Origin of the sequence: Collinsella aerofaciens, assembly GCF_039752775.1 — a bacterium.
Taxonomy (GTDB): domain Bacteria; phylum Actinomycetota; class Coriobacteriia; order Coriobacteriales; family Coriobacteriaceae; genus Collinsella; species Collinsella aerofaciens_R.
This window is the reverse complement of the sequence record NZ_JBDMGT010000014.1, coordinates 1-50,464: the sequence shown is the minus strand read 5'-3', so window position 1 is coordinate 50,464 and position 50,464 is coordinate 1. Positions and strand designations below refer to the sequence as shown.

The following is a 50,464-nucleotide window of genomic DNA, read 5'->3' as shown; positions in this document are numbered from 1 at the left end:
TCCTCCCAGGGTCAGTCGGGGGCTAAGGCGAGGCCGGGAGGCGTAGCCGACGCGCAGCAGGCAGACATTCCTGCACCGCGCACGCGGCGCTACGACCGACGGGGCGACGGATGGGGGTGGCTCGGCGGGGTTCTGGACGTCCCCGTGATGGAGCGCGGCCCGCGGACCAGGGAAATCCGGTCCGCATTGAGGGCGAGGCTCCGGACGAAGCACTTAAGCGAAGCGAGTGAGCCCGAGGTCCCTAGAAAAACCCCTAGGCAGGCGCGTGCGCGCCCGTACCGCAAACCGACACAGGTGGGTGGGTAGAACATACCGAGGCGATCGGGTCAACCATGGTCAAGGAACTCGGCACAATGGCCCCGTAACTTCGGGAGAAGGGGTGCCCGCGCGTACGTGAACCGGCTTGCCCGGGGAGCGGAGGCGGGCCGCAGTGGAGAGGCCCAAGCGACTGTTTACCAAAAACACAGGACTCTGCAGAAGCCGCAAGGCGACGTATAGGGTCTGACGCCTGCCCGGTGCCGGAAGGTCACGCGGAGGAGTTAGCGCATCGCGCGAAGCCCCGAAGCCAAGCCCCGGTAAACGGCGGCCGTAACTATAACGGTCCTAAGGTAGCGAAATTCCTTGTCGGGTAAGTTCCGACCTGCACGAAAGGCGCAACGACTTGGGCGCTGTCTCGACCATGGACCCGGTGAAATTGCACTGGTCGTGAAGATGCGACTTACCCGCGGAAGGACGGAAAGACCCCGTGAACCTTCACTGCAGCTTGGCATTGGCCGCTGGTCCCGCGTGTAGAGGATAGGCAGGAGGCATCGATCCGGAGGCGCCAGCCCCCGGGGAGCCGCCCTTGGAATACTGCCCTCGCGCGACCGGCGTCCTAACCCGAGGCCGTCAACCGGCTCGGGGACCGTGCCAGGCGGGCAGTTTGACTGGGGCGGTCGCCTCCTAAAGGGTAACGGAGGCGCGCGAAGGTCCGCTCGGGACGGTCGGCAACCGTCCTTTTGAATGCAAGAGTACAAGCGGGCTTGACTGCGAGGCCCACAAGCCGAGCAGGTGCGAAAGCAGGCTCTAGTGATCCGGCGGCCCCGAGTGGGTGGGCCGTCGCTCAACGGATAAAAGGTACTCCGGGGATAACAGGCTGATCTTGCCCAAGAGTCCACATCGACGGCAAGGTTTGGCACCTCGATGTCGGCTCATCGCATCCTGGGGCTGGAGCAGGTCCCAAGGGTACGGCTGTTCGCCGTTTAAAGCGGTACGCGAGCTGGGTTCAGAACGTCGTGAGACAGTTCGGTCCCTATCCTCCGTGGGCGCAGGAGAATCGATGGAGGCTGCCCCCAGTACGAGAGGACCGGGGTGGACGCACCTCCGGTGAACCGGTTGTCGACCAACGGCACGGCCGGGTAGCCGCGTGCGGCGCGGATAACCGCTGAAGGCATCTAAGCGGGAAGCCGTTCCAGGGATTAGTTCTCCTTCCGGTAAGGGCCCAGGTAGACTACCTGGTCGATAGACGGCAGGTGCAAGGGCGGCGACGTCCTCAGCCGAGCCGCACTAATCGCCCGAGCTCTTCCGGAACCGCACCTCGCGGCCCGCGGGACTGAGCGCTCATGCGCGGTCCGGGCACGAGGATGCCCCCGAGTCAGACCTTTCCTATGCGCCATGCGGCCCCCAGGGCACGTGAGTGAGACACCGGACACCGAAGATACTGTGGGCGCCGCCCACCGGTCAGCGGCCAGAGCATGGGGGGCACGCCCGGTCCCGTTCCGAACCCGGAAGCTAAGCCCCATCGCGCCGAGAGTACTGCGGGGTCAGCCCGTGGGAGGCCAGGGCGCCGCTGACCGGTGGACGGCACCGAGCCGTCAATCGACTTGAAGAAGGGGGAGGCCTCGCGGCCTCCCCCTTTTTTTGCGTTTACACTTCACAATGTCGTTGCATTTCACCTGTAACCCGGTTGGGCTTATGGGTAATGAGCTTTTATTTAAAGACAATAAATCGAATCACAAGTGCAACTGCTATGACCACAATGATCAAAAGCAGGATTGTCAGTCGATGCTGCTTGCGTCGTTTATTTGACGAAACGAAGATTGATTTTCCCTGTTTTGGCGTTTCGAGATAACGAGCCGAATGCGTTAAGGTTTGCTTAGGTCGGGGACCTCTTTGCTGCCGAGTTATGGGCGTTTTTGTCGGGTCGTCATTGATTGCGCTGTTTTTTGATAACGGTGCATCTTTTAGATATACGGGATCGCCCGATGCGACGCCCATATGCTTACGTCCCGTTTGGGCATCCTCGAGCGTTTGATATCGATTTCTCGTCACATATTCGGGCTCTGCATCATTAATGGGCTCTTGCGAGATGTGGGGGCGATGGAACCGTGGCGGCTGCGTGGAAATATCTTCCCCCTGCGTCGGCATAAACATATTGTTCTGGTTTTGGTCGTCCATGATGCCCTTTAGCTCGTTACCAACACCGTGTACGCGCTCATTGTAAGCCCCTTGTTATTTGTAGCTGGGGACATACTCGGTATTTAAGCTCTGGTTCAAAGAACCTTAACCTTCCTAAAACCTGAGTCATACGCACTTAGATATGCTTATAGTACTGGACTCAAAAAACTTTATAGTCGATGTATATATGAGCACTGGGTGGGCATATATAAGAGCGTCAAAAGAAGTCCCAGTCACCTGGAAGATGACTCGGCAGTCCTATAAAGGAGTGGTAAACATGGCAAGCATGGTTCCTTATCGTTCGGTTTTTGGCGTTCGTCCCTCTGCAAGCTCGCTGTTCGATCTGTTTGATGATATGAGCGACCTAGCGAACAGCTCGATTGCCTCTAAGGCGTTCCCCGTTGACGTTGAGGATAAGGGCGATGGCTATGAGGTCAAGGCTTATCTGACCGGCGTCGCCAAGGACGATATCGATGTCGAGCTTAACGAGGGCCGTCTGTCCATTAGCGTGAATGTCGAGGAAGACGAGGAGAACGAGGGCAAGAACTTCCTGCAGAAGGAGTTCAGCTCGTACAGCGCGACGCGTGGCGTGTATCTTAAGGACGCTTCGAGCGAGGGCCTCTCGGCTAAGTACGCTGACGGCATCCTGACCGTTACGGTTCCCAAGATCGTCGAGAAGAAGAACGTTACGAAGATCTCCATCGAATAACTTCGTTGGTGTTCTTCGCTATTAAAAGACAACAAAAGGGGCTGGGAAGCGATTCCCGGCCCCTTTTGCTGTTTAGGACAGTCTATTGAATGGTTGCTGGCCGATACTGGCTTGCGGGGCGTATCGAGAGTTTTCGCGATCCTTGGAGAAGGGTGGCGGAGCTGCCGAGCTCGTCATCCAGGGTTGCGGCCAGAGCTTTGGCATAGCTTTTGACGGTAAGGCTCGGACGATTGTTATCTTGGCTGATATGCATGGCAATGAGCTGTTCGGTGCGATCGGTAACAAGTTCGCGCGCGGCTTCGGCGGCTTGGCCATTGGAGAGGTGTCCCCTTGCAGACAGGATGCGCTCCTGAAGAAAGCGGGGATATTCTCCCTCGCGCAGCATGGTCGCATCGTGGTTGCTTTCGAGCGCGAGGACTCGACAATCTTTGAGGGTGTTCATGGCTTGGCTCGATAGCTCTCCGGTGTCGGTGGCAAAGCCGATGGAATCATCGAGAGCATTGAATCGATAGCCGACTGGATTGATGACATCGTGTGATGTTGAGTAGGTTTGCACGTGGATGCCGGCAATGGAAAGGGTGTCACCGGGATCGAATTCCTCGACAGGCAGATGCGAAAGATTTTCTTTGTTCGAAAGAGTGCCCCTGCTGGCAAAGAGGGGGCCGTGCCAGTGCTTGCACCAGATATCGAGGCCCTTGATGTGATCGCTATGCTCATGAGTAATGAGAAGAGCCGAGACGTTGTCAGCCGAGAGCCCCAGTTCTGCCATGCGCTTTAATGTCTCGCGGCGAGACAGTCCGTCATCGACCATAATGAGCCCCTGCGGGCCCTCGATGAGCGCGCAGTTGCCTTTAGAGCCACTGCCGAGGATATGAAGGTGCAGACGAGACATAAGATTCCAAAGGATACAATGGGTGCGGACGAATAGAGGAGGAAGCAAATGCCTACGGTATCTCAGCATTATGGACACCATGCCGTGCCTGGGGCAGTCGATGAGACCCGGACGAGACAGCAGGCTGCTCCTGTCGTGCTCATGGTATCAGGCGGCGCGGACTCGACGGCACTGCTTCTTATGGCGTGCACATCAAAGCTGGATATCCAAGACGGACGCGGTGTTGCCCCCATCGCGCGCGAGCGACTGCACGTGCTGCATGTGAACCATCATCTGCGCGGCAAGGCGTCCGATGGCGACGAGGCCTTTGTGCGTGAGCTCTGCGCACAATATGGTCTACCGCTGTGTGTTGAGCATGCCTATTTTGATGATGAATCGGGCAATATCGAGGCGGCTGCCCGCGAGGTGCGCTATGCCGCGGCGCGAAGGTATGTTCGCGAGCTCTGCGCCCAGACGGGGGCACCGCGAACGGCGGCTCGTATCTGCACCGCGCACACGTCTTCGGATCGCGCGGAAACGTTTTTGATGAACGCGATTAAGGGTTCGGGGCCCGCTGGTCTATCGAGCATTCCTCGCCGGAGGAATATCGTGGTGCGTCCCTTGCTCGACCTAACTCATGGCGAGCTCGTGGGCTATCTACAGGTACATGGTCAGCCGTGGCGTGAAGACGAGAGCAATGAGGATATCTCGTATCTGCGAAACTACGTGCGCCATCGGGTAATGCCGGTGGTGGCACAGCGTAATGCGAGCGTGTGCAAGACGATTGGCGCCGCCTGTGAGATCTTGGGTGATGAAGATGCGTTTCTATCCCAGCTGTCGGCACGGGCGTTTCGAAGCTGTTTGCGCAAAGAGGCAGCGGGCGCGCTGGTGCTCGATGCCAGGCGCCTTGCTGCGGCCGAGGTGGTAATCGCGCGGCGCATCGTGCGACTGGCGATCAAACGCATCGATCCGGATGCTCGTCCCGAGATGCGACATGTGGAGCGAGTCCTTTCCTGCGTTGCCGAGGGTGCCGGCTCGGTCACGCTTCCGGCGGGGATTGACGCACGCATTGAGTTTGGCATGCTGGCGTTTAAGGCGCCGGTGGCTCGCGAGGGCCTGGTCGCGGACTGGGTTACCGTGCCCGGTCGTTTGCCGTTGGGCGGGGGACGTATGCTGGTCGCAGAGTCGATGGTCGTTGAGCCGGGATGCGACATCGTGCGCCGCGCCCGTGAGCTCGCGGCTGCCGGGGAAGCGACAGCTTTGGTAGACGCGGCTGCCCTGGGTTTTGCCGACAGCGATAGTGAGCGGATCCTGGCGGGCTCGCGTGGCGAGATCCCTGCCGAGGCGCGATTGGCGCGCCTGTGGGTGGACGGTCCCGCACCGGGAGACGTGATGTGCCCGTTAGGGATGAGTGGCCGAAGCAAGAAAGTATCCGACTTGCTAGGTGAGGCTCGCATTCCCGTTTCCGAGCGCGCCGGCGTGCCCATGGTGAGGACGGCCCCGGGGGGTGCCGTGGTGTGGGTCGCCGGAGTTCGCGCGGACGAGCGTTTTAAGTGCACGGCCGCAACGCGCGTGGCATATCTGCTTCGTGTGGTCGATGCGGAATAGCGTCCCACGCCAGCTATTCTGTGCGACGTTGACGGTATTCCCGCGCTGATGGCGTACGGGCTGGAAAATATTCCCCGTGCGCTGCTAGAATGTGAAGTTCGCGTCCATACGGCGGTGTGTGGGCGATAAGCACAAGAAAGGGTTGTCATGGCTTCTCAACATCCGGATATCGAGAAGGTTCTGTTTACGCAGGAGGATATCGACGGTATCGTCTCTCGCCTGGGCGAGGAGATTACGCGCGACTACGCGGGTAAGGATCTGGTGCTGATCGCGGTCCTACGCGGCGCCGTGGTCTTTATGGGCGACCTGATGCGCAAGATCGAGCTGCCGACCAACATCGATTTCATGGCTGTTTCGAGCTATGGCGACGGTGTGAAGTCCTCGGGTATCGTGCGTATCATTAAGGACCTGGATATCGACATCCGCGGTCGCGACGTGCTGATCGTCGAGGACATTCTGGACTCGGGCCTGACGCTCAAGTATCTGATGAAGAACCTCGAGAGCCGCAAGCCCGCTTCTCTGGAGGTCGCCGCCTTCCTGTGGAAGGACGTTGAGGACCGTACCTCGGCCATCACGCCCAAGTATGTTGGAACCCATTGCCCCGATGCCTTTGTGGTGGGCTACGGCCTCGACTATGCCGAGCGCTATCGTAACCTTCCGTATCTGGGCATTTTGAAACCGGAGGTTTATTCGTAAGATGCCCGACGACCGTAACGATAACAATTCCCAGACTCCCCGGGAGCCTAAGATCCCGGGGGTGCCCGGAGGCAAGAAGCCCACGCGTACGGGCTGGCTGTATTTTGTTTTGGCTTGCGCGCTCCTGGGCTACGCCTTCTTTAACATGGGCTCCGGCTTTGCCAATTCCAGCAATACCGTAAAGCTCGCGACGAGCGAGATGGTCAGCGCCATCAAGCAGGATCGCGTCGAAGATCTGACCTATACGGTTCAAGACGGAAGCGTGACGGGTCATTACTGGAAGACGAAGAAGGACAAGGGCGATACGAGCGAGCTCAAGAGCTTCTCCTCGACCTATGTCGGCTCCGATTCGCTTGCCGAGCTTATGGCGGAGCACCCCGATACCAAGTACATCGTCAACACCAACGATCCCGATTTTTGGGGCGACTTGGCGATGAGCGTGCTTCCGACGATCGCCCTGATCGCCATTATGTTCTACTTTATGCGCCAGATGATGGGCGCCAACAACAGGAACATGCAGTTTGGCAAGACCAACGCCAAGACCAACGAGGCCACGCGCCCCAAGGTCAAGTTTGAAGACGTTGCCGGCGTGGACGAGGCAGTCGAGGAGCTCGAGGAGATTCGTGACTTTTTGAGCGATCCGGACCGCTATCGCAAGCTGGGCGCCAAGATCCCGCGCGGCGTGTTGCTGGTGGGCCCTCCGGGCACCGGTAAAACGCTGCTGGCCAAGGCTGTAGCCGGCGAGGCGGGCGTGCCGTTCTTTAGCATCTCGGGTTCCGACTTTGTCGAGATGTTCGTGGGTGTCGGCGCCAGCCGTGTACGTGACCTCTTTAAGGAGGCCAAGTCCCAGGCTCCGTCGATCATCTTCATCGATGAGATCGATGCCGTGGGACGTCAGCGCGGAGCCGGCCTGGGCGGCGGCCACGACGAGCGCGAGCAGACGCTCAACCAGCTGCTGGTCGAGATGGACGGTTTTGAGGAGAGCGAGTCGGTCATCCTGATTGCTGCGACCAACCGTCCTGACATCCTGGATCCGGCATTGTTGCGTCCCGGTCGTTTTGACCGTCAGGTCACGGTCGACCGTCCGGATGTGAAGGGCCGCGAGCAGATCTTGCGCGTGCATGCCGAGAACAAGCCGATGGACGAGGACGTGAAGTTTGAGAAGCTCGCCCAGATGACCGTTGGCTTCACCGGTGCCGATTTGGCAAATCTGCTCAACGAGTCTGCGCTGCTGGCTGCCCGCCGCCATCGTTCCGTGATCTCGATGGACGAGGTCGAGGAATCGATGGAGCGCGTGATTGCCGGACCGCAACGCAAGGGTCGTGTGATGACCGAAGCCGAGCGCACCACGATTGCCTACCATGAGAGCGGCCATGCCCTGGTGGGTCATATCTTGGAGCACTCCGATCCGGTTCATAAGATTTCGATTGTCAGCCGCGGCCAGGCTCTGGGCTACACGTTGCAGCTTCCACAGGAGGATCACTTCCTCAAGACCAAGAACGAGATGCTCGACGAGCTCGCCGTGTTCTTGGGCGGCCGCGTTGCCGAGGAGCTCATGTGCGATGACATCACGTCGGGCGCGAGCAACGACCTGGAGCGCGCGACCAAGATGGCACGCGAGATGGTTACGCGTTTGGGCATGAGCGAGGAGCTGGGCACGCAGGTGTTTGGCGAGGCACAGCATCAGGTGTTCCTTGGTCGCGATTACGCCGATCACCAGGATTACTCCGAGGAGACGGCACGCCGCATCGATATCGAGGTTCAGCGCATCATGCGCGAAGCCCATCGCCGTGCGGTCGAGATTCTGGATGCCCGTCGCGATCAACTCGATCTGATGGCGAAGGTGCTGCTTGAGCGCGAGACCGTCGAGGGCGATGCCGTGAACGCCCTGCTCGACAACGAGTGGGATGCCTACCTTGAGCGCGAGGGCGATATCCTGGCGGCCAAGGAGGAGCGCAATGCCAAGGCGGCCGGCATGCCGACCAAAAAGCGCATGCCTCGTATGAGCGAGGAGGAGCTGGCGGCTGATGCCGCAGCTTTTGCGCAGGCGGCCATGCAGGAGGATGCCGAAGCCGCATCCGATGTTGATGGCGATAGCCATGTCGTCAACGCCGATGCCGACACCGACAAATAGTCCTTCTAACGAAAGCCTCCGCGGGGAAACCTGCGGAGGCCTTTTCTTTTGAGCGATATGGGGCCATCTGTTGATTGGGGACAGACTTAAATGAGCGTTTTCACGCATTTAAGTCTGTCCCCAATCAACACCCAATTAACATTGCTGCGGCACTTTGCTCGACTAAAGCGTACAATAGCGCCTATGCGAAAGGGGAACAGATGATCAACGAAACTATGTATGCTCGCGGTGCGGAAAGCTCCATCATCCGTGAGATCTTTAGCTATGGTCTTGAGCGCAAGGCACAGATCGGTGCGGAAAACGTATTCGATTTTTCGCTGGGCAATCCGAGCGTTCCGGCACCCGCTGCTGTGGCGGAGTCCATTAAGAAGGCCCTGGAGCTGCCGAGCGACCAGCTGCACGGCTACACGCCCGCACCGGGCCTGCCGCAATGTCGTGCCGCTGTGGCCGAATCGCTCAACCGCCGCTTTGGCACGAGCTATGAGGGCAAAGACGTCTTTATGACGGTGGGTGCCGCGGCTTCGCTCACCTGCGCGCTCAACGCCGTTACGAATCCGGGCGACGAGGTTATTGTTATCGCCCCGTACTTTCCGGAGTATCGCGTTTGGATTGAGAAGGCCGGCTGCACGTGTGTCGAGGCGCTTGCCAACGAGGACACATTCCAGCTGAGCGTGGATAACGTATTCAAGGCGATCACCGACAAGACGGCAGCCGTCATTATCGACTCGCCCAACAACCCGACCGGTGCCGTATATACGCGCGACACGCTGACGCGACTGGCCAATGTTCTGCGCGAGGCCAACGCTCAGCGCGATCCCGAGAATCCGATTATGCTCATCTCGGATGAGCCGTACCGCGAGATCGTGTACGGTGCCGAGGTGCCTTGGGTGCCCTCGATCTACGAGCACACCATCGTGTGCTACTCGTATTCCAAGTCGCTGTCGCTGCCGGGTGAGCGCGTGGGGTGGATCTTGGTTCCCAACACCAATCCGCAGGCTGCCCGTCTGATGCCGGCCGTTGCCGGTGCCGCCCGTACGCTGGGCTTCGTGTGCGCGCCGGCGCTCTTTCAGCGCGTAATTATCGACTGCATCGATGAGCCGAGTGACGTTGAGGCCTATGCACGCAACCGCACCGCGCTTACCGACGCACTAGCGGAGTATGGCTACACCTATGTTGAGCCGGATGGCGCGTTCTACCTATGGGTGAAAGCATTGGAGCCCGATGCGAATGCGTTTTGCGAGCGCGCAAAGAAGTATGAGTTGCTTGCGGTTCCCTCGGACAGCTTTGGTATGCCGGGTTGGTTCCGCCTGGGCTATTGCGTGAGCTACGAAACGATTGTCAATTCGCTACCCGCTTGGAAACAGTTGGCGGACGAGTATCGTTAAAAGTAAAGCGCTCTGCCTACAATGTTTTACGTGAAACGGGGTTTGGTGTTAAGCCGGACCCCGTTGTCATGGACGTTGTGTCTTTGGGATGGAGTGGTTTTACGACTATCGAAGGCTATGCGTACAATGAATATAAGCGACGGCCGTGCCAGATAAGGAGACCTGATGCCCTACCTGCTTTCTTGTGACATTCATACCCATACGATGTTCTCTGCGCATGCATATTCGACCATTGAGGAGAATGTGTACTGGGCGGCAGAGCGTGGTCTGCAGGTGCTCGGATCTGCCGACCATTTGAGCTCTATGGTTACGGCTTGCCCCAATGACCTGCGCAGTTACCAGTTCTTTATCAACCAGGATATCTGGCCGCGCATTTGGAGCGGCGTGCTGGTGCTGCGTGGTGCCGAGGCCGATATCGTTTCGCTGGACGGAAGCCTGTTTGGCGAGGACACTCCTGTCACGCTCGATATTGCCGGCGATTCGTACAGCCGTCAGCATTCGCTGTTCGATTTGGTTACGCGTAATTTGGATTATTTGGTTGCGAGCGTGCATAATCCGCAGATTGCTGAGGGCGCGACGCTGGCCCAGACGACCGAGATGTATATCAATGCCCTGGAGCACCCCAAGGTGTTCATGCTGGGTCACACGGGGCGTTCGGGCGTGCCGTTCGATATCGACGAGGTGCTGTTGGCAGCTAAGGCCAAGCACAAGATTATCGAGATCAACAACCATAGTCTTGAACACGGTGTCGACACTGAGCATTGGGCCGTATGCCGCAAGATTGCCGAGCGCTGCGCCGAGCTGGGCGTGGGCATTGGCGTGTCGACCGATGCCCACATTGGCATGGCCATTGGCAAGCTCGATCACGCGCGCAAGATGCTCGACGAGATTCACTTCCCACTGGATTTGATCGTGACGCGCGACCGCGAGACGCTGCTGTGCGAGATGGCGGCAGCCGGCGTGTGCGATCTGCGCAATGGGATGTAGCGGAGTTTATAAACCAAGCGAAGGGGGCGGCCCAGGCGGGTCGCCCCCTTTCTTGTCCCAAAAATCTACTGAGGTTGGTTAGCGGCGTTCGAGGACCGCTACGGTTTCGGTGTGGTCGGTGTGAGGGAACATGTCGACTGGCGTGATCTTGAGCAGGCGATAGCCTCCGTCGAGGAGCTGGTGCAGGTCGCGCTCTTGGGTCACGGGGTTGCAGCTGATATAGGTGATGCGGCGCGGCTTAAGTGCGCAGGCAGCTTCGAGGAACTCGGGCGTGGAGCCGGCGCGCGGCGGGTCGATGGAAAGAACGTCGACGCGTTCGTTGTTGTCGGCGGCATCCAGGATGTAGTCGGTGGCGTCGTCGGCCATAAACCAAGCGCTGCGGGTGAGGCCGTTGAGCTCGGCATTGCGACGTGCGTCGGCAATGCCCGCCGGGTTGCGCTCAACGCCGAGCAGCATAATGCCGATACCCTTGTTCTGGGCATCTTTAGCTGCGCAAAGACCGATGGTACCGCTGCCACAGTAGGCATCCATGAGCACATCGCCCTGGTGCAAATCCATGCCGTCGATAGCGAGCTGATAGAGCAGCTCGGTCTGTTGCGGGTTGGTCTGATAAAACGCGGTGGGGGAGATGTCGAATTCGCAGCCGAGCAGCTGGTCGCGCATGCATTCTGCGCCATACACGATGCGGGTTTCCTCGCCGAGGATGGCGTTGCCGGGGCGTCCGTTGATGTTTTGGGCGACGGTGACGATGCGCGGATCGAGTGCGGCGACAGCCTCAAAGAACTCCTGCGCATGCGGCAAGTCGCGCTGAGCGGTCACGAGCGTGACCATGATCTGGTCGGTACGCCAACCGCAGCGGACGACGGCATAGCGAAGCAAACCAAGATGCTTGTCCTCGTTAAAGGCGGGAATATGCAACCGCTCAGCTTCGCGTGCGATGCCGTTGAGAATCTGACGAGCGCCCGACGCCTCGACGGGGCATTCGGGTACGGCAACGATCTTGTGCGTGCCGCGCTCAAAGAAACCGCAACGGACAGCGCCCTCCTTACCGGGAGCAAAGGGAGTGGCAGCCTTATGACGAAAGCCACGCGGCGCAGGATATTTACCCGGGTCGCCAAGGGTGACGCCCATACCGCGAATAGGATCGACAGCAATGCTCTCGCGCTTACAAAGCTCGGCAAACAGCTCCTCCATAGCAGCCTGCTTAGCCGCCAACTGCTTTTTATAAGGACGATTGAGCGCCGTGCACCCACCGCAAGATTTCATGATCGAACAGGGAGACTTGGGGTCCACGGCCTTACGCGCAGACGAAACCCGATCTTTATGCGAGCGCTTGGAACGAGTCTGAGGCGCTTTATCCCCGCCTCGACGAGAGTCAGAACGCTTGGTCTTAGCTCTGCTCTTGGTCGGTTTGCTTTTTGCAGCTTTAGAAGACTTGGATTTCGTAGAAGATTTCTCCTCCTTCGACCCCTCAGCCGCCTCGATCAAAGCACGACGAGCCTTACGCTCCGCACGAGATTCTGCCATGAATTAACCCCACTAATTTACAAATTGAAATCTGAAAGCATTGTACCGTGCCAAGCTAGCGGACGATATGCAAGCGTCCATTTCGTGTCAGTGATAAGTCCAACGATGTTTGCTCCCCGCCCATGCCGGGCAAACCCTCCCTTGTACTTTATCAAGGTAGAGTGTATGATTCTGGACGTTACACGACTCACTTTACTTAACTAAAGTGCCATCAAGGGGGAATACCATGAATACCGATATGTCTCGTCGTCAGTTTGTTGGTCTAGCCGGCTCGCTCGCCACGGTGCTTGGCCTTGGTCTTGTCGGTTGCGGCGGTGGCGCCGGCAAGGGCTCCGCTGCTGGCTCTGCCGCGGCCAAGGATGTGAAGGGTGCTGCGGAGTCCAAGAAGCTCGTGGTGGGCTTTGATAAGTCCTATCCTCCGTACGGCTTTGTGGGCGACGATGGTGAGTACACCGGCTTTGATCTCGATCTGGCCAAGGCTGTTGCCGATAAGCAGGACTGGGAGGTCAAATACGAGGCCATCGACTGGGACGCCAAGGATACGCTGCTTAACTCGGGCGCCATCAACTGCATCTGGAACGGCTTTACCATGGAGGGGCGCGAGGATGACTACACGTTCTCTGAGCCGTACATGCTCAACGAGCAAGTGCTCGTGGTCAAGAAGGACGCGGGCATCAAGAGCTGGGACGATCTTGCCGGCAAGACCGTGATTACCCAGACCGATTCCGCTGCGCAGGATGTGCTCGAGGGTGACCAGAAGGATCTGGCGGCGACGTTTGCCACGCTCGACACGATCGGCGAGTACAACACGGCCTTTATGCAGCTCGAGAGCGGCGCGGTCGATGCCGTGGCTTGCGACCTTTCGATTGCCCAGTATCAGCTTGCCGCCAAGCCCGATGCTTATACGCAGCTTGATGAGCCGCTGTCCAGCGAGCACTACGCCGTTGGCTTTAAGAAGGGCGACACCAAGTCGGCCGATGCTGTAGCCGAGTCGCTCAAGGCGCTCTACGAGGACGGCACGGTCAAGGACCTCTGCGATAAATATTCAAGCTATGGTTTGTCTTTCGATAATTGGGTGCTCAAGTAATGTCTATTCAGGTCATGATGCAGATGCTTGGCCAGGGTTTCTTGGTCAGTTTGCAGTTGTTTGTGCTGACGCTGTTGGGGTCGATTCCGCTGGGAATTCCCGTGGCGTTTATGCGCATGAGCAAAATCGCGCCGCTTCGCTGGATTGCGCGCATCTACATTTCGGTCATGCGCGGTACGCCGCTCATGCTGCAGATGTTTGCCATCTACTTTGCCCCGTACTACGTGTTTGGCATTTCGCTCACGCCCGATTCCAAGTGGACGGCGTGCGTCGTGGCGTTCATCATCAACTACGCCGGTTACTTTGCCGAGATCTATCGCTCGGGCTTGCAGTCCATTCCGCGCGGTCAATACGAGGCCGCCGAGGTGCTGGGCTATTCGCGCGTGCAGACGTTTCTGTATATCGTGATGCCGCAGGTCGCCAAGCGTATTCTGCCGGCGATGGGCAACGAGATTATCACGCTGGTCAAGGACACGTCGCTGGCGTTTGCCATTGGCGTGGGTGAGATGTTCTCGACGGCCAAGGCGCTGGTCGCCTCGCAGGTGAGTATGGTGCCGTTTGCGATCGCGGCGCTGATTTACTGGGTCTTTAACTTTGTGGTCGAGATGCTGCTGGGCGCCGCCGAAAAGAAGCTGGACTATTATCATGACTAACTCAGTGATGAAAATCGAAAACGCACGTAAGGCGTTTGGCGGCAATGAGGTGCTCAAGGATATCTCGCTTGAGGTGAAGCGTGGCGAGGTCGTGGCGATTATCGGGCCTTCGGGTGGCGGCAAGTCCACGCTGCTGCGGTGTGCCACGCTGCTCGAGACACTCGACGGAGGCTCGCTCTCGTTTGGTGACCTTGCCGTTGCGACGGATGCGGGTTCGGGCGCGGTCTATGCGAAGGGCGATGTGCCCAAGCAGGCGCGCTCGCGATTCGGTCTGGTGTTCCAAAATTACAACCTGTTCCCGCACTATACCGTGATGAAAAACATCATCGACGCGCCGATCCGCGTGCTTAAGCGCCCGCGCGAGCAGGCGGAAGCTCGTGCGGGCGAGTTGATCGCGCAGATGGGGCTTACGGGCAACGAGAACAAGGTGCCATGTGAGCTTTCGGGTGGCCAGCAACAGCGTGTGAGTATCGCCCGCGCCTTGGCGCTCGATCCGGAGATCCTGTTCTTTGACGAGCCGACCTCGGCACTCGATCCCGAGCTGACGGCCGAGGTGCTGCGTGTCATTAAAGACCTTGCCGCGCAGAATATGACGATGGTAATCGTGACCCACGCGATGCAGTTTGCGCGCGATGTTGCCGACCGCGTGGTCTTTATGGATGGCGGCCGCATTGTCGAGGAGGGCCCTGCCGAGCAGGTCATCGACCATCCGCGTGAGCAGCGCACCCGTGAGTTCTTGAGCCGTATCGAGGGATAGGCTCAGGTATTTACTCAACTATTAATTGAGGCGAAGCCGTCGCAGGTCTTACGGTCTGTGGCGGCTTTTTGTTTGCATCGACGGGGTTCAATAATCGCCTCACAAGCTTGTCTCTTCCTCTCGCCGCCTGTATTCATACGTGCGCCGAAAGGTATGCATGGACGGCCGCCCGTGAGGGTAGGGTGGTGGCATAGGACATTTGGAGGGTGAGTCGGCTCGGTTGCCGACCATGCTGCTCCCGGGATGGCACCGACCGCGAACTCTCCCCGTTGGCGTCGCGCATTGCGCGCGGCCCTGCAAGGAGGTCATCATGGGTGCTCCCAAGACCGGCAATGTAAGGAACGTGGTGCTCGTAGGCCAAGGCGGGGTGGGCAAGACTTCACTCGCCGAGGCCATGCTCCACCTTTCCGGCAAGACCGCCCGCCTGGGCGGCCACGACGGTACCAAGCCCACGCTCGACTATGACCCTGAAGAGGTCAAGCGTTCATTCTCCATCTCGACGACCATCGCGCCGATCGACTGGAAGGGCGCGCGCATCAATGTGCTCGATGCCCCGTGCTACCCCGATTTTATCGGCGACGCCTTTGCCGCGATGAGTGTTTGCGAGACGGCTCTGTTTGTGGTCGACGCCGAGGCCGGCCCGCAGCCTACGACGGTTAAGCTCTGGTATGCCGCCGAGGACCTGCGCCTGGCGCGTGCGGTGTTCGTAAACCGCCTGTCGCGCTCCGAGGCCAGCTTTGCGACCACGATGGACCTGCTGCAGGAGCGCTTTGGCACGCGACTGGGCGCCGTGACCCTTCCCTGGGGCGAGGGCGAGGACTTTGATGGCATCATCGACCTGGTGCGCATGAAGGCGCGCCATTGCAACGGCGCCGAAGCCGTTGAGTCGGAGATTCCCGAGGAGTATCGTGCCCAGGCCGAGGAGGCCCATGACCATCTGTGCGAGCTGGTGGCCGAGGCTGACGACGAACTGATGATGAAGTACTTGGAAGGCGAGGAGACGCTGACGCAGGAGGAGCTTGAGGGCTTGCTGTCGAAGGCGATTGCCGAGCGCATCTTTGTGCCGGTCTTTGCGGGCGATTGCATTAAGGAGCAGGGCGTCAACTCGCTGATGGACGACATCGCCACGTACTTCCCGGCGCCGACGGACTACGGCGAGATGCCGCTCATCGACGGTGATTCGCTCAAGATTTCGAGCGACGATGACCGTCCGGTGGCGTTTGTGTTTAAGACGCTGGCCGATCCGCAGCAGGGTCGCATCAGCTTTATCAAGGTGCTGACGGGTACGCTTGAGCCGGGTCTTGAGCTGATCAACGCGCGTACCCGCAAGAGCGATCGTCTGGCTCACCTGTATGTGATGTGCGGCCGCGACATGACCGAGGTCGGTCACGCCTATGCCGGCGACATCATCGTGGCGCCCAAGCTGGCGGCCGAGACGGGCGATACGCTCTCCATTACCGGTAAGGTCGAGGCTGCGGCGTTTAAGTTCCCCAACTCGCAGTACCGCATTGCCATCGAGGCCGAGAACCGTGGCGACGAAGAGAAGCTCTATACGTTTATCGAGAAGGCGTGCAAGGCTGATCCGACCATGAGCATCGATCGTGACGAGGAGACGGGCCAGACTATCATCTCCGCCGTTGGTGAGGCGCAGGTTTCGGTGCTGCTCAACCGTTTGGAGGATCGCACCAAGGTCGTGGCCAAGAGCGTGCCGATCCGCATTCCGTATCGCGAGACCATCCGCCGCACGGCGAGCGCCCAGGGTCGCCACAAGAAGCAGACCGGTGGCGCCGGTCAGTACGGCGACTGCTGGCTGCGCGTGGAGCCGCTTATTGGGCCCGACGGCACGAGCGACGGCTACGAGTTTGTGGATGAGGTCGTGGGCGGCCGCATTCCGCGCTCGCTGATCCCCGCCGTGGACAAGGGCGTCCAGGAGACCATGAAGGACGGTATTATTGCCGGCTACCCGCTCACGGGCATTCGCGTGGCTGTGTACGACGGCTCGTATCACAGCGTCGACTCCAACGAGATGGCGTTCCGCGCGGCGGCTCGCATCGGCCTGCGCAAGGCATGCGCCGATGCCGACCCGGTGGTGCTGGAGCCCATCGAGGAAATCACGGTGACTATTCCCGAGAGCTACGCCGGCGCCGTGATGGGTGACATCTCGGCATCGCGCGGTCGCGTGACGGGCATGGAGACCGATGAACGCGGCGACACCGTGGTCATCGCCCAGGCACCTCTCGCCGAGCTGACGGATTACTCGACGCGCCTGCGCTCTATCACGCGCGGCACGGGTGACTTTACCATGAAGCCCGCTGGCTATGAGCAGGTTCCCTATGACGTTCAGGCCAAGCTGGTCGAGCGCTATGAGGAGGGTCGCGCCAAGTAGCGTGTGGCGTTGCCTGCAACATATATGCCGATGCAAGGACCGCTCTGGGTAACCCAGGGCGGCCCTTTTTGATCCCTGGGGGACGGAGGAAAACAGATCATCTTTGGGTTACGGGTGGCGCGGTCGGCACTAGTCTCCGGATGCCTGGTTGCGGCCGGTGGCGTAGTCAATCTGCACGTGCGGCTGCAGGTTGTAGCAGTACACGTGGAAGCACAGGGTCTTGCCGTGGTCCTCGATCGATTGTGCTTCCAGACGAACGCCACGACAGACGAGTTCCTCTTCGTTGTACATGGGCGTGACGCGGTAGAGCACGTGGTTGCCCGTGTCGTGGATGTAGTCGAGGATCTGCTCTTCAAACGGCAGCATGCCCGTCTCGTTGAGGTAGCGCGTGCCGGTGAGGAGATTTTTGCGATTGGCGTTCTCGCCGCAGAGCGACCAGGCGATGAGGTGGCAGCGGTTGTAGAGGCTCTGGCCTGGAATAAAGTCGTAGCGCTGCTGGTGCCAACCGGCAGGATGGATGCGCGAGATATCGCCGCGCTTTCCCTGTCCGAGCGACTCGGGGCCTACGCAGGCGAGCGCCTTGCGAGTGCGGCCCAGGCTGTCGAGCTTGGAGAATTTCTTAAAGCAGCCCTCTTCGGTGGCGCGCTCGTACTCGTCGAGCGTGAACGACGGCATACCCAGCGGGTGCGTGCTGTCGGCGCGAAGGGCAACGTAGGGGTTGCCGGCGTAGTCGGGAATGCTGCTGAGATAAACACCGCGGGCGCGGTTGAGGTCGGGGTTTTCCACCTCGTCGATGGGGGTGGCGTTCGAAGAGACATCGTCAGCGGTGCCGGTCGTGGCGGATTCGGAGCCATCGCCGGAGTCCTGGCTGTGTTGGGAGTCCGAGGAACTCGCTGTTCCCGATTCGAGCCGGGCAACCAGGCCTGCCTCGTCGTCGGTACGGCTGGGATTCTCGTTTTGCTTCTCCGCCAGAGCCGTCGCCTGCTCATCGCTTTGCGGCGACAACAACTTGGGTGCTCCGTCGATCGATCCTGTGAACAGCGCAAATCCCAGCACCACGGCGGTGCCAATGGAAAGTACTTGCTTGTAGGCGGACTTGCGCGACATTGCGGCTCCTGGATGGACGGTTGGGAATCTACCAGTCTAGCAGGAGCCGGCAGAGGCCGTTCTGTCGAACAAATACTTAAGATTTGGGACAAACGCTACTGGTTCATTTGCTTCATATTTGACGTATGGCCTAGATCGAGGTGGAACCGAGCCAATTGAGTTTGCATTCGAGAATGCGCTGCTCACCGGGTTCGCTGCTGCCATCAAGTAGGGCGAGCAGCATCTCGGCTGCTTCGCGACCTTCCTGGTCGACGGGCTCGATGATCGTGGAGACGGTCGGCGTGGTGAGGTTGGTCCAGTCTTCGCAGTTGAGTCCCAAAAGGCCGATTTGCTTCGGAAGTAGATGGGCCATGGGCTGGAGGGCCTTGTAGACACGGGGGAGTGCCCACTGATTTTGCACGAAGATAAGGGTTCGCTTGGCGGGGTTGAGCTTGTATTTAAAGTATTCGGTGAGCTCGCTGATTGACGGCTTGTTGTGATCGATGGGAATGGCTTTGTAGAGCTGCCCATTCGCGGCCAATGCCTCGGCATATCCCTGAAAACGTTCCATGCGGGTGCGCATTTCGGTCATATTGGCGGCAATGGAGAAAAAGTCCTCGTAGCCGGCATCGAGAAGCGCCTGCGTGGCATTGTATACGCCGTCGTAGAGGTTGGTTTTGATCCAGCTGGTGCCTGGGCTGTAGATGGCCGCGTCAAAAAAGACGACGGGCTTGCCGGCGCGCTTGATGCGGTCGTGGACGGCCTTGAAATTTGCCGTGGGCTGGATGACAAAACCATCGACGCCCAGCGAGAGCATTTTGTCGACATATATGAGCTCGGTCTCGGGGTCGAAATTGCTGGTGCAAACGACCGTCTGGTAGCCCGCGGGGAGCATGACTTGTTCCATGCCGTTGAGGACGAGGCCCGCCCACTTGTTGGTGTTATCCAAAATGATGATGGCGATGACGTGGGTCTGCTTGCCGGTGAGCGTTTGCGCTTGGGCGTTGGGAACGTATCCGAGTTCCTTGATGACGCGCGCAATCTTTGCCTGCGTCTTCTCGCTAAGCTTTTCTCGTTTGTCGTTGAGGTAATACGAGACGCTTGCCGTCGAGGTTCCCGCCTCTCGAGCGACGTCTGCGATCGTAACGCGCTGTTTTGCCACAGCGACTCCTTCCGACAGATGAGCATTTTCCAACATGATGACTTTGAGTCTTGGTGAGGGATGCGCTTCGGTGAGCGACTTTTTCCTTTCATATGAGTATGCAACAAATGCGGTATACGGGTGGGGTCGAAATTTGTGACCGGCATGCGCATCTGCCGTCTACCGAGAAAATCAAATACTTCTTGACTTTTGAAATCGAGGGTAAAAACGCAGGATTCATTTTTGGTTAAACGCATAACTAAATCGCATAACTAATGCCCTGACCTGCGCGTTTACCGAATTGAGCTGGTTTTATCAATGCCAGCACCATATATTGGTCTTGTCGAAAAGACAGCAAGTCCAAACGGCAGGGGATGCTCCGGAGGCCTCCGCAAACGGTGTCTTGCGCACGCAACTCTATGAAAAGAGGGAAGCAATGAAGATCGTAGGCGTTGCCGCCTGTACCGTGGGTATCGCCCACACGTATATGGCCCAGAAGGCGATTCAGGATGAATGCGCCGCCCGTGGCATCGAGTGCAAAGTCGAGGCTCAGGGTGGTCTGGGTATCGAGAACGAGCTGACGCAGGAAGACGTGGATTCCGCCGACCTGGTGCTCGAGTCCGTCGACGTGGGTGTCGAGAACGAGGATCGTTTTGAGCAGAAGATGGCCGAGGGCAAGTTCCTCAAGGTCGGTACTTCCGATGTGATCGCCGATCCGGTCAAGATTATCGACCAGGCCGTTGAGACCATTAAGGCGACGGGTGGCGCAGTTTACGCGCCCAAGGCCGAGGCCAAGGCAGAGAAGAAGGCCGTCTCCGCTGCCCCGCAGGCCCCGACACCGGCGTCCAAGCAGTCCATCTTTGCCGATCCTGGCAAGACGCTGCTCAATGCGTTCAATACCGGCGTTTCCTATTTTATCCCCATCGTCGTTATCGGTGGCGTGTTCCTTGCCTTTTCGTTGGCGTCCGGTACTGCCGGTGCTAGCGGCATGGAGGTCACCAACCCGTTGATGGTGAGCCTTAACACCATCGGCATGGCCGGCATCTCTATGATGATTCCGGTGCTTGCGGCATACATCTCCTACTCGATGGCCGGCAAGCCCGCGCTTGCCCCTGGCTTCGTCCTGGGCTACTTGGTTAACAACGCCGTCGTCACCCCGAGCGGCAACAGCGTTTCGACCGGCTTCTTGGGTGCCATGATCATGGCGGTTATCTGCGGCTACTTTGTCCGCTGGATGAAGACCTGGAAGGTCAACAACACCATTCAGACCATCATGCCGATCTTGATCATCCCGATTCTGACCTCTCTCGTCCTGGGTATGGCCTACATCTACATCCTGGCCACGCCGCTTGGCTTTGTGATGGATTGGCTCACCAGCGTGCTCGGTAGCTTGCAGGGCGGCTCCGCCGTTGTCCTGGGCCTGGTCATTGGTGTTATGACCGCCTTCGATATGGGTGGCCCTATCAACAAGACCGCTTCGACCTTTACCATGGCCATCATGGCCTCCGGTATCTACGGCCCCAACGGTATGTTCCGCGTCGCCGTCGCCATTCCCCCGATCGCCTGTGGTCTCGCCGCGCTCATCGCCAAGAACAAGTTCGATGACGCTGACCGTCAGATGGGCATCTCCGCGCTGTTCATGGGCTGCATCGGCATTACCGAGGGCGCTATCCCCTTCGCGGTCAAGGATCTTGGCCACACCCTGCCCGGCATCTGCATCGGCTCTGCCGTGGGCGCGGCGCTTGCCGCCTTCCAGGGCATCGATTGCTACGTTCCGCATGGTGGCTTTATCGTCGCCCTGGCCACCAACAACGTCGCGCTGTTCTGCCTGGACATCGTGATTGGCTCCTTGGTCGCCGCTGCAATCCTGATTGCCATGAAGCCCACGCTCGATAAGCAGGCCAAGTAAACCTTTAAGGACTCCGGTTGTGCGGAGGGATGGATTTGACTCCGCACAACCGCCCCTACACAACAAAATCCATCCGTACTGATAGGGCCCACATCTGGGTCCCAGGGAACTTTTGTCAAAAATCCTCTGGAGAAGGAGAACAAAATGTCCAACCTCACCATCCGCCAGGCCGTTCAGGGCATGCTCAAGCTACAGGATAGCGGCGATCACGCAACCATGGTCGGCATTGGCCCCATGAGCCCCAACCTGATTCAGGCCGTGTTCGAGCTTGCCAAGGACGAGGATTTCCCACCCATGTTTATCGCCAGCCGCAACCAGGTCGATATGGACGAGATGGGCGCCGGCTACGTCAACGGTTGGGACCAGACGCGCTTTGCCGCCGACATCAAGAAGGTTGCCGACGAGGTGGGTTACACCGGTCCGTACTACCTGTGCCGCGATCACGGCGGTCCGTGGCAGCGCGACGAGGAGCGTAACGCCCACCTGCCCGAGGACGAGGCCATGGAGCTCGCTCGCAAGTCATTCGTCGCCGACATGGAGGCGGGCTTTGACCTGCTGATGGTCGACCCCACCAAGGACCCCTATCAGATCGGCAAGGTTATTCCGCTCGACGTGGTGCTTCGCCGCACGATCGATCTTATCGACTACCTTGAGCAGTACCGTCGCGAGCATAACCTGCCCGAGGTTGCCTATGAGGTCGGTACCGAGGAGACCAATGGCGGCCTGACCTCTACCGACAAGTACGAGGAGTTCATTTCTCAGCTGCAGCCCGAGCTCGAGAAGCGCGGCTGCCCCATGCCCACCTTTATCGTCGGTCAGACCGGTACGCTCACCCGTTGGACCGAGCAGGTCGGTCATTACAACTTTAAGAATGCCCGCGAGCTCGCCGACATGGCCAAGCGCTACGGCGTGGGCCTGAAGGAGCACAACGCCGACTACCTGGACGACGCGACGCTGCTCGAGCACACCCCGGCTCACGTGACGGCCTCCAATGTCGCCCCTCAGTACGGCACCGAGGAGACCCGCGCTTACCTCAAGCTCTGCGCTACCGAGCAGATCCTGGTCGACAACGGCCTGTGCGACGATCCTTCCGACCTGTACCACACGTTGTTGGTCAAGGCTATCAAGACCGAGCGCTGGCGCAAGTGGATGACCGGCGATGACGTTAACCTGCAGGTTGATGACATCCTGGCAGACGACGAGCTCAGCCTGAAGATTCTGGATGTCTCCGGTCACTACGCCTTCAACGACCCCGAGGTCAAGGAGCAGGTCGAGAAGCTCTACCGCAACCTCGCTGCCCAGGACATCGACGGCAAGCGCTTTGTGATCGAGCACATCAAGCGCCCGATCAAGCAGTACGTCGTCGGTCTTAACCTCAAGGGCGTCACGAGCCGCATCGAGAAGGCTCTCGAGGACTAGGTAGTTTTTCCTACACGACGCCGGGCCCGGGGCATGTCCCAGCTGCGGGCCCGGCACATAGGACAAAGGGACATCCCCTTTGTCCTATTTTTGAGTTTTGGATTCCTTAGAAGGAGTTTGCACCATGAAGTTCTTTATCGATACCGCCAACCTTGACGAGATTGCCGAGGCCAAGAGCTGGGGCTGCCTGGCCGGTGTTACCACCAATCCGTCCCTGTACGCCAAGACTGGCGGTAAGCTCGCCGACTTTGAGCCCCATATGCTCAAGATTGCCGAGCTCTGCGAGGGACTGCCCGTGTCCGCCGAGTCTACCGCCACCACGGCTGAGGGCATGATCGAGGAGGGCAATCGTCTTGCCGCTCTGGCTCCCAACATCGTGGTTAAGCTTCCCGTGTGCGAGGCCGGCCTCGCCGCCTGTCGCGCCCTGGCCGATGCGGGCGTGCGTGTCAACATGACGCTTGTTTTCTCGCCGACCCAGGCCCTTATGGCCGCCAACGCCGGCGCCCGCTACATCAGCCCGTTTGTGGGACGCTTCGACGACATCGCCGAGGATGGTATTTCGCAGCTCGACAACGTTGTGACCTGCATCAAGAACTATGACTGGACCGGCAAGAACGTCGACGACACCGTTGAGATCATCACTGCTTCGGTCCGCACGCCCAACCACGTGACCCAGGCGGCTCTTCTTGGCGCCGACATCGCGACCGTGCCCATGGCCGCTCTCAAGAAGTGCCTGCATCACCCGCTGACCGACCAGGGCCTTGCCTCGTTCGAGGCTGACTGGCAGAAGGTCGTCGCTCAGGCTTAACGAGTGGATTGCCCCGGCATCGCGTCATCCGGTGCCGGGGTTGTTCTCAAGAGAGGAATTCGTATGACCAACCAGGAGCTGGCGAAGGTCGCCAATGAGGTCAGGAAGGGTGTCGTGACTGCGGTTCACGCGGCCAAGTCGGGACATCCGGGTGGATCGCTCGGTGCTGCCGACATCATGACGTATCTGTACTTTGAGGAAATGAATATCGATCCTGCCGACCCTCACAAGGCCGATCGCGATCGCTTTGTGCTCTCCAAGGGTCACGCGGCGCCGGGCCTGTATTCGGTGTTGGCACATCGCGGCTATTTTCCCGTCGAAGAGCTCGAGACGCTCCGCCATATTGGCAGCCGACTGCAGGGCCATCCCAACATGAACGACACCCCGGGCATCGATATGTCCACCGGCTCGCTCGGTCAGGGCATCTCTGCTGCAGTTGGAATGGCGCTTGCCGCTAAGCACTGGGGCGACAGCTACCGCGTCTACACGTTGCTGGGCGACGGTGAGTGCGAGGAAGGCCAGGTGTGGGAGGCGGCCATGTTTGCCGGCAACCATGCGCTCGACAATCTTGTTGCCGTCGTCGACCACAACGGCTTGCAGATTGACGGCAGTATCGACGAAGTTAACTCGGCTATGCCGCTTGCCGACAAGTTCCGCGCCTTTAAGTGGCATGTGATCGAGCTCGCCGACGGTAACGACATGGCGCAGATTGCCGCCGCCTTTGCCGAGGCCCGCAAAGTGAGCGACTCGCCCGTGGCCATTATCGCCGAGACGGTGAAGGGCAAGGGCGTCTCCTTTATGGAAAACCAGGTGGGCTGGCACGGCAAGGCGCCCAACGATGAACAGTTTGAGCAGGCCATGGCCGAGCTCGCAGCAGCAGGGGAGGAGCTCTAATGGCAGACGTCAAGAAAGTCGCCACGCGCGTTAGCTATGGCGAGGCACTTGTCGAGCTGGGCAATGAGCGCGATGACTTTGTGGTTCTCGATGCCGACCTGGCCGCCGCAACGCAGACCGGTAAGTTTAAGGCTGCGCACCCTGAGCGCTTCTACGACGCCGGCATTGCCGAGAGCAACTTGATGGGGCTCGCCGCCGGCATTGCGACCACGGGCCACGTCGCCTTTGCGAGCACCTTTGCCATGTTCGCCGCCGGCCGCGCGTACGAACAAGTGCGTAATTCCATCGGCTATCCGCACCTCAACGTCAAAATCGGTGCCACGCATGCGGGTATCTCGGTCGGTGAAGACGGTGCCACGCATCAGTGCTGCGAGGACATCGCGCTCATGCGCACGATCCCGGGTATGACGGTGATCGTTCCCGCCGATGACATCGAGGCTCGCGCTTGCGTTCGCGCCGCCTATGAGTTTGAGGGACCGGTCTACATGCGCTTCGGCCGCCTGGCAACACCGGTCATCAACGATCGCGAGGACTATGAGTTCAAGATTGGTCGCGGCGTGGTCGTGCGCGAGGGGTCCGATGTGACCATCATCGCTTGTGGCCTTATGGTCGCCGAGGCGCTTGAGGCTGCCGAGGCGCTCGCTGCCGATGGTATCGATGCCGAGGTCATCAACATGCACACGATCAAGCCGCTTGATGAGCGCCTGGTGGTTGCCAGCGCCAAGAAGACTGGTCGTGTGGTCACCGCCGAGGAGCATTCGATTATCGGCGGTCTTGGCGAGGCCGTGGCCTCGGTGCTCGCGGAACAGCATCCGGTGCCGATGCGACGCGTCGGCGTGCGCGATGTGTATGGCGAGTCCGGCCCTGCGGTCGATTTGCTGCACAAGTACGGTTTGGACGCCGACGGCATCGAAGCTGCGGTTAGGTCCGTGTTGTAAGGAAGGTTTCCATGGGATTTGTATCTGCCAACCAAGTGACGATCGGGTATACCGCCGCCTCGCGCGAGGACGCTCTGCATTATTTGTCCGAGCAGGCCATCGAGCTCGGCTTTGCCGATGACGCATCTGCCGTAGAGGCTGCCTTCATTGCTCGCGAGAACGAGGCCGAGACCGGCCTTGTCGCCGGTTTTGCCGTTCCGCATGCCAAAAGCGACGCAATCCATACGCCGGGCGTTGCCGTGCTTAAACTGGTCGAGCCCGTTGAATGGCCGAGCTTCGATGGGGTACCTGTCGATGTTGCGCTCGCGCTGTACGTGCCTGCCGGCGAGGCTGGAACCACGCATCTGCGCCTGCTCTCCAAGGCTGCCGTAATGCTGATGGACGCCGGCTTCCGCGACAAGGTGCGCGCGAGCACCGATCCCGTTGAGATTGCGGAGCTCATCAATAGCGGACTCGAAGACTAGGACGGTCATCCCGTTCAATCAATCGATCCTTCTCCAAGGAAAAGGGCCGCGACGCCATATAGGTGTCGCGGCCCTGTTTGCGTTTCCCCAGATAAAACCCGCCAAAATAAACCTGTCCCTTTTTGGCAGGCTAATCGTGAGTTATTTCACCGCAACTTAGGGCGCGGTTAGGAAGTGTGCACCTTAAAGAGTGGAGCCCTTGATTAGAGAGATTGCGCTCGTCTCTCTAAATGTCTCTCTAAAGAGAAGGTTGGTTAGAGAGATAGCATTAGGCAATCTAGCAGCGAATTCGATACATCTCTCTAAATGCCTCTCTAAAACAAGGCGCTTATCTCTCTAAAGTTAGAGAGATAAATCTATTGTTTTAGAGAGACGGAATGCCAAAATTCGTCCGTCAGCTACCATCTGCCAAAAATGGCAGATAAAGGACTCATTGAGGTAATGGGTTCATCGACGAGCCGCAATCGCCGATATCGGAGGAAGTAGATGCAGCCGGGTCGCCCCTCTAGTGTCTCTCGAAGTCGGATGGGTGCTAGAGGGGCGATTGTCTTGCGATGTTTCCCCAGATAAAACCTGCCAAAATAAACCTGTCCTTTTTGGCGGGTCTGCGGGTCCATGCTCGCCAAACGGAGTTGCGGTGGAATAGTTCCTGTTTTGGCCCGATAGGCCGCAAAACGGGAACTATTCCACCGCAACTTATCGGGATACGCTACTGGTTCATGTTGCCGTGGATGTAGGGGGTGACCTCGGGGGAGATGTGGGCGCAGGCCAGCTCGCGCAGCGCGGACTCGATGGCGGCGGGCAACGGGGTCTTGCCCTCGCCGTCGACGGCGGCACCGCCGAGAGCGGCAATCTTGGCGACATCTGCGGGCGCGGCTTCGATATGCATGCAGCCGCCGACCAAGCGCGCGCGTACCTGCGCCAGGTCGAGATCGTGCAGGTAATCCTCGCAGGCGCGAATCAGGGAGACCTTCTCGCGCGTAAGCTCCTCGCCCGTGGGGACGCGCGTGGCAAGACAGGCTCCCGCCGGCAGGTTCCAAACGGGATAGCCCCATGCGCGCAACAGCTCGCGCTCTTCGTCCTTGGTAAAGCCGACCTCCATAAGAGGGGAGCGTACGCCGAGCTCTTCTGCGGCGCGCATGCCAGGGCGGTAGTCACCGCGATCGCTTGCATTGCTGCCATCGATGACGGTGGAAAAGCCGAGCGACTTGGCGTGGTTGACGATGGCGGTAAAGCCGGCCTGTTTACAGTGGTAGCAGCGATTGGCATCGTTGCAGGCTACTTGGGGGAGCTGCAACTGATCAACCGAAAGATTGAGCACAGGGAGCTTAAAATGCGGCTCCTCATTGGCTTGCCCGTCAACGGACCGCTCAAACGAAGCCTGTTCAGGCGTGCCGATGAGCGGCGTGGTGAGGTGAACGAGAAGCGTGCTGGCCGGCATGATGCGGGCGCAGACCGCGGCTAAAAAGCTGCTGTCGACGCCACCGGAAAAGCCGATGGCGACGCGTCCGTATGCCAAAAGCAGCTGTTCGAGCGCTGCGAGTTTGTCCTGAAGCTCCTCTGCAGGTGCGGTGGTGTCTGAAAGCATGAAACATTCCTTACCAATATGTACTCGGTCGAAAACTATAATCCTACCGAGCTGCTTGTCATAAGATTTCTACCTATGTAATGAAAGCGCAATATGGTATATACGTTATATACAAGTTGTCAAATGCGGTAGAGTTGCGGCAATGCGACAGCGAGAGTCGATGGGGGACCGATATGATCAAGGCTGTTATTTTTGACATGGACGGAACGCTGGTCGATACCGAGCGTCTGGGCATCAAGGCATGGAAAGCGCCCGCTGCTGAGCTGGGGCTCGCGATTGATGATGCGCTGATTCATCAGTTTATCGGTCGCACGCTGCCCGATGTCATGGACATCCTTGAGGCGCATTACGGCAGCAGAGAAACCGCTGAGGCGATCTATCATCGCCACAAGGAGATTCGCGACGAGATGGTCAAGACCGAACTGGAACTTAAGGCCGGTGCCGCCGAGTGCCTGGACGAGCTGCTGGCCGCGGGCTATCACGTGGGCCTTGCGACGTCATCGCGTTATGCCACGGCCGAGCACAACCTTAAGATGGTCGGTCTCTTTGACAGGTTTGAAACGGTAACGTGTGGCGAGGACGTCGTGCACGGAAAGCCCGACCCCGAGATGTATCTGCTCGCCTGCGAGCGCGCGGGCTTTGTCCCCGGGGAATGCGCCGTGGTCGAGGATTCGCGCAACGGCTGCGTCTCGGGCATCACGGCCGGCTGCCACGTCTTTGCCGTCCCCGATATCGTGCCGCTGCCGCAGGACGTGGCGGACGGCTGCGAGGCCGTACTCGATACGCTGTTCGATCTGACGGCGGCGGTCAAGGCCGTGCGCTAGACTCTGCACCTGAGCCATTTCAATAGCACTTTAAAGATGCGGCCAACCGCTTAGCTGGGTGTCCGCATCTATATCCAAGATCCCGATTGCGCCCGTGGGCGTTGTCTGCCGCTAGCGGTGACGACAGCGGCGCCCGCGCGGAAGCGCTGATACGGCCAGCCCCTCTTATCGGCCAAGACTGCAGTTTTGGCCGATAAGAGGGGCTTTGTGCTTTAAATAATCGAGGCAGCCGCCTTGGCAAGAGGTTGGCGGGGCTTTGGACGTTACGAGTTACTCCAAGAGCCAGTCGATTACGTTGCGCTTGCGAACTCCTTCGTAGTTTGCGTCAGCAAATAGCGTGTCGAGCGTAAGAAGCGTCTTGGGATAGTTGTCTCGGACTTTCTTAAAGGGGGCCAACTCGCGGTTGAGGGTGGTTTCGTCGAGCGTGGTGGCTGAAACCTGAAAATAGGCCGTATCGTCTGAGCCTAGGGCAACAAAATCGATTTCCCCATCATCGATATCGCCCACGTAGACGTCGTATCCGCGGCGTAGAAGCTCGAGATAGACGACATTTTCGAGAATATGACCGATGTCGCTGCTCTGAGTTTTGACGAGGGCGCCTCTAAGTCCAAGGTCAACGGCGTAGTATTTTCCGTTTGTTGTTAGAAGCTGTCGACCGCGTACGTTGTAGCGCGGCGCTGAATACAGTACGAGACTGTCTGTTAGCCCTTTGAGGTACTTGGCGACGGTCTTCTGATCGGTTTTGTTGCCGTTGGACGAGAGCGTGTCGGAGATTTTCTTAACCGAGGTTCGGCTTCCAATGTTATGGAGTAGGAACTTGGTGATATCGCGCAGGGTCGAGACGTCCGAGACCTTCAAGCGTTCGATAACGTCGCGTATGACTATGGTGTCGTAGAGACTCATAAGGTAATCACGCGCCTGGGGGCCCTGGATACCCGTTTCGGCGATAAAGGGAAAGGAGCCCCGGGTGATGTACTCGTCAAACAGCTGGGTAGGAGCCTTTCCGCCATTGGTTTTTGCCGAGCAAAACTCTTTAAAGGAGAGGGGCAGCATTTTGAGCTCTACGTAGCGACCGGATAGTAAGGTTGCCAGCTCGCTCGAGAGCAGATAGGCGTTGGAACCGGTTATGTAGAGATCGACATTATCCCTGATAAATAGGCTGTCGACGGCTTTTTCGAAGTGCTCGACATGCTGTATCTCGTCCAGAAAAACATAGTTCATCTTATCGGGGACGAGTCTGGCGGAAACGTAGTCGTAGAGTGCTCTATACGACGTAAGAGACTCGAACTCCAGATCTTCAAAGTTGAGGGATATAACTTGGGCATCTGTGGTTCCATGGTCGCGCAAATGACCACGGTAAATCTCGAATAGCTTCGATTTGCCTGACCTACGCACGCCCGAAAGGACCTTGATAACATGCGAGTCTTTCCACGAAATGAGCCAGTCGAGGTACTGCTTGCGGTCAATCAAATCCATAAAGCCTCTCCCTGGGTCTGAAAACATTGGAACAAAATCAATATTTATATGAAATTACAAAAAATATGGAACCGAATCCATTTCATCAAAATTACTCATAAAAATATGGATTGAATTCCATAAATATCCGTAGCTGCAGCCTTGGCTAATGGGCGTGGGGCCAGTAAAAAGCGCCGCAGCGGGGCTGTTTCCGCTGTGGCGCTTTTTTGCTACAGGTAGGCACCGAGGTTGATGGCGGTGGCTTCGGCGTGGCTGCTTGCCTGGGTGCTGGCGCGCTCGAGGAGGAACGGCCGCACGAGTTCTTGGCGGTTGATGTCCTCGGTGGCCGTGACCGCGGTGACGGGGCGCGCTGCAGAGCCGATGTGGATATGTTTGGTCTTTATCGGGACCTTGTTCTCGATTTGCTCCATCAGCAGTTGGACACCCTTGCGGCCAATTTCGTAGCCCGGGGGTGCCACCGTGGTGAGGGGGACCGACCCACTCCATGCAAGCGGGTTGCCGTCGCATCCGGCCACGCGAATCTGCTCGGGGACGGAGATGCCTTTGTCGACCAATGCCGAGATAACACCCGAGGCCAACACGTCGGTCAGGCCGACGACAAAATCGGGACGTTCGTCGGCAGGGCGCCCGGCAATCTGAGCGCCAATGCTGTAGCCGTCGGCAGCGGTATTCCATTCGCCGGCGTCGATGACTTCGATTTTGATATCGGGGTGCAGGGCGAGGGCCTTATGAATGCCAAGGACGCGCAGGGTGAGTTGCATAAATGCTGCTCGGCCGACGACGACAATATGGTGCGCGCCGCGGGCGATGGCAAGTTCGGCAATGATGCGACCCTGGGCCTCATTGTCGGCCGCTACGTAGTAGCCGGGCTCGGAGCAATGGATGTCCAGATGGACGATCGGCACGGGCGTCTTGGTCATGGCGGGGTGCCAGTCGGGGGATGCCATGGGCTGAACCATGACGCCGGACATCTGGGTGCCCATAAAGTAGCGCAGGTAATGGTCCTCGAGAATATCGTCGTTATCGGCGTTGGCGATGAGCAAGTCGTAGCCGTGCTTGCGGGCCTCGTTGTGGGCGCCGCTGGCGATTTGGAGCGAAAAGCCGTGATCGAGACGGGGGAGCACCAGGCCAAAGGACTTGGTGGCGCCGCCCGCGAGCTGACGGGCGCTTTGGTTGGGCAGGTAGCCAAGGCGACTGATGGTCTCGTTGATGAGCTTGAGGGTCTCGGGGCGCAACTTTTCGGGATGGTTGAGCGCGTTGGAAACCGTGCCCAGCGAAACCCCGGCCTCGCGCGCGACGTCGCTGATTTTTACCTTTGCCATAGCGGCCCCTTTGATGCGTTTCAAGTACAAGCCAGATTGTAGCATCCCAAACCTACCAAAGAGGGATAGGTTTATTTTGGCAGGTTTTATCTGGGGAAACGCTGTTGCCAGCTCAAACCACCACGAAGGGGACAGGTGCTTTTGTGGTGGTTTGGACCGGCTGGACGTGTGTGCATCGGGTGGTATCTAAGTTGAGATACCACTTCTGGTATATCAGCTTGCGTTTGCGTGAGTACAATACTCGAACGTTATACGTCTCAGCGCCCCCTGTGCGTGGACGTCTTGCAGTCACGCGAACGAAGGGATTTATCCTATGTGCGGAATCGTCGGCTACACCGGCTCTGATATTGCAAAGAACATCCTGGTCACGGGCCTCAAGCGTATGGAGTATCGCGGCTATGACTCCTCGGGCGTCGCGCTCGAGGTGGGCGAGGGCGCCGCGGCGCACCTCGACGTCATCCGCCGCGTGGGCAAGGTCGCGGGCCTGGAGAGCGAGCTTTCCAACATCGACAGCGACGCTACCTGCGGTATCGGCCACACCCGTTGGGCCACCCACGGCAAGCCCTCCGTCGTTAACGCTCACCCCCACACCAGCTGCGACGGTCGTATCGCCATCGTCCACAACGGCATCATCGAGAACTTCGCCGAGCTGCGCGAAGAGCTGGAGGGTCGCGGCCACCACTTTAAGAGCGAGACCGATACCGAGGTCTTCGCGCATCTGATCGAAGAGGCTTATGCCGAGACGCACGACCTGATGGCCTCCGTGCGCGAGGCGTGCACCCACGTGGTCGGTGCCTATGGTCTGGCCGCCGTGTGCGCTGACGAGCCCGGCGTGATCGCCGTGGCCCGCAAGGATTCCCCGATCGTGGTCGGTGTGGGCGAAACCGGCTCCTATGTTGCTTCCGATGTCATCGCGCTCATCGACGCCACCCGCGATGTCGTGGTGCTCGAGGACGGTCAGTTTGCCAAGCTCACGCCCGCAGGCGTCGAGTACACCGACGAGGCCGGCAATGTTATCGAGCCCAAGGTCACCCACATCGACTGGGACCTGGACATGGCAGAAAAGGGCGGTTATCCCGACTTTATGCTCAAGGAAATCCACGAGCAGCCGCGCGTCGTGCGAGACACGCTGGTTGGTCGTATGACGCCGGCCGGCGAGCTCGACATTGACGAGCTGGGCCTTTCGCTCGAGGAACTCAACGATATCGACCGCGTCTACGTGATCGCTTGCGGCACCAGCTATCACGCTGGCCTCATTGCCAAGAATCTCATTGAGGGCTGGGCTCGCATCCCCACCGAGGTGGAGGCGGCCAGCGAGTTCCGCTATCGCAACCCCATCATCACGCCGACGACGCTCGTCGTGGCCGTGTCCCAGTCGGGCGAGACGGCCGACACTCTCGCCGCCATCCGCGATGCGCGCATCAAGGGTGCCAAGGTCTTCGGCATCACCAACGTGGTGGGCAGCCCCGTGGCGCGTGAGAGCGACGGCGTCATCTACACCAAGGCCAACAAGGAGATCGCGGTCGCCTCGACCAAGAGCTTCATCGGCCAGGTTGTGAGCCTGACGCTGCTGGCCCTGCTGCTGGCGCAGGTCAAGTACCGCTTGACCACCAAGCAGGCGCGCATGCTGTTCCGCGAGCTTTCCGATACGGCCGAGCAGATCCAGTGGATTTTGGATACCCAAACCGAGGCCGTTCATGAGGCCGCCCTGCTGTGCAAGGACGCGCAGTCCGCACTGTTTGTGGGTCGCGGCATGGGTGCCGCTATTTCCTACGAGGGCGCGCTCAAGCTCAAAGAGGTCAGCTACCTGCACGCCGAGGCATATGCCGCCGGTGAGATGAAGCACGGCCCCATTGCCCTGATCGACCTGGGCTTCCCTGTCATCGCTGTGGCCACCAAGAGTGCCACCTACGACAAGACCGTGTCGAACCTTATGGAGTGCAAGGCGCGCGGTGCCAAGGTCATCGTCGTTGCCACCGAGGGCGACGAGGAGATCAACAAGATTGCCGACTGCATCATCCGCGTGCCGGCAGTCCGCGACGTGTTCAGCCCCATCACGGCGAGTGTCCCGCTGCAGCTGCTCGCCCGCGAGGTCGCCATCCTGCGCGGCTGCGACGTCGACCAGCCCCGCAACCTGGCGAAAAGCGTCACGGTCGAGTAGTTGGTTCCGCCGTTCTAGCGACTAAGGCCCGGCTCCGCATCAAGACGGAGCCGGGCCTTGTTGCATTTGCCCAGATAAAACCTGCCAAAATGAACCTGTCCCTTTTTGGCAGGTTAGCGGAGCTTGCTGGTCTCGAAGTACTCGGGGAACTGGTCCAGAACCTCGGTCTGGTTGCGGAACATCATGTGCAGGTGCTTGCTGACCAAAAAGCTCGCTTCGATGGGGTCGCGACCGGCGATAGCGCGGCGAATCTGCTTGTGCTCGTTCACGATGTCCTGATTGTCGAGAACCTGCGTGGCGGCGCGCAGCCAGCGGAAGCGCTCCAGGTCGGCATTGGTCTCTTCGAGCCACGACCACACGGTGCTGCGACATGCGATGCTAAAAATCATGTGATGCATGAGGTTGTCGCTCAAAAAGAAGCCGATGCGATCCTCTTCGGCCATGGCCTTTTCCTGCAGCGCGATGGCGCGGTCGAGCTGCTCGATGCCGGCCGACGTGGCGCGCGCACAGCACTCCACAATCACCTGCTTTTCCAGATGCTCGCGGATGTAACAGGCACTCTCGGCAAGGGTGAGGTTGATGGGTGAGACGTAGGTGCCGCTCTGGGGCACGGTGCGCACCAGGCCTTCCTGCGCCAAGCGAACCAAAGCCTCGCGCACGGGCGTGCGACCCATATCTAGGTCGTCGCAAAGCTGCTTGACGCCCAGCTTTTCGCCCGGCTTGTAGTCCAGGTAGACGATTTTGCGTCGAATGGTGTGGTAGGACTGGTCCTGTAGGCTCGTTTCCTGCTCGCCGACGTGCATCGATTCTTCCATAGCGCCTCGCAACTGTTCTATCAAACTCATATGTCAGTTGTTAATTATGCCGCGAATCAGCTCTCCGCGGTGGGTAATTCGGCTGTTGCCTGAGAACTATTGCGGCATCTTAGTCTGTGTTTGCGCAAGGCTGCGCTCAATGTTGCCGTATCATAAGCCGTCGCAAACGTGAAATAGAAAGAAGGAATCCCATATGCAACTGGCAAACATCGTACGCGAGCGCTGGAAAGGCGTCTTGTTCTGCCTGATCATCGCCATTCCCGCGACGTTGCTCGGCAAACAGATTGAGGTGGTCGGCGGTCCGGTATTTGCCATCCTCTTTGGCATGGTCCTGGCGCTCGTCTTTCCCAAGAATCGTCGCGAACAGCTCGCCGCCGGCGTTACCTATACGTCCAAAAAAGTCTTGCAGTACGCGGTTATCCTGCTTGGCTTTGGCATGAACCTCTCCCAGATTCTGTCCAAGGGCGCCCAGTCGTTGCCGATTATCGTGGCGACAATCTCGACATCGCTTGTCATTGCCTTTGTGCTCTGCCGCGTCATGAACGTGCCGGGCAAGATCGCGACGCTTGTGGGTGTGGGTTCGTCGATTTGCGGCGGTTCTGCCATCGCCGCGACCGCACCCGTCATCGATGCCGACGATCGCGAGATTGCCCAGGCTATTTCGGTCATCTTCCTGTTTAACGTTATCGCGGCGCTCGTGTTTCCGACGCTCGGCGGCATGCTCGGGCTGACCAACGAGGGCTTTGGCCTGTTTGCCGGTACCGCCATCAACGACACCTCGTCCGTGACGGCTGCGGCGAGCGCCTGGGACAGTATGCATCCAGGCGCCAATGTGCTCGAGAGCGCCACGGTGGTCAAGCTCACCAGGACGCTGGCTATCATTCCCATCACGTTGGTCCTCGCATACTGGCAGATGCATCTGGCGCGCAAGGCCGGCGGCGACGCCAAAAGCACGTTCTCGCTTAAACGCGCGTTTCCCATGTTTGTGCTGTTCTTTGTGCTGGCGAGCGTGATCACCACGGTGCTTCAGCTTCCCGCGTCCTTTACGGCGCCCATCAAGGAGCTGTCGAAGTTCTTTATCGTGATGGCCATGGCGGCTATTGGTTTTAATACCGATATCGTCGAGCTGGTCAAAAAGGGCGGCAAGCCCATCGCGCTGGGCTTTTGCTGCTGGATTGGCATTGCGTGCATGAGTTTGGGAATGCAACACGTACTGGGAATCTGGTAGAGAAGTAGCTTGTTTGCGTGCTGCGTGCTGCGTGCTGGTGAGCGCATTCTCACGGTGGAGCGATAGGAGCTCTTGCGGGTATGGCTTGTCCGCAGGTTTATAAGTCCCGAAGAGCTCTTATCGCCCCGCCAGGATGGCGATGCGGGGCAACACCTATACTCGCAGGACGGCGCTTTCTGCCCTATAGTGTTTGGTGAGCAATATCGTTCAATTTTGAAACACTCGGTCGTGCGACCGTCGGCGGTTGCACGTCGCTGCGGACAGGGGCAAATAATGGATAGCGATGCCAAGCTGAACATCTTGACCGAGGCCCTGGCTGCTGCCGGGGCCTCGGCATTGGCAATCGATGCGTGTGGGGACGTCGCGATCTCGACCATGAATGACGCGGCGCTCGAGCGGGATGTGGCGGCTTTTGTCGCTGAGCGCCTCGACCGTATAGGAGACGGCGCGCGTCTGGTTATGGGGCGTGCGGGTACGCGCCTGAGCCTGACCGTTCGCCCCACCGACAAAGAGGGCGGGGGCCTTTGGGTCGTCGTGGTCCGCGAGGTGCGCGGTGCCGCGGCGCATGCGGGTATCGAGTGGCTCAACGCCGACGAAGTTGAGGCCCGCTACGAATCGAGCGCGTACGGCATCGTTGAGGGGGCGGCCTCGGTGGCTGCGCCGGTTGCAGAGAGTTACGCGCGCGGTGTGCCCCTTATGCTCGAGGGCGAGCTGGGAGCGGGTCAGGTCGAGATCGTCAAGCGCCTCTATCTGGACGGTCCTTTTGCCGGTCAGCCCTTTGTTTCCGTTGCGCTCGATGAGCTCACCGAGCGCGGTTGGCGCCATGTGCTCAAAAGCGCCGAATCGCCGTTGTTCCAAACGGGGCTGACCCTTTGCATTGAGGGCTGGAACGCGGTTGGCCCCCAGCGCCTCCGCGAGCTGGTCTCCACGATGACCGACACCGCGTTGGCGACGCGCTGCCATGTGGTGCTGACAGCGAATGACATGCCGGGCGGCGGCGAAAGTGATCAAGCCGCGTTTGTGACCGAGCGCTTCGCCTGCGCGGTGAGCGTGGCGCCGGCAATCGCCGAGCAGGGAGCCGCGTCGACGAAGGTTGCGCGCTATTTGGAATATCTCGCTGATGCATTTGAGACGGCAGCACCCACGCTGTCTGCCGCGGCGACGAAGACGCTCGATGCTTACCGCTGGCCGCGCAATTATCTGCAGCTCCGCGAGGTCTCGGAACGACTGTATATATTGGCGGGGACGGGCACGGTGGACCGCGCTGTGGCGGAGGAAGTGCTCGCCCAAGAGGACGTGATTAAGACCGCAACCTTTGGCGCCCCGACGCTCGAAAGTGACCTGTATATCCTGCGACCGCTGGCCGATACCGAGCGAGATATCGCGCATCTGGTTGTAGACCATCTCCACGGCAACCGAACCCGTGCGGCGGAGGTGCTGGGCATAAGCCGTACAACGCTGTGGCGCTTGCTGAAGGACGATGACCGTTGAGCGAGGCGCCCGTGACCGCGCGCGACGCGTGTGCTACAGTCCAAAGCGTTATTGTTTCGATTTGGTTACGGCGTGCGAGGGCATATGGCTGAGACTTCAAAACCGAGCCGCAGAAGGCGGAGCGCCGCGCCGGTCAACCGACGCACGACATCGGTGACGTGGGGCAAACACGCCTCGGGGTTTGATGGCTCGTTCAAGCGCACTAAATACGGCTATCCTTCGGCAAGCGCCCGCTTGGCAATGCAGGCAGAGTCCTCGCTGCGGGGCCGCAAACGCGTGGTGGGCTCAAAGCTCAAGCACGACGGCACGCTTGGTTACATCAGCCGCGGGGCGGCTCGCCGCAGTGGGCTCAATCCCGCCGGCTGGCATCGCTACGTGCCGATCGTGGCCGCCGTTGCAGTGATCGTCATCGCGCTCGCTGCGCTCGGATATGCCGGCGGTGGCGCCAACTTGGACGCAATGTTTAAATCGCCCGAGCTCGCGCATGTAGGTACAGAAGTTGTCGAGGGCGCTCAGGCCCAGACGGGCGTCGCGCCCCAGCGCGGCATCGTCGCGGCGGCCTCCACCATCGCAGATGCTCAAAAGGACGAAGACAAGCAAGGCGACGACGCCGAAACGACTCACACGAACGAAACGACGACAACGGCGACGTCAATATAAGTTGCGAGCGGGGTAGCTAAAATAGCCCTGTCCCAAATTAGCCACCCCCGCTGACGCTCCCGGGTTACCTTACGTAGATGATGTTGTCGCGGCGGGGTTTGGGCTCGGGAAGCGTATCCTCGGCATAGCCCAGAATGCAGTTACCGACACCGCGCAGGCTGCCGTCGGCGGGCAGGCCCCAGCTGGCCAGCAGCTCCAGACCCTCGGGCGAGTCAAAGACCTCATGCGCGCGGTGAATCCAGCACGAATCGACACCCAGCGCATAGGCAGCATTGAGCAGGTTGCCCATGGCGAGCGAGCCGTCTTCCAGGTGTGTGGGCACGCTGCGGTCAACCAGCACCACCACAACGGTCTTGGCGCCATAGAAGGGGTCGCTGTTGCTGCCCATGACCTGGGCGTTGAGCTGTGAGAGACGCTCGACGGTCGCGGGGTCGGTGACGGCGACAAACGTCACCGGCTGGCGGCCCATGCCGCTCGGTGCATATTGGCCGGCTTCGATAATACGTGCAAGCTTTTCGGCCTCGACGGGACGATCGCTGTATTTGCGGCAGCTGCGGCGGTGAATGAGTGCTTCGATAGTCTCCATGGTGTCTCCTTGCGGTGGCGTTGCAGATGCCCCGTTCATACCCGTCGGGCTTAAACGATAGACGGTCAATTGCCCGGCCAAAAGGATAGATTCCAATTGGGAAAGTAGGTTTGCATAAAAGTACCTTCAGAATGTGACAAACAAATGGGATGGTTAAACGTTTTATCCCGTCTACCCTGCGGTTTTTTACCACTTGCCTAAATGACGAACGCATAACCTCTGATAAAGGTTTTACTAAAGGAGTACCAACGTTTATCAATGCGCCGTGGTGGCGCCGGGCCAGGAGGTAACATCATGTTCCAGGCTGGAGATGTCGTCGAGACCGATTTCGAAGGATTTCTGAAGCTGCTGCGTTCCAAGACGCGCGCTTTCGTGTCGATCAACGATCACGAGTACTACATCACGCACACCGATGGCTATTGGCGTGTTCAGGATTGCGAGGCCCTCAACGACAAGGGCCACTTTACTGACTGCTCCGAGCTGGTCAACACGGTCTGCGAGGTCGTCGAGCTGCCGTGGATTGCCGGCAAGAGCCTGCATGACAGCTTCTCGGGCGCTACGGTCTACGAGGCTGTCGCCGCTTAACAGGCAATAAAACCCGATTTTCACGTGACCGCTGGCGCCGCCCCCGCGCCGGCGGTCTTTTTCTGCCGATGGGCCATAAAAGTGCACGTATTTGCGGAGAGCCTGTTGACGATAGTCAAAACTCGGACTAATCTAGAGACACATAATTGGTCAAAAATCGGACAATTGAATGGTGGGATAGATGAATAGTGCGGTTACGCTGGTCGACTTTGATCGGTTGCTCAATGGACTCGACCATATCTATTCGGAGTTCTCGCGCGCCTGCGGCCTTTCGGACTGCGCCTATTGGATGCTCGTCGACACCAGCACGGCGGGCGGCAGTATTGCCGTAAGCCGTCTGACAAGCGAATGGTTCTACAGCAAGCAGACCATCAACTCGGCAATTAAAGCCTTGACGGCGCGGGGCTTCGCAACGTTGGAGTTTGCCGAAGGCAGTCGTAAGAACAAGGTTGTGAGCCTGACCGAAGAGGGCAGGCGATTTGCCGAGCGTTATGCGCTGCCGGCACTCAAGGCCGAGCAGCGAGCCTTTGGCGCGCTTGAGCCATGTGAGCAGCGCGAGATTATGCGCTTGATTGGCAAATTCTCTCAGGTGCTCGGCGATGAGTGCGATGCCTTTAAGCAGCATATCGCTGCCGAGAACCAAGCCGAGAATCAAGGTGAGGGGGAGTCGTGCGACTGTTAATGAGGTTTCTAAAGCCATATCGAGGGCTTGTCGCAGTGACGCTGCTGGTGCTGCTGGTGGATAACGTCGGTACGCTGTTGGTTCCCACGATGCTGGCGAACATGGTCAACACCGGTATTACCACGGGCGATGTCGACTACATTTTACGCAACGGCCTATACATGTTTATCGCGACCAGCATGGCTAGCGGCGGCACGGTGCTGGGCTGCTATCTTTCGGCGCGCCTGGCCGCCAACGTGGCTTGCGATATCCGCAATGCCGTGTACGACAAATCGCTCGAGCTCGCGGCCAGCGATTTTGAGCGCTTTGGCACCGGATCGATGATCACGCGCTCGCTCAACGACATCAACGTGATTCAGCAGGCGATTCTGCAGACGATTCAGCTGGTGCTGCCCGTGCCGTTTTTGGCTGTGGCGGGCATCATCTTCGCCTGGTTTATCGATCCCGCCATGGGCACGCTTCTGGGCGTAGTCGTTGCGATTGTGCTGGTGGCGGCGGTCTTTACGGTTGCCAACGCGGCGCCGATTTTTATGCGCCTACAGGGCTTTATCGACCGCATGAACGTGGTGCTGCGCGAGAATATTGTGGGCGTGCGCGTCATCCGTGCGTTTAACAAGGAGCGCCACGAGGAACGGCGTCTGGACGAGGTGTTTAGCGAATACGCCGCCAACGCCATCAAAGTCAACCACCTGTTTGTGGGCCTCGACAGCTCAAGCTTCTTTTTGATGAACATCGCCGAGGTGGCGGTGCTGTGGGTGGGCGGCAACCGCGTAGGCGCCCACGCCATGCAGATTGCGAGTATCTCGGCGGTGCTGGAGTATGCAATTCTGATCCTGTTCTTTGTGATGATGGCCCAGATGGTGGTGCTGACGCTTCCGCGTGCTGCCGCGTGCCTGAACCGTGCGCAGCAGGTGTTGGAGATTGAGCCGAGCATCGTCGATGGCGAGCACACGCTGGATGGCGGGGCGCGCGAGCCCCAAGACGAAGCCGATGCGGTGGCCGTGTTCGACCACATGTCGTTTCGCTTTGACGATGCCGACGAGGACACCCTGTGCGACCTGAGCTTTGCCTGCCGTCGCGGTCAGACGACTGCGATCGTTGGCTCGACAGGCTCGGGCAAATCGACGGTGGCAAAGCTTCTGCTGCGCTTCCACGATGCCACCAAGGGCTCCATTCGCCTGAATGGTGTGGACCTGCGCGAGCTTACGCAAGACGAAATCCGCGGGCGCATTGCCTATGTGCCGCAGAAGGCATGGCTGTTCTCGGGCACGGTGGCGAGCAACCTTCGCTTTGGTAACGAAGGCGCGACCGAGGGCGACATGCTTCACGCGCTTGAGGTTGCCCAGAGCACCTTTGTACTCGACCAACCGCAGGGGCTCGATACCCCGGTTGCCCAGGGCGGTACGAACTTCTCGGGTGGTCAGCGCCAGCGTCTGGCAATCGCCCGTGCGCTCATGAAGCATGCCGATCTGTATATCTTCGACGATAGCTTTTCGGCCCTGGACTTCAAGACCGATGCGGCCCTGCGCCATGCGCTGCAGGACGAAACGCGCGATGCCGCGGTGCTCATCATTGCGCAGCGTATCTCGACCATTCTGCATGCCGACCAGATCGTGGTGCTCAAGGATGGCGAGGTTGTGGGTCTGGGCACGCATGGCGAGCTTATGGAAACCTGCGAGGTGTACCGCGCCATCGCGGAATCGCAGATGAAGGGAGGTGAGTAGCGTGACCGAGGAGCTCAAGAAGCAGGGCGGCGTTGATGACGCCGCTGCCGCGGGACTGGTCGAGGAAACGGCTGCCGCGTCGACCGAGCTGGATGACGCCGCCAAGGCTGCAGCCGAGCGCGAGGCTCGCCGCCAAGCGCTCTACGAGGAAAACGAACGTGCCGAGGACGAGCGCGCCCGCGCCGAGGCAGAGCGTATGCGCGACGTGGACGACGAAGACGAGGACGAGACGCCTCGGGATACCTGGGCGACGGTGCGCCGCCTGTGGAGTGAGGCTGCCGGCGACCATTGGCGCTTCTATATCGTGTTCGCGAGCATTGTGTTCTATGTCATCTTTAACACTGCCGCGCCGGCATATAGCGCCCGCGTGATCGATGAGCTGTGGGGCCACATTCAGGTAGCGTTTGTCAACAACGCCACCTTCAGCATCACCTGGGAGAACTGTGGCAGGACTATCTTCATCTACTTTTTGATTTGGACGGCCGCCGCTTCGTTCTACGCGCTCCAGAGCTTTTTGATGTCGAGCGTGGCCGAACGCCTCAATCTACGCCTGCGCAACCGCATCGCGCAAAAGCTCAACCGTCTGCCGCTCGCCTATTTTGACGCGCATCGTCCCGGCGAGGTCGTCAGCCGCGCGACCAACGACCTGGACAAGATGTCCGAGAGCATGCAGCGCGGATTGCTGCAGCTGCTCGTGTCGATCGGCACGGTTGTTGGTGCTGTGAGCGTGATGTTCGTGTTCAGCGTGCAGCTTACGCTCGTCTTTCTGTTCTTTACGGCACTGTCGCTGCTGGTGACGAAGGTCGTCTCGCGCCGCACACACGATGTGACGGGCGAGCGCCAGGAGTGGGTGTCCAAGATTACGAGTGCGGTCGAGGAAGGCTATTCGGGCCGTCTGGTGATCCGCGCGTTTAACCGCGAACGTCAGAGCTCCGCTGAGGTGCACGAGGCTTCGAAGGAACTGGCTCGTGTGAGCACCAAGGCCGACTTTATGATCAATGCTGTCGGCCCCGCGGTGCGCTTTATCGGCCGTTTGGCGCAGATCGTTATTGCGCTGGTGGGCTGCAGCATGCTGGTTGCCGGTCACATGACCGTCGGCGTGTTCCAGGCGTTCTTCCAGTTTATCTACGAGGCGTCCGAACCCATGACGCAGCTGTCGTTTACCTTCAACTCGCTGCAGAGCGCGTTGGCGAGTGCGGAGCGCGTGTTCGACCTGCTCGATGAGCCCGAGATGGAGGCCGATCCGCTGCCGGACAAGGCCGCCAAGCTGCCGGGTCGCGTGGAGGGCCGCGTCTCCTTTGAGCACGTGCGCTTTGGTTATTCGCCCGACAAGCCGCTTATGCGCGACGTGTCGTTTACCGCCGAGCCGGGCCAGAAGATTGCCGTGGTGGGAACCACGGGCGCAGGCAAGACGACGCTCATCAACCTGCTCATGCGCTTCTACGAGATTGACGGCGGGCGTATTACGCTCGACGGCGTGGATACGAGCCGCATGGATCGCGGCGAGCTACGTCAGCAGTTTGGCATGGTGCTGCAAGACGCCTGGCTGTTCGATGGCACGATTGCCGAAAACATCGCCTACGGCTGTCCCGAGGCGACGCGCGACGAGATCGTGGCCGCCGCTCGTGCCGCGCAGGTCGACTTCTTTGTGCGCACCATGCCGCAGGGCTACGACACGCGCGTGGCCAACGATGCCGAAAGCATCAGCCAGGGCCAGCGTCAGCTGCTGACCATCGCACGCGTGCTGCTCAACAACCCGGCGATTCTCATCCTGGACGAGGCGACCTCAAGCGTGGACACGCGTACCGAGCTTGCCATCGGCCGTGCCATGGACGCGCTTATGCGCGGGCGCACGAGCTTTGTGATCGCGCATCGCCTGTCGACGATCGTGGACGCCGACCTGATCTTGGTCATGGACCACGGCAACATTATCGAGCAGGGCACGCATAAGGAGCTGCTCGCAGCCGAGGGCGCTTATGCCGACCTCTATCTGAGTCAGTTCGCATAATGTGACAAAGGGACAGTCCCTTTGTCACATCAAAAGGAATGGCGCGCCGGGGATTGATTCCCTGGCGCGCCTTTTGCGTCGGTGCCGATGTCGTTTTGTGCCGCTTGCGTTCCTAACGTTCGTCCATGAGCTTGGCGACGAGGGTTTTGAGCTCGGCCACCTCTCGCTCGAGTTCTTTGACGCGGCGGGCATTCTCGGTGATGCCCTGGCGGTTGAGGGCACTCTGCTCGGCGGCGTCATCGGGCATGTACTCGCGATGCTGCTTGGCGTCGAAACTCTCCTCGAACACGCGGCAGCCGTTGCGCTTGATGATGCGTCCCGGCACGCCCACGACGGTGCAGTTGTCGGGCACGTCCTTAACGACGACCGAGTTGCCGCCGATCTTGACGTTGTTGCCGATGCGGATGTTGCCGAGCACCTTGGCGCCCGTGCCCACCGTGACATTGTTGCCCAGGGTGGGGTGACGCTTGCCGGTCTCGTTGCCGGTGCCGCCGAGCGTGACGCCCTGGTAGAGCACACAGTTGTCGCCCACAATGGTGGTCTCGCCGATGACGACGCCCATGGCGTGGTCGATAAAGAAGTGCTTGCCAATCTGCGCGGCAGGGTGAATCTCGACGCCGGTGATGTGGCGGGTGATTTGCGAGAGCACGCGGGCGAGCGAGCGATGACCGTGCTCCCACAGCCAGTGCTCGGGCACGTGGTTCCACTTGGCGTGCAGGCCAGGATAGGAAAGGAAGATGACCAGACCGTTTTGCGCGGCGGGGTCCTGCGCCTGGACGGTCTTGATGTCCTCGCGAATGGTATTGATAAAGCTCACCGGCCGCCCTCCCTTAGCGCCATGGCAATGCGATTCAATAAAGTATAGCGATTCGCTAGGGATTAAAAAGGACAATCTTGGCGGCTTTGCGCTACAAGTGTCAGTTATGCAAACTTGCTGGTAATGGAGTCATGCTTTTGTGGGGTTGCGCACGAGGGGGCACCGCAACCGTATACTGGTCAACTTGGACGTATCCGCGCCCACAACTGAGAGGTTTTACTTCATGGGTTTCATCAATTTTATTGCCGAGCTGCTTAAGGACCCGCGCACCGCGATCGCCAGCTGGATCGCCGCCGGCCCGCTTATGGCCTACGGCTGCGTATTCCTGATCATCTTTATCGAGACGGGCGTGGTGTTCTTCCCGTTCCTTCCCGGTGATTCGCTGCTGTTCGCCTCGGGTTTCTTTGCCCACAACGGCGGCTTTAACATCGTGGCGCTTCTGGCCACCGCATGGGCCGCTGCCATTTTGGGCGATCAGTGCAACTTTATGATCGGTCACTTCTTTGGCCGCAAGATCATCGCTTCGGGCAAGGTCAAGGCCATGACGCCCGAGCGCATCAAAAAGTCCGAGGACTTCTTGGACAAGTGGGGTCACCTGGCCATCTTCCTGGGTCGCTTCTTCCCGTTTATCCGCACCTTTGTGCCCTTTATCGCTGGCATGGGCGGCATGCACTGGCGCAACTTTGTCGTCTTTAACGTGCTGGGCGGCATTACCTGGTCGACGGTCTTTACGCTGCTGGGCTACTTCTTTGGCGGCATTCCCTTTGTGCAGGAGCACTTTGAGCTGCTGATTATCGGCATCGTTGCCGTGTCGATCATCCCGACCGTGGTCGGTCTGGTTAAGGCCAAGCTGGGTAAATAGAACGCCTAGCTCGAGCCAGCGCGCAGACCGTACAGTTGAGGCCCGTCACCGCTTACGGTGGCGGGCCTTTTTGCTTCGGTCAAATGAAAATACTTTACTTAGTTAAAGAAAAGCGTTTTATCAGACGCGTGCGGGGAGTACAATCTCGTGCATGCGAATCGACGTGCCATCGGCTTTGATGCTGCTCGCGTGTCCCGTCCGGCTCTACGCTCCGGGCGTGCGACGTTGCGACGCGGTCGGCCTCGGTCCTTGCGTGCGGGTTCGCGAGTATGCAACTGTGTATGTAAGGAGCGACATATGACTGTCGAGAAGAAGGATATCGATTGGGGTAGCCTCGGCTTTGGCTACATGAAGACCGATTACAGCTACGAGGCTCATTGGAAGGATGGCGAGTGGGACGAGGGCGGCCTGACCACCGACCACACCCTGCATGTCTCCGAGTGCGGTGGCATCTTCCATTACTGTCAGGAGGTCTTTGAGGGCCTGAAGGCCTACACCGCCGAGGACGGCAGCATCGTCTGCTTCCGCCCCGACATGAACGCCGAGCGCATGTACAACTCTGCCCAGCGCCTCGAGATGCCCCCGTTCCCCAAGGACAAGTTCGTTGAGGCCGTCAAGCAGGTCGTTTCTGCCAACGCCGCGTGGGTTCCGCCCTTCGGCTCCGGTGCGACCCTGTACGTGCGTCCGTTTATGATCGGCTCCGGTGACGTGATCGGCGTGGCTCCCGCTCCTGAGTACACGTTCCGCATTCTCGTGACCCCGGTCGGTCCGTACTTTAAGGGTGGCCTCAAGCCCGTCAAGCTGCGCGTTTCCGAGTATGACCGTGCCGCACCGCACGGCACCGGCAACATCAAGGCCGGCCTGAACTACGCCATGTCCCTTAAGCCCACGATGGAGGCCCATCGCGAGGGCTATGCCGAGAACCTGTATCTTGACTCCGAGTCCCGTACCTATGTCGAGGAGACCGGTGGCGCCAACGTCCTGTTCGTGAAGGAGGACGGCACCCTCGTCGTTCCTCAGTCGCACACCGACTCCATCCTGCCCTCTATCACCCGTCGTTCGCTCGTTCAGGTTGCTCAGGACCTGGGCATGACCGTTGACCAACGTCCCGTCGAGTGGGCCGAGGTCAAGGCCGGTACCTTTGTCGAGTGCGGCCTGTGCGGCACCGCTGCCGTCATCTCCCCGGTTGGCGAGATCGACAACAAGGTTTACGGCGCCGACGAGACCGTGACCTTCCCGGCTGGCTACACCGAGATCGGTCCTGTGATGAAGAAGCTCCGCGAGACCCTGACTGGTATCCAGTCTGGTGCTGTTGAGGATAAGCACAACTGGGTTTACACCGTCGCGTAAGCTGTCTTAGCTGTCCGGCCCGAGGGCGACCTTCCTTTCCGGCGCGTCCTCGGACATGAAAGAACCTCCGCTGCGCACTTCGTGCGGCGGAGGTTTTTTCGTCCCGCGGAGTGCGCCGGAAAGGAAGGCCGCGCTTTTGTTTTGGTTCGCGCCATGTGGGGGTGGTGGCGACGTGCATTTTTGCGAGTATTCTGCAATCGAAGGCCCCTGCATACCGACCTCGGGCAAAAAATCGGGATTTCTCGATGTTTTCTACGAATGATGGGCGGGGTTATGGGCTGGCAGCGTTTGATTTGCAGGGATATTCGCGGTCTTTGGCATTTATCGTGGCGCCCGAAGCTCTTGGTTATGTTGAATACTCCTGAAAATGCACGGCGCTTAGAGGGGGACCTTCGCGAAAAAGGAAACCGCCCCGTCGAAGTATGCATTCGACGGGGCGGTTTATGCATTTGGCCGATTAAGGATGCGCTGTCAAACTACTAGAACTTGACGGTCGGGGCCTGGCGGGCTGCTTCGGCGGCCTCGAAGCCTTGGCGCTCCTTAAACTGGAAGATGCCGGCAAAGATGACAGCCGGGAACGTCTGAATGGCGTTGTTGTAGCTGAGCACGCAATCGTTGTAGCTCTGGCGTGCGTAGCTAATCTTGTTCTCGGTATCCTCGAGCGATGCCTGCAGCTGCGTAAAGTTGGTGTTTGCCTTAAGATCGGGATAGGCCTCGGCTACGGCGAAGAGCTGACGCAGTGCACCGGTCAGCACGTTGTCGGCTTCCATCTTGGCCTCGGGCGTGGTGGCCTTGACGGCGGTGTTACGCGCGCTGATCACGGCGGAGAGCGTCTCCTGCTCGTGCTTGGCGTAGCCCTTGACGGTCTCGACCAGGTTGGGAATCAGGTCGTTGCGACGCTGCAGCTGCGTGTCGATGTTCTGCCAGGCGTTATCGATGCGGTTACGCTTGGTGACCATGTTGTTGTAGATGCCGGCGATGGCGCAGACAATCACAATGACAACAACGATGCCGATGATGACGGTAATCATGATGTCTCCGTTTCGAATGGCCGCGGCGGCATGCGCCAGCTGCCGTTGGTATAACGCTACTAGTATACCCGCAACGTTTTGCCGTGCCGAACTTTCCGGTAAGCGTTGTGTTTTCGGCGGGGTCGGCACCGGGGCAAAGCGCGCGAGGTACAGGTGTAAGATATGCGACAGATTGACGAGTGTTGTCTTTGCCCTGAGGATGGCGATACCAGTGGACCTTCGCATTAAGAAAACCTACCGCGCCCTGTTCGATGCCTTCACCGAGCTTCTCGAGGAGCATCGTTTTGAGGACCTGACGGTTGCCATGCTGTGCGACCGCGCCATGATTCGCCGCACGACGTTCTACAAGCACTTTCGCGACAAGAACGATTACTTTGCCTTTTATATCGATGAGCTTATGTCGGGCTTGCCGCAAAAACAGCCCGATGAGGCCGGCGCGGTGTCTGCCGAGGACGTGCGCGCGCTTCGGCACGCGATTTTGGACGATGCCATGGATTTGATTCTGGCGCACGAGCAGCTCATGGATAACATTTTGGCAAGCAGCATGTCGGGCATGTTGACCAACGTCATTTGCGACCGCATTGCCCGCTCCATCCGCGAGCGTGTGATGAACGTGCTCGCCGAGGATGCCCTGGCCCCCGTGTCACTCGAGACGACGTCTGAGTTTGTCGCCGGCGGTATTATTCGACTTTTCACGATATGGTGGGAATCGGGCCACGATCTGGAGCGTCGACCTGAGATAGCCGACGTGGTCGATGCGCTGTTTGAGCGAACCATGACGCCGGTGAATCACTAAAAGTGGCGGAGAGAGGGGGATTCGAACCCCCGGAACGCTCTCGCGCTCAACGGTTTTCAAGACCGCCGCATTCAACCGCTCTGCCATCTCTCCGTGAGTCGTAATGATAGCATCGTTTTGAATCTGCAACAGGGAAGGCGAACGATGACGATCACCGAAATCGACGAGAAGTTCATGCGCGAGGCGCTGGCGGAGGCTCGCGCCGCCGCTGCGGTGGGCGAGGTACCGATTGGTGCCGTGGTAGTGCGCGCGGGTGAGATTGTCGCGCGGGCGCATAATCGCCGCGAGCTCGACCAGGATCCTTCGGCTCATGCCGAGTTCGCGGCCTTGTACGCTGCCGCTCGGTCGCTCGGTCGCTGGCGCCTTTCCGATTGCACGGTCTATGTAACGCTCGAGCCTTGCTGCATGTGTGCGGGGCTTATGGTCAACGCGCGCGTGGGGCGCTGCGTGTATGGCGCGGCTGATGCCAAGGCGGGCGCGCTGGGTTCGCTGTATGACCTGAATGCCGATTCGCGCCTGAACCATCGGTTTAACGTACATGCCGGCGTGCTGGCGGATGAGTGTCGTGGGGTGTTGAGCAGCTATTTTAGTGGGCTGCGTGGCATCGATGGTGCTGGCTGCGGTTGTGGGGCCGATCTTGAGGCGCATGTCGCTCATGCCGAGGCGCTCGCGTGTGCCGAAGATACTGCCGTTGAGGCGGTCGATTTTGGACCCGCGTGCCGCCGGCCCCGCCGTGTGCTGTTGGCGATTGATTCCTTTAAGGGCAGCGTTTCGAGTGCGCAGGCGGAGGCGGCGGTTGCCGAAGGCGTTCGCCGTGTGTGGTCCGATGCCCAGGTGGCCGCGTTGCCGCTGGCGGATGGCGGTGAGGGGACGCTCGATGCCGTTGCCGCGTGCGGCGGTGAGATTGTGACCTGCGAGGTGGCAGGCCCCTTGGACGACCGCGTGGCTGCCCGGATGCTGGTTGATGTCGAGCGCGAGTCCGCGGTCATCGAGATGGCCGAGGCGGCCGGCATTGGGTACTCGCCTTGCGCGGAGTCGTCGGCGCTGGCTGCTACAACCTATGGCGTGGGCGAGCTCATGCTTCGCGCGGTTCGCATGGGCGCAAAGACACTCTACATTGGTCTGGGCGGCAGTGCCACCAACGACGGTGGCGCCGGCATGCTGCAGGCGCTGGGCGCGCGTGTGGTCGATGATCAGGGATGCGATGTCGCCCCCGGTCTTGCCGGCCTTGAGCAGGTGGCGAGCGTTGATTTGGCGCCAGCTCTGCAGGCTTTGGATGATGCTCGTGTCGTGGTGCTTTCCGATGTCGAGAATCCGCTTGTGGGACGCCGAGGCGCCCTAGCGGTGTTCGGTGGGCAGAAGGGCCTGCCGACGGATGATGCCGAGGCGCTGAGCAGGTGCGACAGCTGGATGGTCGACTACGGTCGCCTGCTCGATGCGGCGATTGCCGAGGCACGGGCTCAGGGGTTACTGCGCGTGCCCGAGGGTGCGCGGACGTTTGGCTCGGTGCTCGGCGTGCCCGGTGCCGGTGCCGCCGGCGGCCTGGGTGCCGCGCTGTTGGCGCTTGGCGCGGAGCTGTGTTCGGGCGTGGAGACGGTGCTCGATCTCGTGGGATTTGACGAGCGCGTGCGCGATGTCGACCTGGTCATAACGGGCGAGGGCAATATGGATGAGCAGTCCGCCGCCGGTAAGGCACCGGTGGGCGTGGCCCGCCGCGCGAAGCGATATGGCAAGCCGGTGGTCGCCGTCGTGGGCGGTCGTGCCGTCAGCCTGGATGCGGTGTATGAGCAGGGTATTGACTTGGCGCTTCCGATCTGCCGCAAGCCCATGGACCTGGAGCGGGCAATCGATCCACAGGAAGCCACAACCAACCTCATCTGCGCCGGCGAGGCAGCTGCCCAAGCCTACGACCTCGCCCGCCTCTAAAACCCATCCCCTCGATAAGTTGCGGTGAAATACGGAGTGTTTTTGCCTTTAAGGCGCCAATTCAGTCCGTATTCCACCGCAACTTCGTGAATGGTCATCCGAGGCTGGTCGCCTTGGGCCTTGGGTCGGACCGTTTGCCACGAAATGCGGCCATCTACTACGTTTGACCGAGCTACCTCGACCATCCCGGATTTTGTGAAATTAAAACCGCAGGTAGAGAGCTTGCCGATTTCCGAAAAAGTCGGCTATGGTCGACCCATGCGGTCTAAACGTAGCAGATAGACCCTTTTCGTGGCGCAGCGTCAGACCAGTCTACTTGGGACGGCTATTTTGACTACATGCCGATCTGAATGCCCAAGTAGTCAAAAAGCCCCGTTCCAAATTAGCTGCCTTGTGGGGCTGTGGGGATAAAGATTGCCGACGGTTTTATCCTGCCGAGCCCCTTTGATGGCGCGAGTGGTTCGATTTGACGACCGAGTGGCAACCTGACGCGGAATGGCGGGTCGTTTAAATTGCTACACTTTTAAGCATATAGCGATGTCCTGCCTTGCGTTTCTGCGCGGGGGGTGTTCCTATAGTTTTGTCAACTGGGCAATGCTGTTTTCGAGATTGAATCGCGACATGCTAACGCCAGGCC

The 50,464-nt window shown here is 59.4% G+C and carries 41 protein-coding genes, 1 tRNA gene and 2 rRNA genes; 31 read left to right on the top strand and 13 right to left on the bottom strand.

Annotation, left to right across the window (positions count from 1 at the left end; translation table 11 throughout):
* Positions 1–1,570: ribosomal RNA gene (locus ABHR63_RS05385) — 23S ribosomal RNA — on the top strand; the annotation flags it as partial.
* 148 nt (positions 1,571–1,718) lie between these two features.
* A 5S ribosomal RNA gene (gene rrf / locus ABHR63_RS05380) occupies positions 1,719–1,834 on the top strand.
* 134 nt (positions 1,835–1,968) lie between these two features.
* On the opposite strand, the gene ABHR63_RS05375 is transcribed toward rrf, so the two are convergent.
* On the bottom strand, positions 1,969–2,436 hold the full coding sequence (locus ABHR63_RS05375; RefSeq protein ID WP_195192728.1) for a hypothetical protein: 468 nt from the start codon (positions 2,434–2,436) through the stop codon (positions 1,969–1,971).
* 277 nt (positions 2,437–2,713) lie between these two features.
* Here ABHR63_RS05375 and ABHR63_RS05370 point away from each other — a divergent pair, with 277 nt between their 5' ends.
* On the top strand, positions 2,714–3,145 hold the full coding sequence (locus ABHR63_RS05370; protein ID WP_055310182.1) for an Hsp20/alpha crystallin family protein: 432 nt from the start codon (positions 2,714–2,716) through the stop codon (positions 3,143–3,145).
* Between the two features lie 82 nt (positions 3,146–3,227).
* On the opposite strand, the gene ABHR63_RS05365 is transcribed toward ABHR63_RS05370, so the two are convergent.
* On the bottom strand, positions 3,228–4,037 hold the full coding sequence (locus ABHR63_RS05365) for an MBL fold metallo-hydrolase (RefSeq protein WP_346965017.1): 810 nt from the start codon (positions 4,035–4,037) through the stop codon (positions 3,228–3,230).
* 48 nt (positions 4,038–4,085) lie between these two features.
* On the opposite strand from ABHR63_RS05365, the gene tilS reads away from it, so the two are divergent.
* The 5 genes from tilS to ABHR63_RS05340 all read left to right on the top strand — a co-directional run bounded on the left by tilS (position 4,086) and on the right by ABHR63_RS05340 (position 10,826).
* Positions 4,086–5,624, top strand: a complete 1,539-nt coding sequence (gene tilS, locus ABHR63_RS05360; protein ID WP_195503800.1) for a tRNA lysidine(34) synthetase TilS — start codon at positions 4,086–4,088, stop codon at positions 5,622–5,624.
* Positions 5,625–5,771: 147 nt separating this feature from the next.
* The gene (gene hpt, locus ABHR63_RS05355; RefSeq protein ID WP_006235600.1) at positions 5,772–6,320 is read left to right on the top strand and encodes a hypoxanthine phosphoribosyltransferase; all 549 of its coding nucleotides are present in this window, start codon (positions 5,772–5,774) and stop codon (positions 6,318–6,320) included.
* A gap of 1 nt (position 6,321) precedes the next feature.
* Entirely contained in the window at positions 6,322–8,454 is a 2,133-nt protein-coding gene (ftsH, locus tag ABHR63_RS05350; RefSeq protein ID WP_346965018.1) for an ATP-dependent zinc metalloprotease FtsH, read from the top strand.
* Positions 8,455–8,654: 200 nt separating this feature from the next.
* On the top strand, positions 8,655–9,839 hold the full coding sequence (locus ABHR63_RS05345) for a pyridoxal phosphate-dependent aminotransferase (protein ID WP_118081740.1): 1,185 nt from the start codon (positions 8,655–8,657) through the stop codon (positions 9,837–9,839).
* A gap of 165 nt (positions 9,840–10,004) precedes the next feature.
* A complete protein-coding gene (locus tag ABHR63_RS05340; protein WP_022093941.1) occupies positions 10,005–10,826 on the top strand; it encodes a phosphatase in 822 nt (273 codons plus the stop codon).
* 78 nt (positions 10,827–10,904) lie between these two features.
* On the opposite strand, the gene rlmD is transcribed toward ABHR63_RS05340, so the two are convergent.
* Positions 10,905–12,119 (bottom strand): 23S rRNA (uracil(1939)-C(5))-methyltransferase RlmD, encoded by a 1,215-nt coding sequence (rlmD, locus tag ABHR63_RS05335; protein WP_346965039.1) that lies wholly within the window; start codon positions 12,117–12,119, stop codon positions 10,905–10,907.
* Between the two features lie 460 nt (positions 12,120–12,579).
* Between rlmD and ABHR63_RS05330 the strand changes: the two genes are divergently transcribed.
* The 4 genes from ABHR63_RS05330 to ABHR63_RS05315 all read left to right on the top strand — a co-directional run bounded on the left by ABHR63_RS05330 (position 12,580) and on the right by ABHR63_RS05315 (position 17,236).
* The gene (locus tag ABHR63_RS05330; RefSeq protein WP_138375044.1) at positions 12,580–13,440 is read left to right on the top strand and encodes a transporter substrate-binding domain-containing protein; all 861 of its coding nucleotides are present in this window, start codon (positions 12,580–12,582) and stop codon (positions 13,438–13,440) included.
* Positions 13,440–14,093: an amino acid ABC transporter permease gene (locus ABHR63_RS05325; RefSeq protein ID WP_006235606.1), complete on the top strand. Its 654-nt coding sequence runs from the start codon at positions 13,440–13,442 to the stop codon at positions 14,091–14,093. The genes ABHR63_RS05330 and ABHR63_RS05325 overlap by 1 nt, the downstream gene beginning before the upstream one ends.
* Positions 14,086–14,850 carry an amino acid ABC transporter ATP-binding protein gene (locus tag ABHR63_RS05320; RefSeq protein ID WP_346965019.1) on the top strand — a complete coding sequence of 255 codons (765 nt, stop codon included), beginning with the start codon at positions 14,086–14,088 and terminating at the stop codon, positions 14,848–14,850. Before ABHR63_RS05325 ends, ABHR63_RS05320 begins: the two co-directional genes overlap by 8 nt.
* A gap of 310 nt (positions 14,851–15,160) precedes the next feature.
* On the top strand, positions 15,161–17,236 hold the full coding sequence (locus tag ABHR63_RS05315) for an elongation factor G (RefSeq protein ID WP_346965020.1): 2,076 nt from the start codon (positions 15,161–15,163) through the stop codon (positions 17,234–17,236).
* A gap of 129 nt (positions 17,237–17,365) precedes the next feature.
* Here the strand turns inward: ABHR63_RS05315 and ABHR63_RS05310 are convergent, their stop codons facing one another.
* On the bottom strand, positions 17,366–18,343 hold the full coding sequence (locus ABHR63_RS05310; protein ID WP_346965021.1) for a DNA/RNA non-specific endonuclease: 978 nt from the start codon (positions 18,341–18,343) through the stop codon (positions 17,366–17,368).
* Between the two features lie 130 nt (positions 18,344–18,473).
* Positions 18,474–19,484: a LacI family DNA-binding transcriptional regulator gene (locus tag ABHR63_RS05305; RefSeq protein ID WP_346965022.1), complete on the bottom strand. Its 1,011-nt coding sequence runs from the start codon at positions 19,482–19,484 to the stop codon at positions 18,474–18,476.
* A gap of 415 nt (positions 19,485–19,899) precedes the next feature.
* On the opposite strand from ABHR63_RS05305, the gene ABHR63_RS05300 reads away from it, so the two are divergent.
* The 6 genes from ABHR63_RS05300 (at position 19,900) to ABHR63_RS05275 (ending at position 25,895) form a co-directional block, all read left to right on the top strand.
* On the top strand, positions 19,900–21,372 hold the full coding sequence (locus ABHR63_RS05300) for a PTS fructose transporter subunit IIC (RefSeq protein ID WP_156599829.1): 1,473 nt from the start codon (positions 19,900–19,902) through the stop codon (positions 21,370–21,372).
* A 144-nt stretch (positions 21,373–21,516) separates the two neighbouring features.
* The gene (locus ABHR63_RS05295) at positions 21,517–22,791 is read left to right on the top strand and encodes a class II D-tagatose-bisphosphate aldolase non-catalytic subunit (RefSeq protein ID WP_346965023.1); all 1,275 of its coding nucleotides are present in this window, start codon (positions 21,517–21,519) and stop codon (positions 22,789–22,791) included.
* Positions 22,792–22,915: 124 nt separating this feature from the next.
* Positions 22,916–23,599: a fructose-6-phosphate aldolase gene (gene fsa / locus ABHR63_RS05290; RefSeq protein WP_161162224.1), complete on the top strand. Its 684-nt coding sequence runs from the start codon at positions 22,916–22,918 to the stop codon at positions 23,597–23,599.
* 63 nt (positions 23,600–23,662) lie between these two features.
* Complete coding sequence (locus ABHR63_RS05285) at positions 23,663–24,493, top strand: transketolase (RefSeq protein WP_346964000.1); 831 nt, start codon at positions 23,663–23,665, stop codon at positions 24,491–24,493.
* Entirely contained in the window at positions 24,493–25,431 is a 939-nt protein-coding gene (locus ABHR63_RS05280) for a transketolase family protein (protein ID WP_161162226.1), read from the top strand. Before ABHR63_RS05285 ends, ABHR63_RS05280 begins: the two co-directional genes overlap by 1 nt.
* Before the next feature lie 11 nt (positions 25,432–25,442).
* Positions 25,443–25,895 (top strand): PTS sugar transporter subunit IIA, encoded by a 453-nt coding sequence (locus ABHR63_RS05275; RefSeq protein ID WP_161162227.1) that lies wholly within the window; start codon positions 25,443–25,445, stop codon positions 25,893–25,895.
* A gap of 709 nt (positions 25,896–26,604) precedes the next feature.
* Here the strand turns inward: ABHR63_RS05275 and larE are convergent.
* Positions 26,605–27,483: an ATP-dependent sacrificial sulfur transferase LarE gene (gene larE, locus ABHR63_RS05270; RefSeq protein WP_346965024.1), complete on the bottom strand. Its 879-nt coding sequence runs from the start codon at positions 27,481–27,483 to the stop codon at positions 26,605–26,607.
* A gap of 173 nt (positions 27,484–27,656) precedes the next feature.
* On the opposite strand from larE, the gene ABHR63_RS05265 reads away from it, so the two are divergent.
* Positions 27,657–28,307: an HAD family hydrolase gene (locus ABHR63_RS05265; protein ID WP_346965025.1), complete on the top strand. Its 651-nt coding sequence runs from the start codon at positions 27,657–27,659 to the stop codon at positions 28,305–28,307.
* Positions 28,308–28,577: 270 nt separating this feature from the next.
* Here ABHR63_RS05265 and ABHR63_RS05260 read toward each other — a convergent pair whose 3' ends face one another.
* Positions 28,578–29,783, bottom strand: a complete 1,206-nt coding sequence (locus ABHR63_RS05260) for an ATP-binding protein (RefSeq protein WP_346965026.1) — start codon at positions 29,781–29,783, stop codon at positions 28,578–28,580.
* A gap of 209 nt (positions 29,784–29,992) precedes the next feature.
* Positions 29,993–31,105, bottom strand: a complete 1,113-nt coding sequence (locus ABHR63_RS05255) for a LacI family DNA-binding transcriptional regulator (protein WP_346965894.1) — start codon at positions 31,103–31,105, stop codon at positions 29,993–29,995.
* Between the two features lie 313 nt (positions 31,106–31,418).
* Here ABHR63_RS05255 and glmS point away from each other — a divergent pair, with 313 nt between their 5' ends.
* Complete coding sequence (glmS, locus tag ABHR63_RS05250) at positions 31,419–33,266, top strand: glutamine--fructose-6-phosphate transaminase (isomerizing) (protein WP_161115401.1); 1,848 nt, start codon at positions 31,419–31,421, stop codon at positions 33,264–33,266.
* Between the two features lie 113 nt (positions 33,267–33,379).
* Here glmS and ABHR63_RS05245 read toward each other — a convergent pair whose 3' ends face one another.
* Positions 33,380–34,081: a GntR family transcriptional regulator gene (locus ABHR63_RS05245; protein ID WP_226790702.1), complete on the bottom strand. Its 702-nt coding sequence runs from the start codon at positions 34,079–34,081 to the stop codon at positions 33,380–33,382.
* A 193-nt stretch (positions 34,082–34,274) separates the two neighbouring features.
* On the opposite strand from ABHR63_RS05245, the gene ABHR63_RS05240 reads away from it, so the two are divergent.
* The 3 genes from ABHR63_RS05240 (at position 34,275) to ABHR63_RS05230 (ending at position 37,460) form a co-directional block, all read left to right on the top strand.
* Positions 34,275–35,309 (top strand): YeiH family protein, encoded by a 1,035-nt coding sequence (locus tag ABHR63_RS05240; protein WP_346965028.1) that lies wholly within the window; start codon positions 34,275–34,277, stop codon positions 35,307–35,309.
* Positions 35,310–35,582: 273 nt separating this feature from the next.
* Entirely contained in the window at positions 35,583–36,800 is a 1,218-nt protein-coding gene (locus ABHR63_RS05235; RefSeq protein WP_346965029.1) for a helix-turn-helix domain-containing protein, read from the top strand.
* Positions 36,801–36,884: 84 nt separating this feature from the next.
* A complete protein-coding gene (locus tag ABHR63_RS05230; RefSeq protein ID WP_346965030.1) occupies positions 36,885–37,460 on the top strand; it encodes a hypothetical protein in 576 nt (191 codons plus the stop codon).
* A 64-nt stretch (positions 37,461–37,524) separates the two neighbouring features.
* Here ABHR63_RS05230 and ABHR63_RS05225 read toward each other — a convergent pair whose 3' ends face one another.
* Positions 37,525–38,046, bottom strand: a complete 522-nt coding sequence (locus ABHR63_RS05225) for a nitroreductase family protein (protein WP_346965031.1) — start codon at positions 38,044–38,046, stop codon at positions 37,525–37,527.
* Positions 38,047–38,340: 294 nt separating this feature from the next.
* Between ABHR63_RS05225 and ABHR63_RS05220 the strand changes: the two genes are divergently transcribed.
* The 4 genes from ABHR63_RS05220 to ABHR63_RS05205 all read left to right on the top strand — a co-directional run bounded on the left by ABHR63_RS05220 (position 38,341) and on the right by ABHR63_RS05205 (position 43,045).
* Complete coding sequence (locus ABHR63_RS05220) at positions 38,341–38,631, top strand: hypothetical protein (protein WP_006235631.1); 291 nt, start codon at positions 38,341–38,343, stop codon at positions 38,629–38,631.
* A 181-nt stretch (positions 38,632–38,812) separates the two neighbouring features.
* On the top strand, positions 38,813–39,313 hold the full coding sequence (locus ABHR63_RS05215) for a MarR family winged helix-turn-helix transcriptional regulator (RefSeq protein ID WP_346965032.1): 501 nt from the start codon (positions 38,813–38,815) through the stop codon (positions 39,311–39,313).
* Positions 39,313–41,037: an ABC transporter ATP-binding protein gene (locus ABHR63_RS05210; protein WP_346965033.1), complete on the top strand. Its 1,725-nt coding sequence runs from the start codon at positions 39,313–39,315 to the stop codon at positions 41,035–41,037. Before ABHR63_RS05215 ends, ABHR63_RS05210 begins: the two co-directional genes overlap by 1 nt.
* A 1-nt stretch (position 41,038) precedes the next feature.
* Positions 41,039–43,045: an ABC transporter ATP-binding protein gene (locus ABHR63_RS05205; protein ID WP_346965034.1), complete on the top strand. Its 2,007-nt coding sequence runs from the start codon at positions 41,039–41,041 to the stop codon at positions 43,043–43,045.
* Between the two features lie 112 nt (positions 43,046–43,157).
* Here ABHR63_RS05205 and cysE read toward each other — a convergent pair whose 3' ends face one another.
* The gene (gene cysE / locus ABHR63_RS05200; protein WP_346965035.1) at positions 43,158–43,862 is read right to left on the bottom strand and encodes a serine O-acetyltransferase; all 705 of its coding nucleotides are present in this window, start codon (positions 43,860–43,862) and stop codon (positions 43,158–43,160) included.
* 223 nt (positions 43,863–44,085) lie between these two features.
* Between cysE and ABHR63_RS05195 the strand changes: the two genes are divergently transcribed.
* Positions 44,086–44,724 (top strand): DedA family protein, encoded by a 639-nt coding sequence (locus ABHR63_RS05195; RefSeq protein ID WP_138113555.1) that lies wholly within the window; start codon positions 44,086–44,088, stop codon positions 44,722–44,724.
* Between the two features lie 297 nt (positions 44,725–45,021).
* A complete protein-coding gene (locus ABHR63_RS05190; protein ID WP_035138743.1) occupies positions 45,022–46,074 on the top strand; it encodes a branched-chain amino acid aminotransferase in 1,053 nt (350 codons plus the stop codon).
* Positions 46,075–46,553: 479 nt separating this feature from the next.
* Here ABHR63_RS05190 and ABHR63_RS05185 read toward each other — a convergent pair whose 3' ends face one another.
* Entirely contained in the window at positions 46,554–47,105 is a 552-nt protein-coding gene (locus ABHR63_RS05185) for a LemA family protein (RefSeq protein ID WP_082421874.1), read from the bottom strand.
* A gap of 211 nt (positions 47,106–47,316) precedes the next feature.
* Here ABHR63_RS05185 and ABHR63_RS05180 point away from each other — a divergent pair, with 211 nt between their 5' ends.
* Positions 47,317–47,901 (top strand): TetR/AcrR family transcriptional regulator, encoded by a 585-nt coding sequence (locus tag ABHR63_RS05180; RefSeq protein WP_158566281.1) that lies wholly within the window; start codon positions 47,317–47,319, stop codon positions 47,899–47,901.
* Between the two features lie 3 nt (positions 47,902–47,904).
* Here the strand turns inward: ABHR63_RS05180 and ABHR63_RS05175 are convergent.
* A tRNA-Ser gene (locus ABHR63_RS05175) sits at positions 47,905–47,994 on the bottom strand.
* A gap of 51 nt (positions 47,995–48,045) precedes the next feature.
* Here ABHR63_RS05175 and tadA point away from each other — a divergent pair.
* Positions 48,046–49,827: a tRNA adenosine(34) deaminase TadA gene (tadA, locus tag ABHR63_RS05170; RefSeq protein WP_346965036.1), complete on the top strand. Its 1,782-nt coding sequence runs from the start codon at positions 48,046–48,048 to the stop codon at positions 49,825–49,827.
* The last annotated feature ends 637 nt before the right edge of the window (positions 49,828–50,464 follow it).

Excerpts from the sequence above, each read along its gene's own strand:
- ABHR63_RS05375 (WP_195192728.1), bottom strand. The coding sequence starts at position 2,436 with ATGGACGACCAAAACCAGAACAATATGTTTATGCCGACGCAGGGGGAA.
- ABHR63_RS05370 (WP_055310182.1), top strand. The coding sequence starts at position 2,714 with ATGGCAAGCATGGTTCCTTATCGTTCGGTTTTTGGCGTTCGTCCCTCT.
- ABHR63_RS05365 (WP_346965017.1), bottom strand. The coding sequence starts at position 4,037 with ATGTCTCGTCTGCACCTTCATATCCTCGGCAGTGGCTCTAAAGGCAAC.
- tilS (WP_195503800.1), top strand. The coding sequence starts at position 4,086 with ATGCCTACGGTATCTCAGCATTATGGACACCATGCCGTGCCTGGGGCA.
- hpt (WP_006235600.1), top strand. The coding sequence starts at position 5,772 with ATGGCTTCTCAACATCCGGATATCGAGAAGGTTCTGTTTACGCAGGAG.
- ftsH (WP_346965018.1), top strand. The coding sequence starts at position 6,322 with ATGCCCGACGACCGTAACGATAACAATTCCCAGACTCCCCGGGAGCCT.
- ABHR63_RS05345 (WP_118081740.1), top strand. The coding sequence starts at position 8,655 with ATGATCAACGAAACTATGTATGCTCGCGGTGCGGAAAGCTCCATCATC.
- ABHR63_RS05340 (WP_022093941.1), top strand. The coding sequence starts at position 10,005 with ATGCCCTACCTGCTTTCTTGTGACATTCATACCCATACGATGTTCTCT.
- ABHR63_RS05330 (WP_138375044.1), top strand. The coding sequence starts at position 12,580 with ATGAATACCGATATGTCTCGTCGTCAGTTTGTTGGTCTAGCCGGCTCG.
- ABHR63_RS05325 (WP_006235606.1), top strand. The coding sequence starts at position 13,440 with ATGTCTATTCAGGTCATGATGCAGATGCTTGGCCAGGGTTTCTTGGTC.
- ABHR63_RS05320 (WP_346965019.1), top strand. The coding sequence starts at position 14,086 with ATGACTAACTCAGTGATGAAAATCGAAAACGCACGTAAGGCGTTTGGC.
- ABHR63_RS05315 (WP_346965020.1), top strand. The coding sequence starts at position 15,161 with ATGGGTGCTCCCAAGACCGGCAATGTAAGGAACGTGGTGCTCGTAGGC.
- ABHR63_RS05310 (WP_346965021.1), bottom strand. The coding sequence starts at position 18,343 with ATGTCGCGCAAGTCCGCCTACAAGCAAGTACTTTCCATTGGCACCGCC.
- ABHR63_RS05300 (WP_156599829.1), top strand. The coding sequence starts at position 19,900 with ATGAAGATCGTAGGCGTTGCCGCCTGTACCGTGGGTATCGCCCACACG.
- ABHR63_RS05295 (WP_346965023.1), top strand. The coding sequence starts at position 21,517 with ATGTCCAACCTCACCATCCGCCAGGCCGTTCAGGGCATGCTCAAGCTA.
- fsa (WP_161162224.1), top strand. The coding sequence starts at position 22,916 with ATGAAGTTCTTTATCGATACCGCCAACCTTGACGAGATTGCCGAGGCC.
- ABHR63_RS05285 (WP_346964000.1), top strand. The coding sequence starts at position 23,663 with ATGACCAACCAGGAGCTGGCGAAGGTCGCCAATGAGGTCAGGAAGGGT.
- ABHR63_RS05280 (WP_161162226.1), top strand. The coding sequence starts at position 24,493 with ATGGCAGACGTCAAGAAAGTCGCCACGCGCGTTAGCTATGGCGAGGCA.
- ABHR63_RS05275 (WP_161162227.1), top strand. The coding sequence starts at position 25,443 with ATGGGATTTGTATCTGCCAACCAAGTGACGATCGGGTATACCGCCGCC.
- larE (WP_346965024.1), bottom strand. The coding sequence starts at position 27,483 with ATGCTTTCAGACACCACCGCACCTGCAGAGGAGCTTCAGGACAAACTC.
- ABHR63_RS05265 (WP_346965025.1), top strand. The coding sequence starts at position 27,657 with ATGATCAAGGCTGTTATTTTTGACATGGACGGAACGCTGGTCGATACC.
- ABHR63_RS05260 (WP_346965026.1), bottom strand. The coding sequence starts at position 29,783 with ATGGATTTGATTGACCGCAAGCAGTACCTCGACTGGCTCATTTCGTGG.
- ABHR63_RS05255 (WP_346965894.1), bottom strand. The coding sequence starts at position 31,105 with ATGGCAAAGGTAAAAATCAGCGACGTCGCGCGCGAGGCCGGGGTTTCG.
- glmS (WP_161115401.1), top strand. The coding sequence starts at position 31,419 with ATGTGCGGAATCGTCGGCTACACCGGCTCTGATATTGCAAAGAACATC.
- ABHR63_RS05245 (WP_226790702.1), bottom strand. The coding sequence starts at position 34,081 with ATGGAAGAATCGATGCACGTCGGCGAGCAGGAAACGAGCCTACAGGAC.
- ABHR63_RS05240 (WP_346965028.1), top strand. The coding sequence starts at position 34,275 with ATGCAACTGGCAAACATCGTACGCGAGCGCTGGAAAGGCGTCTTGTTC.
- ABHR63_RS05235 (WP_346965029.1), top strand. The coding sequence starts at position 35,583 with ATGGATAGCGATGCCAAGCTGAACATCTTGACCGAGGCCCTGGCTGCT.
- ABHR63_RS05230 (WP_346965030.1), top strand. The coding sequence starts at position 36,885 with ATGGCTGAGACTTCAAAACCGAGCCGCAGAAGGCGGAGCGCCGCGCCG.
- ABHR63_RS05225 (WP_346965031.1), bottom strand. The coding sequence starts at position 38,046 with ATGGAGACTATCGAAGCACTCATTCACCGCCGCAGCTGCCGCAAATAC.
- ABHR63_RS05220 (WP_006235631.1), top strand. The coding sequence starts at position 38,341 with ATGTTCCAGGCTGGAGATGTCGTCGAGACCGATTTCGAAGGATTTCTG.
- ABHR63_RS05215 (WP_346965032.1), top strand. The coding sequence starts at position 38,813 with ATGAATAGTGCGGTTACGCTGGTCGACTTTGATCGGTTGCTCAATGGA.
- ABHR63_RS05210 (WP_346965033.1), top strand. The coding sequence starts at position 39,313 with ATGAGGTTTCTAAAGCCATATCGAGGGCTTGTCGCAGTGACGCTGCTG.
- ABHR63_RS05195 (WP_138113555.1), top strand. The coding sequence starts at position 44,086 with ATGGGTTTCATCAATTTTATTGCCGAGCTGCTTAAGGACCCGCGCACC.
- ABHR63_RS05190 (WP_035138743.1), top strand. The coding sequence starts at position 45,022 with ATGACTGTCGAGAAGAAGGATATCGATTGGGGTAGCCTCGGCTTTGGC.
- ABHR63_RS05185 (WP_082421874.1), bottom strand. The coding sequence starts at position 47,105 with ATGATTACCGTCATCATCGGCATCGTTGTTGTCATTGTGATTGTCTGC.
- tadA (WP_346965036.1), top strand. The coding sequence starts at position 48,046 with ATGACGATCACCGAAATCGACGAGAAGTTCATGCGCGAGGCGCTGGCG.